Genomic DNA, 57671 nt, shown 5'->3' with positions numbered 1-57671 from the left:
CCGATGGTCAGCTTCTTGTCAGACTCGTCCCACGTGAGCGGAATGACCGAGTATTTGCCGTCCTCGTAGTCATAGGTGTCGCCCTCGTCCTCGTACATGGTGAAGGCCCCGTCTTGACCTGCGTAGATCCGGATCTCCACCGGGTCGACGCTCTGCGTCGCATACTGGATGCTGGGACCCATGGGAACGATCGAGCCCGCCTTGACGAAGAGCGGCATCTCGCTCAGCGGCGCGGGGACCGAGGCCGTACGCCCGCCGTCCGTCGTCGAGCCTGTCCAGAAGTCGTACCAGGTCCCTGCGGGGAGATAAACGGAGCGGCTGTTGGCGCCCGCGGTGGTCACCGGATTGACCAGGAAGGCAGGGCCGAACAGGAACTGATCCTTGATGTTGAACACCTTCTCGTCATTGGGGTAGTCGAAGACCAGGTGCCGCATCATGGTGTAGCCTTCGCTGGTCACCTTCCATGCCAACGAGTAGATGTACGGCATCAGCCGGTAGCGCAGGTTGTCGATCTTGAGGAGATTGGCCTTGGTGGCGGCGCTCCAGCTGTTGCTGTACAGCTCCCTCGAGCCGCCTCCGTGGATCCGGAAGATCGGGGAGAAGGCGCCATACTGAAACCAGCGGGTGAAGAGCTCATTGTTCGCGCTGGTGGTCCAGTCCACGTTGTGGCCCCAGTACCCGCCGATATCAGTGGTCCAGTAGGGCATCCCCGCGAGCGAGAAATTGAGCCCCGCAGGGATCTGCTTGGTATAGGTGGGAAAATCGCTGTTGATGTCCCCCGACCAGCACGTCGTGGCGTATCGCTGCTGGCCGGCAAAGGCGCTGCGGGTGAGGACGTAGACCCGCTTCTCCTTCGGGCCGGTCGTGCGCCAGTGCTCGTACAACGCCTGGGCGTGTCCCAGGGGATAGGCGTTCACGTACAGGGCCCCCTTGCCGAGCGCGGTGTCAGCCGCCCGGACGTTCACGGAGTCCGGATAGCCCTGAGGTTCGGTGTTATCGGCCCAGATGCCGTCCCAGCCATGCGGCCCCAGCAGGCGATCGTGGATCTGCTGGTACACCAGAGCTCTGGCGGCGGGGTTGAGCGTGTCATAGAAATGGTGTGTGCCGCCGCTGGCGAACAGCGCTCCGATCTCGTCGAGCGCCTTGTAGTTGTCCATCTCTCCCGGCTTCCTCTCCGTGTTCACGCGCTGATACACCGGCCAGATGGATATCATCGTATGAACGTTGGCCTTGTGCATCTCGTTGATGAGAGCTGCTGGGTCCGGATAGCGTCCTTGATCCATGAAGTGGGAGCCCCACGCATACGGAGTCCAGTAATCCCAGTCCTGGACGATGCAGTCGACTGGAATGTTGTTGTTGCGGTAGCCGTCCTTGACCCTCAGCAGCTCGGCCTGGCTGCTGTACTTGTCCTTGGACTGGAAGAGCCCGTAGGCCCACTTCGGGAACAGCGGGGCCGCGCCGGTCGCGGTGCGGTACTGGGCCACGACCTCGTCGATGCTCGGGCCATAGAAGAAGTAGTAATCCACCATCTCGCCGGCTTCGGACGCATAGCTGTACTTGGTGTTGTTGGACTTGGCCCCGTCGAAGTTCGACGCGGAATAGTTGTCCCAGAAGATCCCGTAACCCCTGTTGGACACCAGCATCGGGACGTTGATCTCCGTGTTGACGTTGAGGATGCGCCGGGTCGTCCCTTTGCGGTTCATCACGCTGTCCTGGTGCTGGCCGAGACCAAACAAGGCTTCGTTGGCAGGTGAGTTGAAGACCGTCTCGACGCGGTTCGTGCTGACCCCCTCGACGGTCACGGGTGTCAAGGCCTTGCTGTCTTCCGACAGGATGACGTTGTCGTTCAAGTCGGCGTAGGTGACCAGGCCGCTGGTCGTGTCGACATTGGCCTTCAAGCGTGAGGTGGTGATGGTCACCGTCCCCGCGCTCTCCGTGACGCAAAAGCTCGGTGTGCCCCACTTGTTATTGACAGACAGGGAGGTCTTGTCGGGGAGCGAGGGCGCAGTGGCGTACTGGACCCTGATGATGCTCTCGTTGCAAACATCGAGCCTCATCAGGCCGGCTTCCAGGTTGAAGGTGACGCCGGTGGCATCGGCAGCATAGAGCCCGGTCTCTGGAGGCGCGGGCGGGCACTCCAGCTGGTCGCCGCCTCCCTGGCCTCCCGAACCGCCGCCACCGCCGCCGCCGCCGCCACCGCCGCCGCCGACCCCGGCCGCGCCGGCTCCACCGCCTCCCACCCCGGTCGTTCCAACGGCGCTGGTCGCCGTGCTGCTGGCACCCGGACCGGGGTCGGACCCGTCCGAGCATGCGCCGCCAAGCGGCAGGAGGCCGACCAGAGCCGCGTAGATATAACGATTGATCAAGTTTCGCATGACTCCTCGCGAGCAACGGAAATCAAAATAATGTTTGATAAATTCAACTGCTTACGCCAGCTGCAAGCGCGCGGGCTGTCTCCGTGCGGTCGGGTCAGGGCGCTGTTCCAGCCTACGCTTCGCACCGCTGACTCAGCGCAAGAGCACCTGGCAGTGCCCCGCTGATCCCGCTAGCTTGAGAGGCGCCGGAGGGGGCGCGAGCTGCTGCTGTCGGACCAACTCTGGGAGCGCACCGAGACGAAGCCGTGAATCACCCTGCCAGAACGCCGATCACCATCGATCAGCAATCACTTCCGCGGCGGCCGAGCGAACGGAGCCGGCGCCAGGACCGACCAAGATCGATCCGATGACGAAGGCCTCGGTGCGCATGACGACCCGAAGAAGGGCGGGACAGGCGGATACGCGTGACCACATTGTGAGCGTTCACATTATGGACGTCAACACCAATCGACCGGCCGGCACGTATGCTCGATCCCGAGAGGAGACACGGCTGACGGGGCTCTTCCGGAGCGCCGCGTTAACGAGGTCGCGCAGGTACGCCTCGGCAGCGAGCTGGTGGAGACGACACGAGGCTCGAGCGGATCGCTCCGAGAGGTGGAGGCGGTTTTACATGGTCTGGAACAATCTGTTGCCGCGGAAATGTGATGGGGTGGCATGCAGCTGCGCGACTCCTGGCTGATGACCGGCCAGGATCGACGAGCAAGGTCGCGGCGACGTCGGCGAGGACCGGGAGATAGGAATGTTCCGCGAGCTCGCCTCGTGCTCGTGCTCGTGCCGGCCTTCCTCGACCTTGCGCAGACGCGCGGGCTGGCAGACGCGCGGGCCGTTCATGGCCCCCGCGCGTCCCGGCTCGCCGAGAGACAAGGCGCATGTCGAGGATCAGGTCGCGTACGTGCGTGAGAGCTGGTTCGACGGCGAGCCGCTCACGAGCTTTCTGGTGTGTCCTTCAGCTCCCCGAGCGCCTTCAGAATGGGTGCAACTTTGCGATGAATGTCGATGCGCCAGCGGGGGAGGACCACCCGCCCCCAGCGCCGACCGCGTTCGACTCGACGGCGTCACCACGCCGCGCGTCTTCGATGGCCCAGTGACGAACGCCTGCACGGACGAGCTGGGCCCTGGTCGAGTCGTCGGAACGCGTCAGTCGCGAAAAAACGCGTGCAGCCGATCAAGCTTGACATGCATTATGTGAGCGTTCACATTCTCTCGTAGCGGGGGCGCTTCATGCGTCCGTGCGTCGGTGCGTCCGTATGTCCGAGGGATCGCGGGATCGCGGGCCATCGCTCGCTTGCAGGAGCCCGCGACCTCGCCGCTGCGCATGCCCCCATGGCGCGCCGCCGACGCTCTGCCACCCGCGGAGCTCGCCGCGGCCATCGAAGAGCTGAGCAAGTAACGCTGTCGCTTTACGGTTGATGAACTGTGAACGGTCACATAAAAGACGAACCATCGGCTTTTTTGACTGAGGGGGTCGTCATGCGTGCCGGCGCCTTCGCCATCGGGATCGAGCCCGGCACCGACTCCGAAAGGCTCCACCTGAACATGCTCACGAGCATCAAAACGAACTTCGCCACGCTGTGCCTGACGATGGCGCTCTCGCCGCTCGCGGCGTGCGCCTCGTCTTCCTCGACCACCGCGACGCCACCGGAGACGGCGGGCGACACGAGCAAAGCGGCGGCCCCGCTGGCGGTGCCGGCGGCGCAGCGCGGTCCCATCCTCGACACGCACATCCATCTCTACCAGGTCACGCGGCCAGGCGGCGTCGTCTGGCCGGAGGCCAAGCAGAAGCCGATATACCGCGACGTGCTGCCCGCGGAGTACGAGGCCATCGCGAAGCAGAATGGCATCGTCGGCACCGGCGTCGTCGAAGCCAGCCCGGTCGTCGAGGACAACGTCAAGGTCCTCGAGATGACGAAGAACAACGGCTTCTTCAAGTTCCTTGTCGCGCAGCTCGAGCTCGGCTCGCCGAGCTTCAGCGCCGATCTGGCGCGCCTCGCCGCGGACCCGCGCGTGGTCGGCATCCGCGGCTTCCTCTGGAGCCCGAAGCTGACGCTCGACCAGAAGCAGCTCGCCTCGCTGGAGGAGCTCGCGGCCAAGGGCATGACGCTCGACATCATCAGCCGCGGCACCTTGAACCCGAAGGACAAGGTCGAGGCGCTCGCGACGGCGGTGCCCAGGCTCCGCATCATCATCGACCACCTGGCGGGCGCGAAAGGGCCGACGCCGGATCCGGCCTGGGTCGACGCGATGCAGCGGCTGGGCAAGCACCCGAACATCTACATCAAGTTCTCGTCGTTCTTCGACATGTACAACCCGGCCGCCACCGAGGACGATCCCTGGAAGGCGCCGACCGACGTCGCGGCGTACAAGCCGCATTTCGACGTGCTGATGAAGGCCTTCGGCGAAGACCGGCTGATCTGGGGCAGCAACTGGCCCGTGGTCGACATGGGTGGCAGCCTCGCCTCGGAGATCGAGATTGCCGAGCTCTACCTCAAGGAGTTCGGTCAGGAGGCGCGTGACAAGGTGATGTTCAAGAACGCACAGAAGTTCTATGCGCGTCATCCCTGAACAGGGGCGTCCCGAACGCCGCGGCGAGGGCGCCTGCCGCCCCGCCCACGGCTCGTGAAGCAACGCCATGTCGCCTCGGCTTCTGCCGGTCGACGTGGCGCTGTGTTTTCTTTGTCGCAGAACAGAGCGGCCCCGGCTGCGGAGCGCGCCGTGAACGCCGCGAGTGAACGAAGTCGCTCAGCGAGGCAATGACAGCATGAAAGCCCTGACGATCACCGGTCCGTCGGCTGCGCAGGTGACCCAGATCCACGAGCCTGAGCCGGCGCACGACGAGGTGTTGATCCGCGTGCGACGGGTCGGCCTGTGCGGCTCCGACCTGAACACGTTCCTGGGCAAGAACCCGATGGTGACGTACCCTCGGGTGCTGGGTCACGAGGTGGCCGGCACGATCGTGGAGCTCGGCTCCGGCGTCGAGGCGGACTGGCGCGTCGGGACCGACGTCACGTTCACGCCGTACACGGCGTGCGGCGTGTGTCCCTCGTGCCGCGCGGGACGGCGCAACGCCTGCCGCGACAACAAGACGATGGGCGTGCAGCGCGACGGCGCGCTGACCGAGCTCGTGGCCGTGCCGTACCAGAAGCTCTTCACGTCACGGAAGTTGAACCTCACCGAGCTCGCGCTGGTCGAGCCGTTCTCGGTCGGCTTTCACGCGGCGGCGCGGGGGCGCGTCGAGGCCGAGGAGACCGTCCTGGTGATGGGCTGCGGCGGCGTCGGGCTCGGAGCCATCGCCGGGGCGGTGAGCCGCGGCGCGCGCGTGATCGCGCTCGACACGCAGGACGAGAAGCTCGCGCTCGCCAGGGCGCTCGGCGCGCGCGAGGCGGTGCTCGCGGGCGCCGATGCACGCGAGCGCGTGATGGAGTTGACGAACGGCGACGGGCCGGACGTCGTGATCGAGGCCGTGGGCGCGACCGCGACGTACCGCAACGCGGTGGAGTGGGTGAAGTTCTGCGGTCGCGTCGTGTACATCGGGTACGGCAAAGAGCCGGTGAGCTACGAGACCAAGCTGTTCGTGATGAAGGAGCTCGACATCCTCGGCTCGCGCAACTGCCTGGGCGAGTTCTCGGACGTGATCGCCTTCTTCGAGCGGCGCACGTTCGACCCGAACCTCCTGATCTCGAGGTCGATCCCCATCGAAGGCGTGCCCGACGCGCTCGCCGGCTGGGCTGCCGACCCCGGTCGAACATCCAAGATCATGGTCGGCGTGTCGTGAGCGCGCGCCTGTCGAGCCGCCGGAGCACTGACATGGGCAATCCGATTCTCCAGTTCGGCACGAGCCGCTTCCTGCAGGCTCACGCGGACTTCTTCATCGCGGAGGCGCTGCGCCTCGGCGACGCGCTCGGGACGGTCACCGTGGTGCAGACCACGTCGAACCCCGAGAGCCGCGCGCGCATCGAAGCGCTGCGCGCACAGGGGCGTTACTCCGTGCGGATCCGCGGGCTGCGCCGCGAAGCGGTCATCGACACGACGATCGAATGCAGGTCGATCACGGAAGCGCTCGACGCGAAGACCGACTGGCCGCTCGTGCGCGAGCGCTTCGCGCAGGATGCGCGCGTCGTGCTCTCGAACACGAGCGACAGCGGATACCTCTGCTTTCCCGAGGACACGGCGGCATTGCTCGCGCCCGGCGCGGGCGTGCCGCGCGGGTTCATCGCGAAGCTCGTCGTCCTGCTGCGCGCGCGCTTCGAGGCGGGCGCGGCGCCGCTCACGCTGCTGCCTTGCGAGCTCGTGTCGAACAACGGCGACACGCTGCGCGCGCTCGTCGGCGGCGTCGCGCGCCAGTGGGGCGCCGACGCCGCCTTCCTGCGCTACATCGAGCACACGTGCGTCTGGGTGAACTCGCTCGTCGACCGGATCGTCTCCGAGCCGATCCGCCCCGTCGGCGCGATCGCCGAGCCCTATGCGCTCTGGGCGATCGAGCAGCGCGAAGGCATGGTGCTGCCGTGCCGGCATGAAGCGATGATCGTGACGGACGACCTGCCCCACTACGAGCGCTTGAAGCTGCTGCTCTTGAACCTCGGGCACACCTACCTCGCCGAGCGCTGGCAGACGGACGGGCGCCCCGCCGACGAGAACACGCGGCACGCGATGGGCGACCCGGCCTTGCGCGCCGATCTCGAGGCGCTCTGGCGCGACGAGGTGGTGCCCGTCTTCGATGGGCTCGGCAAGGGCGCCGCCGCGCGCGCCTACCTCGACGAGGTGCGCGAGCGCTTCGAGAACCCGTTCCTCGATCACCGGCTCTCCGATATCGCGCGCAACCACGCCGAGAAGAAGCGACGCCGCTTCGGGCCGGTGATCGAGCTCGCGCGCGAGCTCGGCCTGAACCTCGAGCAGCCCCGGCTGCGCGCGTCGCTCCACACGGCCGTGCCCGCATGAGCGGGTGAGGCTGCCACAGCTCGCGCGGCCGGCCGGCCGCGCGGGCCGCCGCGAACACCACACCGATAACCACGACAACCCGATGCAGCTGCCATCGCGTCGCGCGCGCGGCGTACGTCGAGGCAGCGCCGCCCGGCGGGCATCGCGCGAGAGCTGTCGGTCGCACGAACAGATACGCCGTCCAAGGAGACATGCAGATGAGAAAGATGCGTTGGGTCGTGCTTTTCCTGTGCTTTCTCGCCGTCGCCATCAACTACATCGATCGCGCCAATCTGGCGGTCGCGGCGCCCGAGATCGAGAAGGCGCTCGGCATCGGCCCGGCCCAGATGGGCCTCATCATGAGCGGCTTCTTCTGGACCTACGCGCTCATGCAGATGCCGTTCGGCTGGTTCATCGACCGTGTGGGGGGGCGCATCGCGCTGCCGGTCGCCGTCGGCTGGTGGTCGCTCTTCACCGTGGCGACGGCCGGCGCGTCGAGCGTCGCGTCCATGTTCGGCTACCGATTGCTGCTCGGCGCCGGCGAGGCCGGCGCTTACCCGGCCTGCGCCAAGCTCGTGAGCCAGTGGTTCAAGCCGCGCGAGCGCGCGCTCGCGACGGGCATCTTCGATAGCGGTGCGCGCGTCGGTTCGGCGCTGTCGATCCCCCTCGTCGCCCTCATCATCGATACGTTCGGATGGCAGGCGGCCTTCATCATCACGGGCTTGCTCGGCGCGGTGTGGATCCTCGGCTGGGTCGTCATCTACCGCAGCCCTGCCCACGGCGACATGACGGGCGAGGCCGACGTCATCCACGCACCGCCCGCCAAGGACGCGCAGAACGACGTGACGTGGGCGTCGCTCTTCCGCCATCGCACGCTCTGGGGCATGATGCTGGGCTTCTTCTGCCTCAACTTCACCAACTACTTCTTCATCACGTGGTTCCCGAGCTACCTCGTGCAGACGCGCGGCTTCTCGCTCAAGTCGCTCGGCACGCTCGGCATGGTTCCCGCGCTGATGGCGATCCCGGGCGGCTGGATCGGCGGCTTCGTCTCGGACGCGCTCTATCGTCGGGGCTGGAGCCTCACCGCCGCACGCAAGACCTGCATGGTCGGCGGTATGCTGGTGTCGTCGGTGATCACGCTGTCGTCATTGACGTCCAACGTGACCCTGATGCTCATCTTGTTCGGCATCTCGTACTCGAGCCTCGCGTTCGCCGGCGCGAGCGTCTGGTCCCTTCCCGGCGACGTCGCGCCCACGCCGCGCCACGTGGCTTCGATCGGGGGCATCCAGAACTTCGCGTCGAATCTGGCCGGCATCGTCATCACGACGTTCACCGGCGTGATGGTCTCGGTGACCAAGGGCTCGTTCACGATCCCGCTCGTCGTGGCGGGCGGCTTCTGCCTTCTCGGCGCGTTCAGCTACCTCTTCATCGTCGGCAAGATCGAGCCACTCCGGATCGAGACCGGCCGCCGCGAGGCGGCCTAGAGCGGTTTTCAGGCGGAATCGGTACTCCGTCTTCGGTCTTCGGTCTTCGGTCTTCGGTCTTCGGTCTTCGGTCTTCGGTCTTCGGTCTTCGGTCTTCGGTCTTCGGTCTTCGGTCTTCGGTCTTCGGTCTTCGGTCTTCGGTCTTCGGTCTTCGGTCTTCCGTCTTCCGTCTTCCGTGCTCGTCCTTCGTGCGCGTGCGCGTGCGCGTGCGCGCTGACTCCGGGGAATCGCGCACGCGCACGCGCACGCGCACGGGGAAGACAGACGCAAGACGAGAGACGGAAGACGAGAGACGCAAGACGAGAGACGAGAGACGGAAGACGAGAGACGAAGGACGAAGGACGAAGGACGTCTGCATCAAACCCGAGCGAATGCCGCTCTAGAACCCCGGGTCAATCTGCGTTCCCGATGACACCGTCGAGATGCTCGGCGCATTCTACAGCCTGTGGGTCGGGTCGAATGGACATAATCTCCCCTGTGCGATCTCGCTCGCGTGAGGAATCCCTGTGATCGACTATCGCCCCGACGGGACTCCTCCAAGCACCTGGTAGGGTCACGCACGGCGGCGGAGCTGCAGCGCGCCGAGCGCGACGCAGAGCACGGCGGTGCCCCAGTGGACCGCGAGGTAGCCCGGGTGAGCGCCGCGCCACGCGAGCACGATGGCTCCGTCGACGACGGGGATCACGGCGCCGAGGAGCAGCGTGAGCGCCGCGGCGCGCCGCTCGCCAAGGAGCGCGAAGGCGACGAGCAAGCCGCCGAAGGAGAGGTCGCGCACGCCCTTGGCGACAGCGTACGCGGCGAGGCCAGTGAGCGGCACGCCGAAGCCCGCAGCCGCGGCGCCGGGGACGACCAGGAAGCGCGCGCCGATGAAGCACAGCGTGAGGCCAGTGAGCACCGTGGCGATGCCCGCGCCGCCGAGGCGGCGCGACGGAAGGGATGAGGCGGAGGAAGCGATGGTGGCGTCGTTCATGGGCTGGATGTAGCCCTCGGCGGACGCGCCCACCATGGCCGGCGCGCGCAACGAATGGCCCCAAACGCTCACGTTGCGAGCGCTCTGGATCATCGCTAGGCTCGCGCCATGTACCAGGATGACCCGCTCTCGAGCCGATTTTCCATGGCGAAACTCTCGTCCGAGCTCGTCTGCCGTACCGTCCTGCGAGGGGCTTGGGCGCTCGAGATTCCGGCGCGTCCGATCCTGGTGCTCCACCACGTGACCGAGGGGAGCTGCGTGCTGCGCGCCGGGCGAGAGGCTGTCTCGCTCTACCAGGGCGACGTGGCGCTGGTGCGACCGAACGTGGGGCACCGCGTCGACCACGGCGACGCGAGGGCGAAGCCCGCGCTCCTCGACCGGTGGCTCGAGGTCGCGCGAGAGGAGGACGGCGAGCGCGTGCTCGGCCGCGGCGCCACCACGGCGCGCGCGCTGTGCGGCGTGTTCCGGTTCGAGCACGACACGCTCGCCCCCTTGCTGCAGGTCCTGCCGACGGTGATCCACGCCGGCGCGCGGGCCATCGAGGCGCGGCCCTCGTTTGCCGACGCGCTGGCGCGCCTGCGGAGCGAGCTGCACGAGACGCGCCTGGGGGCGGGGCTGGCTCGCCGTCGCTGGCTCGAGCTCATCCTCATCGAGCTCGTACGGCTGCTCGCCGACCGCGAGCCCGCGAAGCTCGCCGCGCTCGGCGCCACGCAAGACCCCGTCGTCGCCCGCGCGATCGCCGAGCTCGTGCACGACCCGGCGCGCGCGTGGGACGTCGACATCCTGGCGCGAACCGTGGGCGTCTCGCGCGCCACGCTCGCCCGGCGGTTCCTCGAGGCCACGGGCGCGCCGCCGATGGCGTACCGGGCGACGCTGCGCACCGAGCACGCGCGCCGCCTGCTCCGCGAGACGACGCTGTCGAACCAGCAGATCGCCCACGCGGTCGGGTTCGCCACGGTGCAGGCGTTTCAGCGCGCGTTTCGGCGCGAGACCGGGGCGACGCCGTCGGCTGTCCGCGCGCAGCTGCGCGCCGCGCACGGCTAGATCACCGCGCAGGAACGTCGATCAGCTCGTGACGTGGATCGAAACAAGCGGACGCCTCGTTCGCCTGGGAACCGCCAAACCCCCGACGAACAGGCGTTTGCGAGAGGCGCTCCAGGCTCAGAGGGTGACGCCGCGCTTCCAGAGCGCGATCTCGCGCTCGTCGTTCTCCTCGGCGCGGGTTGGACGGCCCGAGGCGGTGGCCAGCACCAGGTCCATCAGGGCGTCGGCGGCCGTATCCATGGATTCGCCCGAGGCGACGCGGCCGGCGTCGAAGTCGATCCAGCGCTGCTTGCGCTGGGCGAGGCTGGAGTTGGTGGCGAGCTTGAGGGTCGGCACGGGAAAGCCAAGCGGCGTGCCCCGGCCGGTGGTGAAGAGGATCACCGTCGCGCCGGAGGCGGCGAGCGCCGTGGACGAGACAGCGTCGTTGCCGGGGGCCTCCAGCAGCGCCACGCCCGGCTTGCCGCGGATCTGCCCGCCGTAGCGGACCACCTCGGTCACCGGGGCGCGGCCGGCCTTCTGCACCGCGCCCAGGGACTTCTCCTCCAGCGTGGTGATGCCACCAGCGATGTTGCCGGGCGAGGGGTTCTCCGACACCGGCTCGCCGTGGGCGATGAAGTAGCTCTTGAAGTCGTTCACCACGCCGACGACCTCCGCATGGACCGCCTCGCTCTCGGCGCGGGCCATGAGCAGGCGCTCGGCGCCGAAGATCTCCGGGATCTCGGTCAGGATGGCCGAGCCGCCGGCGGCGCAGACCTTGTCGGCGATGCGGCCCACGAGCGGGTTGGCGGTCAGCCCCGAGAAGCCGTCCGAGCCGCCGCATTTGAGGCCGATCACCAGGTCGGAGGCGGGGCAGGGCTCGCGGCGGTCCTGCTCGGCGACCCTGACCAGCTCTTCGACGGCCTCGACGCCCGCCTCGAGCTCATCCTCGACCGTCTGGGCGGTGAAGGACCGCAGGCGCTCGCGATCGAGGCCCGGGGCGCTCTCGAGGAGCAGGCCGAGCTGGTTGTTCTCGCAGCCGAGGCCGATGATCAGCACGCCGCCCGCGTTCGGGTGGCCGGCCAGGGCCGCGGTCATCCGGCGGGTGGCCTCGAGGTCTCCCCCGAGCTGGGAGCAGCCGAAGGGGTGGGTGAGCGCGTAGACCCCGTCCACCCGGCCCTTGAAGCGTCTGTCCGCCTCGGCGGCCACCTTCTGGGCTGTGCGCGAGACGCAGCCCACCGTCGAGAGGATCCAGATCTCGTTGCGGGTGGCCACCCGACCGTTCTTCCGCCGGTAACCCAGGAAGGTGCGGTCTTCGGTGGAGGAGAGGGGCTCCGGGGTCGCGGGCTCGTAGGCGTAGGTGTCGAGGCCGGAGAGCGCGGTGGCCAGGTTGTGCGTGTGCACGTGGTCGCCCGGCTGGATGTCCACCGTCGCCCGCCCGATCGGCCAACCGTACTTCCGCACCGGCTCGCCGGCGGCCACCGCGCGCAGCGCTACCTTGTGTCCGGCCGGGATCTCGACACGGGCGGTGATCGCCTCGGCCACCGGATCGCCGGTGGCCAGGCCCCGCACGGCGACGGCCACATCGTCTCGGGGATCGATCCGCAACAGGGAGGCTGCCAGGCTCATCTCACCCAGGGTAATCGGTGTGACATTGGCGCGGCAAGCCCGCCCGGTGCCGCAAATACCAGAGGCCATCACGCGGCCACACACACCGAGGTAGCCCTGGCCCTCCTTCAAGGCCCTTCGGCCTCGCGGCGAGCTCTCCATGGATCGGTGCAAAATTCATGTGAGGATGAAACTCGTTGCCCGGCGAGCGCGCGCGTCGGCCACACGTCACAACCGCGAAGGCTCGATCGTCATCCAGGGGAGGGGCCCGCGGGCCCATGACAAGGAGAACGACGATGAGCGAGCGATCCGCCGTGAAGTACGAGCAGGTGATCCCGGACGTGCTGCAGGCGCTGGCCGGCGTGCACCGGGTGATGGAGGGGCACGCCTTCGACCGGAAGATCATCCACCTCGTGCAGCTGCGCGCGTCGCAGATCAACCAGTGCGCCTTCTGCGTGAAGATGCACACCAGGGAGGCGCGGCAGGACGGCGAGACGAACGACCGCCTCGACCGCGTGGTGGTCTGGGAGCACGTCAGCGATTTCAATGAGCGCGAGCGGGCCGCCCTCGCGTGGACCGAGGCGCTGACCGTCCTCGACCGGCGGACCGACTACGCGGCGCTCCGCGCGCGGCTGCGGGAGCACTTCTCCGAGGAGGAGATCGGCGCTTTGACCGCCGCCGTGGCCATGATCAACCTCTGGAACCGCATCCAGGTGTCGAGTCACTGAGATGGCGCAGCGCGACGACGCATCGGCCTTCGAGGCGGCCAGGCCCATGCTGCTCGGCCTGGCCTACCGCATCCTCGGCTCGCGCGCGGAGGCCGAGGACGCGGTGCAGGACACGTACCTGAAGTGGCAGAGCGCCGACAGGAGCGCCATCGAGAACCCGGGCTCGTGGCTCACGACCCTCTGCACCCGCCGGTGCATCGATCTCCTGCGCTCCGCGCGGAGCGCCCGCGTGGACTACGTGGGCGCGTGGCTGCCGGAGCCGATCCACGCGCCGGCCGAGCTCGATCCCGGCGAGCGGCTGTCGCTCTCGTCGTCGCTCCAGACAGCGTTCCTGCTGGTGCTCGAGCGGCTCGCCCCGAAGGAGCGGGCGGCGTACCTGCTCCACGAGGTCTTCGACGTCTCCTACCCGGAGGTCGCCGCGGCGCTCGGCATCCAGGAGAGCGCGTGCCGCAAGCTCGTCTCGCGCGCGCGCGCCAACATCGCGCAAGCGAAGGCGCGGCACGCGACCCCCCTGGACCGGCAGGAGCGGCTGCTCGCCGCCTTCCAGACCGCCATCGCGAGCGGCGGCACGGACCACCTCGCGGCGCTGCTCTCGGACGACGTCGAGCTCTGCGCCGACGGGGGCGGCAAGGTCCCCACCATCCTCCATGTCCTGCGGGGCAAGGCCGAGGTCCTCGGCTTCATCCGCCGCGCGCTCCACGAGTACTGGAGCGATTACGAGTGGGACGAGGAGGACATCAACGGAGGCCGGGGCGTCGTGCTGCGGAAGGACGGCTCGGCCACGGCCTGCGTTTCCTTCGCCTATGACGAGCACGGCGCGGCGACGAACATCTACATCGTGCGCAACCCCGACAAGCTCTCTCGCCTGGCCAGAGACGGCGCGGGCGCGTAGCGGACGCGCTCTCCGCCCGGTCGCAGGCGCCGATCAGCGCGCGGCCGGGCGGCGGGCCAGCGCCGTCGGCGTCACGCCGAGGACGCGGCGCATGCACCGGGCCATGTGGCTCTGGTGCGCGAACCCCGCCTCGATCGCCACCTGGCTGGCAGGCAGTTCGCCGCGCAGGAGCAGCGCCTTCGCGCGCTCCACCCGGCGCTGGACGACGTACTCGTGCACCGGCAGGCCGGTCGACCGCTTGAACAGGGTCTTGAGGTGGGACGCGCTGACCTCGGCGACGCCGGCGAGCCGCTCCAGGGACAGGTTCTGATCGAGGTGCTCCTCGATGTACGACGTCACGCGCCGCAGCTGTAGCTTCGACAGACCGCGCGGCGGCTTGCTCGGCGCCGGGGAGCGGCCGAGCAGGTGCACCGCGAGGGCGAGGCCCAGGCTCTCGGTGTAGAGCAGCCCGCCCGGGTGGCCGGCCATGCGATCGGCGTCGAGGGCCCAGGCGATGTGCTGGATCTGCGGATCCCTGAGCTGGTGGCGCAGATCGAGGCCGGCCGTGTCGGGATCGCGACCCATGTCGATGGCCGCGCGGCGCAGGAGGGAAGGGGACAGCCGCAGGATGAGCGACGTGTTCGCGTCCTCCTCCTCCCAGACGTCCGCGAACCCGGCGGGGAGGATGTCTATATCGCCGCGCGTGTAGAGGAGCCGCTGGACACCGCAGATCCCGCGGACCGGCGGCCCCGCGAGGACCCGCAGCCGGTGGTCGTCCGATGCCTCGAGCGCGATGACGCCGGGCTGAGTCGTGAGGACGTCCACGCGCATCCCGAGGCGCGGGCGGGGCGCGGCCTGCTCCTGTGTGCCGATGGCTTGCATCCCGCCCGAGTATCCACCGGCGGCGCGCCGGGCGCCATGCGCTGCTGCTCCCGCGTCCGGGGGCATCCGGATGTGCCCCGATGCGCTCGATGTCCGATGGCGTCCGAACGTGCTCTCCGCGCGTCCGAACGTGCGCGACGGCGCCCCGCGCGGGCCCCAACCATGGCGAGCAAGCGCGCCCGCCATCACGCGGGTGAGCCAACGGAGGACATCGTATGAGTGAAGTCTCTGTCATCGGCCTGGGTCCCATGGGCTTCGCGCTCGCGCGGGTGCTGCTCGAGCGCGGCGACCGCGTCACCGTCTGGAACCGGACGGCCGCGAAGGCCGAGCCGCTCGTCGCGCAGGGCGCGGCGCTGGCGGCGAGCGTCGCGGAGGCGGTCCAGGCGAGCGCCGTCGTCGTCGTCTGCGTCGCCGACTACAACGCGACGTTCCGCCTGCTGGAGGCGCGCGACGTCGCCGCCGCCCTCGCCGGCAAGGTGCTCGTCCAGCTGAGCACGGGGACGCCCGAGGACGCGCGCCGCGGCGAGGCGTGGGCGAAGGAGCAGCGCGTCGATTACCTCGACGGCGCCATCCTGGCCATCCCGAGCCAGATCGGAAAGCCCGAGAGCACCATCCTCGTCTCGGGCTCGGACCCGGCCTACCGGAAGACCAAGCCGCTCCTCGAGCGCATGGCCGGCGCCGTGCCTTACCTCGGGGAGAAGGTGGGCACGGCGTCGGCCCTGGACCTCGCGTTTCTCTCGTACGTGTTCGTGGGGCTCCTCGGCTTCTACCACGGCGCTCGCATCTGCGAGGCAGAGGGCCTGAGCGTGGCCGACCTGGGTTCGATGCTGGCCGACGTCGCGCCGGCCGTCGGCGCGATGATCAAGCATGACGCCCACGTCATCCAGTCTGGAGCGTTCGGGGATCCGGAGAGCTCGCTGGACGCCTGCTGGCGGGGCGCCGAGATCCTCGTGCGGCAGGCGAAGGAGGCGGGGCTCAACACCGATCTGCCGATGTTCGCCGCGGGGCTCTTCAGGAAGGGAGTGACCGCGGGCCACGGCGCCGAGTCTCCAGGCGCGCTCATCAAGGTGCTGCGCGAGGGCGCGTGACGCGATGAAAGGACATGCGATGAAGCGCTATGCAGGGAAGAAGGCTGTCGTCACCGGCGGGACCCACGGCATGGGGCTCGCCACCGTCAAGGCGCTCCTCGACGGCGGGGCCGAGGTGCTGCTCACCGGCCGGAACGAGCGGAACGTCGAGGCCGCGCGGCGCGAGCTCGGCCCCGGCGCGCACGCCGTGCGCTCCGATACGGGGAGCATGGCCGACATCGACGCGCTCCGGGCGATCGTGGCGGAGCGGCTCGGCCAGATCGATCTCCTGTTCGTCAACGCCGGCGTCGCGAGCCTGGAGCGGCTCGATCAGGTGACCGAGGCCTCGTACGACTGGGCCTTCGGCGTCAACGCGAAGGGCGCTTTCTTCACGGTGCAGCGCCTGGCCCCGCTGATCCGGGACGGCGGCTCCATCGTCTTCACGACCTCGATCGCCAACGAGGGCGGCAATCCCGGCATGAGCGTCTACTCCGGGTCGAAGGCGGCGCTCCGCTCGTTCGCGCAGGTCTTCGCCGCGGAGCTCCTGCCCAGGCAGATCCGCGTGAACGCGGTGAGCCCGGGGTTCATCAAGACGCCGACCATGGGCGTCACGGGCGCCCCCGCGGAGGTCCTCGCGGCTTTCGAGAAGGAGGGCCACGAGATCACCCCCATGAAGCGCATCGGCACGCCCGACGAGGTGGCCCGCGCGGTGCTGTTCCTCGCCTTCGACGCGACCTTCACCACCGGCGTCGAGCTGCCCGTCGACGGCGGCCTCGGTCAGGGCATCGTCGCGCCCCACGCGTAACCAAAGGCGCGAGCTCCGCGCGATCCGTTCCGACGGATCGCCCTGGCGAGCGCCAGGCCGCGGCCAGCCCGCCGGGCCCTGTGCCGAGCCGCGCGCGGCGAGGGCTCAATCGACGCACAAGACCCGGGCGTGGCCGGCGCTGTCCATCTCGCAGGAGGTCTCCGGGCAATCGGAGTCGATGCCCTCGAGGCACGCGCACGTGTCGCTGCCGTTGCACGAGGCGGGGAGCTGACGGCAGACGAACGCCACGAGACCCGGGTGCCAGCTCGGGTAATCGATGCGCTCGCAGTACTCGGTCCCCGTCTCGCAGAACCTGAAGCCGCAGGCGAACGTGCCGTCCGGCGGCGTACAGGCCCCGTTCGCCGAGATGTCGACGCGCCGGAGCTCCGGGCAGTGCTCGATCTCGATCTGGCCATCGCAGGCGCAGACCGGCTCCCCTCCGTGGCCACACTCGAGGGGGAGCTTGGTGCAGGTGCCGGAGGTCTCGCCGAGCCCGCACCCGTAATCGCTGAAGTGGCAGTACTCGCTGGCGTCGCAGTCCTCGCTGCTCTCGCAGGGCACGTCGACATCGCCGGCTGGTTCGCCGCCGCCGCTCCCGCCGCCGCCGCTCGTTTCCGCCATACCGCCGGACGAGCCCGGGGTGGCGACGCCCCCCGAGCAGCCCGCGAGGCCAAAGGCCGCTCCGGCAAAGGCGAGAGCGAGGAGCTCCGATCGAGGAGAGAGAAAGGCCATGGCTCACGTTTGAGCAACTGTTGTGCCACGACCTTGTCCGTGCGGAAGAAGGCAATATCGGGACTGAATCACCGTGTGTGTCACTCCGGAGGGCGCATGATGGCGCATGATGGCGCATGCGGAGACGCCGCGACACGGCGCGACGTGGGGCGAGACCGCGCCGCGTCGATGTGCGGAGAGCCCCGCGATCCCGGCGCGAGCGCGGCGCGCGATGATCGCTGGCCGACGCCGCCCGCCGGCGCGACCCCGTGGGTCTTTCCGCCGGACGTGCCCTACGAGCAGCGCCCCCCCTGGCGCGCAGGCGCGTGCACCGGCTGGTCGCAGGTCCCTCCGGCGTACGATTACCCCGCTCCAGCCATCTCGGAGGAGGGGCTGTGGGTCACCGGCGGCCAGTACTTGAGCTCCTCGCACGTCATGCACCTCACGCGCTGCGGCTGGACGATGACGGGCTTCGGACCGCGTACTACGCTCCACAACGTCGCTGCCGGGACAGACTGGGTTGCGCTCTCCACCGGCGACAGGACCCACATCCCGTACCGGCGCGGCGGGACCTGGTACAACATCGCCGTTCCGGAGGCTCCGGCCGCCGCCAGCCGCGTCTACAACGTCGGCGGGACCCTGGCGCTCACCTCGTTCGACGGGACGATCGGGCTGTACGATCCGTCGACCGGCTGGCGCCGGATCCTCCCTATGGGCACCGGCATCCCGAGCGCGCTCTGGGGCGATCCGACCAACCTCTTCGAGACCTACGATTCCGGCGTCCGGCGGTGGGACGGCTCCCGCTGGCGAGAGCTCACCGGCCCGGCGCCGCAGCGCTACCTCGACGTCGCGGGCAATGGAACAGAGGTGTTCGTCGCCGGCGACAGGAATCTCTACCTGGTGTCGGGCGATTCGCTGGTGCTGCAGCCAGGTTTCGACTGCGGGACTGGCAACATCACTTATTACGGCGACTTTGCGGCCGAGGGCGGGACGCTGGCCATCAGCGTGAGTTGCTACGACCCGAGCGCGGACGAGCATCATTTCCGGGTCTTCCTCCGGAGCGGCGGCGCGTGGGTCGCGACGGCAGCTCTCCCGGAGCCGTCCCCGGTGCAGCCACCCCAGACCCACGGCCCGGACCTCGGGATCGGCCCGGGGGGTGTCGTCCACGCCAGCTCGACGGACGGGCAGATCCTGCGGCTCGACCCGACCGGCTGGACATCGCTCGTGGAGTCCCCCGCGCCGACGTGGAGGTCGTTCGCGGGCCGGACTGGCGACGAGATCTACGCTGTCGGCGACGGCGTCGCCCGCCTGTCGGCGGACGGCCGCACGTGGGCGCCGGTCCCGGGCGCCGAGGCCATCCGCGGCCGCTCGGCGTGGCAGGCGCCGGACGGCACGCTGTTCGTCGTCGGGACCGACGCCGGCGTGAGCTCGGTCTGGCGCCAGGACGGCGCGACATGGACGCGCGACCTGTCGCTGCCTGCCGCCGCAGCCTCGAACCTCGTGGGGCGCTCGTCCTCGGACGCCTACGTCGCGCTGGACAACACGCTCCACCACTGGGACGGCGCCGCGTGGTCGCCGGTGGGCACATCGCCGTGCAGCGGACGGGACGCGATCATGGCGCGCCTCGCGCTCGCGGGCTCGCGGGTCGTGGTCGCGCGGTGCGCCAAGCACGCCCTGGATGATTCCCGGGGACCCTCGTTCGTGGAGTGGGACGGCGCCGCGTGGTCCGAGTCCCCCGCGACGGGGGACGCCCTCGCGCAGATCGGTCCGCCCGACGCGCCGCAGGCCTACGCGTGGGAGAAGGCCCAGGGACAGGGCGTGTACCGCGTGCGCGATGACCTCGGCTGGGGTCTCGGCACCTTGACTCCCGCGGACATCATCGAGGATCTCGCGGGCACGCCGGAGCGGCTCGTCGCGAGCGCCTACCTGCACAACGCACCGCCGTTCGACCAGTTCCTCGGCCGGACGGACGGCACGGCGTGGACCCGCAACCACGACTGGATGCATTTCGCGTCGAACGGCGAGACGGAGCTCCCTTCCCCGATCTGGAGCGACGGCCGCCGGGTGGCCACCACGGTCAACCTGGGCGCGCGGCCGTTCTACGGCGGCCTCGCGAGCTCGGCCGTCCTGTGCGACCTGGGTCCGTAGATTCGATGGACGATCACCACAGGAACACCGCAGCGCGCTGCGCGCGGCGGCGCGCTCGCTGGAGGCCCGGGCCCGCGTGCTGCTGAAGCTCGCGCTGGTGGGCGCGTCGGTGCTCGTTTCCTCGCTCGCGGCGCGCCGCTTCGGCCATGCCGTGGGCGGCACGATCGCCGGGCTGCCGATGATCGCGGGCACGATCACGGGCTTCGTGCTGCTGCAGGAGACGCCGGCCCAGGTGAGCGCGATCTCGCTCGCGACGCTGGCGTGCCTGCCGGCCACGGTCGCCCACGTGATCTGCTTTGCCTGGTGCGCGACGCGCTGGCGCTGGGGCGCCGCGCTGGTCGCCGCAAACGGGGTCTTCCTGTCGCTGGGGGCGGCGCTGCTCGCGCTGCGGCTGCCCCCGGCGTGGGCCGCCGCCCTGGCGCTGCTGTCGACGGCCCTGGGCGCGCTGGCCTTGCCGCGCCTGCCCCTGTCCGCCGCCGAGGTGACCATCCCGCGCGTCGAGCTCGCCTGCCGCGTGGTGGCCGCGATGGCCATGGGCTGGCTCGTCATGCGCACCGCCGGCGTCGCGCCCGCAAGCGTGAGCGGCCTTCTGCTCGCCGTCCCGATCACCGGCAACGTCCTGCCGTCGTTCACGTTGCCCCGGTACGGCGCGGCGGCCACCGCGGCGTTGCTCGCGGGCTTCTTGCGCGGCCTGCTCGGCTTCGCCTCGTTCTTCGTCGCCCTGCGCGCGGGCCTCGGGTGGGTGTCCCCGGCGGCCGCGTACGGCCTCGCGTGGCTGGTCGCGCTGCTCGCGGCGCTGGCGCTGCGCAGGGCCAGCGCCGCCGCGGCGGCCAGCCGTGCGACTCGATGATCATCCAGGCTCACACGGCCATCGCAGGCCGGTCGAGCGAGATATCGAATCGAACGGACATCAGAACTTTACGGACGTGTCACCCCCAGCTTCCGCTCCGGAGCTAATAGTAGTGCGTCCGAGGCACATCGCGCCGGCCTGCGGGCGGCGCGTCGATGCTCGTAAACGAAATTACGACGTGGCTGCAGAGCTGTGGGCGTCGAAGGGAACCACGTCTGCTGACGCGGTCTTCGACGCCGAGAAGTCGTGGCGATCCACATTGGGCGCCCAACGCGGGAGAAGTACGGTGTATCAAGTCCTGTCTTACATCGACGAGCGGCAGCAGGGTTATGAGCGTCATCCGTTCTTCACGGAGCTGCTCGACAATCAGCGGCTCTCCGGGAGAGAGCGCCTTGCGTGGGCTCCCTGTGTCATCCCGTTCATCATGGCGTATTCGGACCTCAACAAATATGTCTTCCGGGACGAGTCGAGGGCGAGGCGCGACGATCCGCTGCAGCGGATGCTGAACATCCACACGTACGAGGAAGACTTCCACTGGCAGTGGATGCTCGATGACCTGGACAGGCTCGGCGCGAACCCGAAGCTCAGCCTGTCCGATGCCGCCCGCGTCTTCTGGAGCCCGGAGATGAAGGTGTCGCGGCAGCTCTGCCTCGAGTTCGCTGCCATCGCGTCGAAGACACAGTCCTTCGGCGTCTACGCGATGGTCGAGGCGATAGAGGCCGTATCCGTCACGATATTCAAGCACTGCCGCGGCATCGCGCTCGAGAACGGCGTCGAGTGTGAGTTCTTCGGCACGAAGCACTACATGGCGGAGGCTGGCCACCTCATCAAGTCTGAAGGAATGCCGAAGGCGACGCTGCCGGAGCTCACCGAGGAGCAGCGGTTCGAGGCGAGGGCCGTGGTCGACCGCGTGTTCGCGCTGTTCAACGCCTGGTCCGACTCGCTCATCCAGTACGCCAGGAAGCACTCGACGGCTCCGCTCGCGGCTTACGAGCAGATGATCGACGTGAGCCAGAAGCTACCGCGAGAGATGGTGTTGCCGGAGTACGCGAGCTAGCGGCCGCGCCGCGGGCGGCGTCGGGCAGGGCGGCCGCCCCGCTGCACGCCGGACGAGGAGGGCCGGACGCACGAGGCCGCCTTGCTGCGGCGCTACTTCTTCTCGCCTTGCTTGTCGCCCTTGGCGTCCCCGCCGCCGCTCTCCTGGATGGATGGCGGCGGGTCCGCCTGGACCGTCTTCGCGTCGCCCGGCTCGAGCGTCACCATCATGGTCCGGTTGCCGCGCTCCGGGTCCACGAAGGTCACCTCGTGCGTCCCGGGCGGGACTTTGCGCCCCGTGATCGGCGTCGTCCCGATGGGCTTGCCGTCCAGCAGGATCTCGGTCGGCTGGGCCGAGGTGACGTCGAGCATCGGCGCGTCGTCCAGGGGCGGCTCGGGCTCCGGCTCGGGCTGGGACGCGATCGGGGCGGGCTGCGGAGGCTCCGGCGGGGGCTTCGGGGCCCCGCCGCAGCCGGCGAGAGCGAGGGTGGCGAGGAGGGCGGCGATGCGAAGCATGGGCGGAGGCTAGTCAGGAAACGCGCGCGAGGGAATGCCCAGGCGACGGATCCGCGGGCGTCGGGGCGGGGCGACCGGAGCCCGCTGGCTACAGATGGGCTCTCACATGGGCCTCGCCGCTCGTGATCCCGCCGTTCATCGCCAGATCGCATTCACGTGATCCGTCGCTCATCGTGCTTTTGCCTCCCGGCGCCTCGAAGACACTCTATCCCGAGCCGCGCGCCGCGCCTGCCGCCGGCGAAACGTTGCGCCTCCCGGAGAGCGCGGGTACTGCTGATCGCCATGTCGACCGTGGCGATCGGCGCAACGGGGAGCCAGCGGCCGCGGACGGCGCCGTCCTCGTCGCGGCTCCGGGTGATGGGCGGCCTCGCGGTCATGGCGTTCGTCATCCACGGCGGCAACCACGTGCGGCGGGGCTCGCCGCAGGACCTGCTCTGGATGTGCAACGTCGCGCCGCTGCTCCTCGCGGCCGGCTGCTTCTTCGCGAAGCCCGACCTCGCCGCGATCGCCTTGCTGTGGCTCGCGTTCGGGACCCCCATATGGATGCTCGACATCGCGACGGGGAGCGGGCTCATCCTGACCACGTTCCTGCCGCACGTGCTCTGCCCGATCGTCGCCGTGCTCGCGGTGCGGGAGATGGGGCTCCCGCGGCGCGCCTGGCTCAAGGCGACCGGGGCGCTGCTCGCCCTCGTGGGGCTGACGCGCGCGCTCACGTCCCCGGCCGCGAACGTGAACCTGTCCCACCGCGTCTGGGCGGGCTGGGAGGCGATGTTCCCGCAGTACTACCGTTTCCTCGCCATTGTCGCGGCCGCGGCGGCGCTCACGTTCTTCGCCCTCGATCGCGCGCTGTCGGCGTGGCTCGGGCCCTCGCGCCGGGGCGCCGCGGAAGGTATCGCGAGCTCCACACCCGCGCGCGAGAGTGCGAGTCCACCTTCATCACCCGGATCCATTTCTCGTCGCCTGAGGTGATGAAGGAAACGGTCTCACGGGCCGATGGTGACCCGGCTGGAGACGTGGCTCCCGGCGTTCGCCGCGCTGAAGAACAAGGTGCCGGTCGAGCGCCGACAACATGGCTGTCGCCGCTCCGGCACCCCACCAGCAAGCGATCTCTGCTGTAGAGCTCCGCTGGACAGCCCGTCGAACGCGCCGGATCGCCGTCCTTCCGCTCTCAGCTCAGGGTGGTTCTCGGCCCTACAGAGGGACACGCCGCTCCTGCTGTATTCAGCCTTGTCAGCTTGATCCGTTGATGCGCGTGAGACTATCATCGCCGCGCGACACGCGGCCAGACACGCCTGTCGCGATTCGGGGGGAGCGCAATGTCACGAGCGGAGATGTTTCGCATCGACCGTTATGTCGTCACGGAGCAGATATACGCGGGTACGGGCGCGGTGCTCTACCGCGGTTACCGGGACGACGACGGAGCGCACGTCACGGTCAAGCTGCCGCCGGGCGAGTACCCGGATCCGAGCGACGTCGCCAGGATCCGGCACGAATACGCCATCCTGAAGGACATCGACGTCCCCGGGGTCGCGAGGGCGCTCGACCTGATGAAGCACAGGAACGCGCTCGCGCTCGTGCTGGCCGACGACGGAGGTCGCCCGCTCGTCGACATCATGAAGGAAGGGCGCCTCGACGTCGGCACGGCGCTGCGGCTCGCTATCTCCCTCGCGGGCACGGTCGACGCGCTGCACCGCCGGCGCATCGTCCACAAGGACATCAAGCCGCACAACCTGCTCGTGGACGGCGCGCGCTCTCGCATCACCCTGTTCGACTTCGGGATCGCGACGCGCCTGTCGCAGGAAGTCCAGCTGGCCCCCGTGCCGCAAGCGCTCGAGGGCACCCTCGCGTACATCTCTCCGGAGCAGACAGGGCGGGTGAACCGCGTCATCGACAGCCGGACGGACCTCTACTCGATCGGCGTCACCCTCTACGAGATGCTCGCCGGCGCGCTCCCTTTCTCGTCGAGCGACGCCCTGGAGCTCGTGCACTGCCACATCGCCCGGACGCCCTCGCCGCTCAGCGAGCGCGCTCCGGAGGTGCCGGAGGCGGTCTCGAACATCGTGATGAAGCTCCTGTCGAAGGCCGCCGAGGACCGGTATCAGGGCGCCGGGGCGCTCCGGAGAGATCTCGAGAGGTGCCTCCGCGGCTGGGACGAGGCCGGGGCGGTCACGCCGTTTCCCCTCGGCGAGGCGGATCTCCGCGACAGGGTCCGGCTCCCCCAGCGGCTCCACGAGCGCGAGGCGGAGCTCGCGGCGCTCGCCGCCGCCTTCGAGCGCTCGAGCGACGGCGCGGCCGAGCTCGTCCTCATCCGGGGCGGCGCGGGCGTGGGCAAGTCGGCCCTCGCGAACGAGATCCGCCGGCTGAGCGCCTCGCGACGAGGCTACTTCATCGCCGGGAAGTTCGACCCTCCGCAGGGCCGCAGCGCTCCCTACGCGGCCGTCGCGCGCGCGTTCGGCGATCTCGCCCGGCAGATCCTCGCGCAGCGCGGCGAGGTGTCGGCGCGCATCGCCAGGGATCTCGGCGCCGCGGTCAGCCCCAACGGGCAGGCGCTCACCGAGATCATCCCCGAGCTCGGGCCGCTCCTCGGCGCGCAGCCGGCCATCCCGCCGCTCGGCCCCGCGGAGTCGCAGAACCGCCTGACGCTCGCCCTCCAGGGCGCGCTCCGGGTCGTCGCCACCGCCGATCACCCGCTGGCGCTCTGCCTCGACGACCTCCAGTGGGCAGACGCCGCGTCGCTCAGGCTGCTGGAGGCCCAGCTCACCGACCCGGAGAGCGGTCACCTGCTCGTCATCGGCGCTTACCGCGACGCCGAGGTCGATGACGCCCACCCGCTCGCGCTCGCGCGGCGCGAGGTGGAGCGCCGCGGCGGCGCGGTGGTGGAGCTGGCGCTCGCCCCGCTGTCGCGGGCCGGCGCCGGCCGGTTCGTCGCCGACGCCCTCGGCTGCCCCGCGGCGGAGGCGGCGCCGCTCGCGGAGCTCATCGACGGCCAGGCGCAGGGCAACCCCTTCTTCCTGGGTCAGCTCCTCGCGGCGCTCGAGGCCGAGGGGCTCATCGCCTTCGATCCGCGCGCCGGCCGGCTCGAGTGGGACCTCGATCAGGTGCGCGAGCGGCTGGACACGGGCGACGTGCTCGTCGTCCTGACCCGCAGGTTGAAGCGGCTCACGCCGGAGACGCAGCGCCTCCTCGCGCTCGCCGCGTGCATCGGCGCCGAGTTCTCGCTCGAGCCGCTCGTCGCGATCGGCGACCGCGATCCCCGCGCGCTCGCCGCCGGCGTGTGGGAGGCGCTCTCGGAGGGCCTGCTCATCGCGCTCGACGGGGGCTACAGCGCCCTCGACTCCCTGACCGGGCAGGCCGGAGACGCGGCGCTCCCCGCGGCGCAGGGCCGCTCGTTCGGCTTCGCGCACGAGAGGGTGCACCAGGCCGCGTACGAGCTCCTCGGCGCGGAGGAGCGGCGCGCGGTCCACCTCCGCATCGGCAGGCACCTCCGCGACAAGGCGCCGCCGGACGGCAGCCTGGGCGACGGCGAGCTCTTCGAGCTCGTGCGCCACCTGAACCAGGGCGCGGCGCACCTCGAGGATCCGGCCGAGCGGCTCGCGCTCGCGCGCCTCGACCTCGCCGCCGGCAAGCGGGCCCGCGGCAGGATGGCGAGCGCCGCCGCCGAGGAGATCCTCGCGGCCGGCGCCTCGCTCCTCCCGCCCGGCGGCGCCGCGGGCGATGAGGATCTCGCCTTTGCCCTGCGCCTCCTGTGGGCCGAGTGCGCGTCGCTGAGCGGCAAGGAGGAGCGGGCCGAGCTCCTCTTCGACGACCTCCTCGCGCGCGCGCGGTCGCTGGCCGAGCGCGCGGACATCCACTCGCTGCGCGCCACGCTCCACGTCGGGGCAGGCAAGCCCGCGGAGGCGCTGCGCGCGGGGCTCGCCGGGCTCGCGCACTTCGGCATCGCCGCGCCCGCGGACGACGCCGGGTGGCAGGCGGCGCTCGCCGAGCAGATGGCCCTCGTGGAGACGAACCTCGCGGGCCGCTCGATCGCGAGCGTCGTGGACGCGCCGGAGCTCGCGTCGGCGGACGACAAGGCGCTCCTCCGCCTCCTCATGCACGTCTATGTGCCCGGCTGGGTGGTGAGCACGACCATCGGCTTCTTCGTCCTCACGAAGCTCGTGAACACCTGCCTGGAGCGAGGCCACTCCGAGGTCGCCCCCTTCGCCTATGGCACCTATTCGTTCCTCCTCGCCGGGGCGTACGGCCGGTACCGGCAGAGCTACGAGTTCGGCGAGCTCGCGCTCGCGCTCGCCGAGCGGTTCCCGAGCACCGAGCTCCTCTGCAAGCTCCACCTGAACACGGGCATCCCGCTCATCTTCTCGCGCCCCCTCCGGGCCGCGCTCGCGCGGCTCGGGCGCGCCGTCGAGGCGGGCTTCACGACGGGCGACCTGACGTACCTCTCGTACGCCGTCAACAACGCCCTCTCCATCCGGCTCGGCATGGGCGACGATCTCGGGGCGGTCTTCAAGCAGGCCGGCGAGGACATCAAGCTCACCCAGCGCACGAGGGACGTCATGTCCGAGCGCATGATCCGGCTCACCCGCCAGATGGCGGCGTGCCTGCTCGGCCTGACGAGGGACGAGGGGTCGCTGAGCGACGGCGCGTTCGATGAAGCGCAGGTCCTCGCCGAGGCGGAGTCGAGCGGCGTCAAGGTGCACGTCTACTATCAGCACGTCCTCTGCGGACAGGCGCTGTTCCTGCGCGGGGACCACCGCGCGGCGCTCGAGCACGTGCTCGCGGCCGAGGAGCTCGCCGCTTACGCGTCGGGCCTCTACATCATGACGGAGCTCCCGCTGCTCGCCTGCTTGACGCTGGCGGCGCTCTGCGACGGCGCGAGCTCCGACGACAGGGCGCGCCACGAGGCGATGATCGCGGCCCAGCGCGACAAGCTCGCGTGCTGGGCGGAGGGCTGCCCGGAGAACTTCCGGCACAAGCTCCTCCTCGTGGACGCGGAGCTCGCCCGCGTCCGGGGCGACGACACGGCGGCGACGGACGGGTACGAGGCGGCGCTCGCGGCGGCCCGCGGGAGCGGCATCGGCCGCGACGAGGCGCTCGCGAACGAGCTCGCGGCGAAGTACCACCTCGCGCGGGGGAGGCCGAAGATCGCGCGCGGCTACATGACGGACGCCTATTACGGCTACTTTCAGTGGGGCGCGACGACCAAGGTGCGGTCGATCGCCGCGGACCACCCCGGGCTGCTCATCCGCCCGGCAGCGCCGGCCAGGGCCGACGCCGACCAGAAGATGACGAGCAGCACCGTCACCATCGCCCTCCGCACCTCCAGCTACAGGTCGACGACAGGCCATCCGGACGTGCTCGACCTGGAGATGGTGATGAACGCCGCGCACGCGATCGCCGGCGAGCTCGTGCTCGACCGGGTGCTCGAGCGGATGATGCGGATCATCGCCGAGAGCGCCGGGGCGCAGCGCGGCGTGCTGCTCCTCGACCGCGAGGGGGAGCTCGCCCCGGAGGCGGCGATCTCGTTCGGTCCGGCGGGCGTCGCCGTCGACCGCGCGGCGCCCGCCGCCGCCGCGGTCGACTACAGCCGGGCCATCGTGGATCGCGTCGCGCACGCCGGCCGCACCCTCGTCCTCGACGACGCGTCGACGAGCGCGGCGTTCTCGGACGATCCTCATGTCGCGCGCCAGCGCGTCCGCTCGGTCCTCTGCCTCGCGCTGAAGCACCAGGGCAGGCGCACGGGGGTGCTCTATCTGGAGAACAACGCGGCGTCGTCGGTGTTCACGCCGGCGCGCGTCGAGCTCTCCTCGCTGCTCGCGTGCCAGGCGGCCATCGCCGTGGAGAACGCGCGGCTCTACGCGCACGTGCAGAGCGTGACGGACGAGCTGCGGCGCTCGAACGAGATCCTGGAGAGCAACGTGCAGCGCCGGACCGAGGAGCTCCGGCAGGCGAACGAGCAGCTGACGGTCGAGCTCGCGGAGCGGGGGCGGGCGGAGCAGGCGCGCGTGATCTTGCAGGAAGAGGTCATCCGCGCGCAGCGGGAGCGGCTCGCGGAGCTGTCCACGCCGCTGCTCCCCATCGCCGAGGGCGTCGTGGTGATGCCGCTCATCGGCACGCTCGACGCAGATCGCGCCGCGCAGATGCAGGAGGCGGCGCTCCGTGGCGCGGCGGACGTGAGCGCGAGGACGGTCATCCTGGACATCACCGGCATCCGGACGATCGACACGGCGGTGGCGGGCACGCTGCTCAGGACCACGGCCGCGCTGCGCCTGCTCGGCGCGCAGGCGGTGATCACGGGGGTCCGCGCCGATGTGGCGCAGACGCTGGTGGCGCTCGGCATCGACCTCAGGACGGTGCTCACCTTCGGGACGCTCCGGAGCGGCATCGCGTATGCGCTCACGCGCGCGGGCGGCGGGGGCAAGGCCGCCGCGGTGCCAGCGAGACAAGCCGGGGGCTGAGGGGCGAGCGGGTGCTCATCCGCTCGGTCGTCGGCGACACCGGGCTCGCGGCCCTGCCCGGGGCGCCGACGTCCGCGTCGAGGGAGGCGATCCGGGCGGTCTTGCTGTCCCGAGCGCGGGCCGAGCTGGAGCGCGGCGCATCGAGCTGATGAGCTCGAAGGCGCGGGATATACAGCCTTGCCGAGCAGGCCCGGCCGCGTCACGACGCTTCCATGCGCCCCGTGCTCGCCGCCGTTCGCGCCGCCCGCGCCGGGGGCACTGTATCTCGATCGCGTGGTGTGGGGATGAGCCCGCGTCACGGCGGCGCGCCGCGGTGAACAACGCACGAGCCGTAACCAACAGGAGCCACGGAATGAAGAAGAGCCTACCTGACGACGACCTCCGCCTGCCGGTGAAGCTCGACGCGACGAGCAACGGTGAGTACTGGCCGCGACCGCCGGACGCCGCGCTGCGCGAGGCGCAGCGGAGCGCGATGGAGAGCGCGGCCGAGAACGCGCGGAAGCTCGGGATGAGCCGGCGCGAGTACCTGGCGAGCACGTGCGGCGCCGCGACCGTCTTCCTCGCGCTGAACCAGCTGGGCTGCGCGGGCGGGCGCTACCAGGTCACGAAGCAGTCCACGCTCGACCGCGGCGCCGCGAACGAGGTGCTGACAGGCAAGGAGTTCATCTTCGACGTGCAGACGCACCAGGTGAGCGCGGAGCGCGTCTGGTGGAAGGAGGGGCAGCCGTCGCTCGCGAACTTCCTCAGGACCACGCCGCAGGCGGACTGCGGCGCGCCGGCCTGGGCGCAGTGCTTCACCGATGACGTGCTGATCCGCGAGGTCTTCATGAACAGCGACACCCAGCTCGCGGTGCTGACCGGTCTCTGGGGGGATCCGCTGCCCATGTTCACCGAGGAGGCGGCGCGCACGCGGGAGAAGGTGGCGCAGCTCGGGCGGGATCGGCTGCGCATCCACGGCGTCGTGCAGCCGACCGCCGCGCCCTGGGAGAAGATCGCCGACGACATGCGCAGGCAGGCCGAGACCTTGAAGCTCAGCGCGTGGAAGCTCTACACGGTGTGGGGGCCGACAGGGGAGGGCTGGTGGCTGAACGATGAGGTGGGCCGGAGGACGATCGAGCACGGCATCGCCGTCGGCGTCCCCATCTTCGCCGTGCACAAGGGGCTCCCGCTCTCGGGAATGAACCCGGAGTACACGCGGCCGAAGGACGTGGGACCGGCGGCGCGCGCGTTTCCGAAGGCGACGTTCCTCATCTACCACTCCGGTTACGAGCCGGACCTCACCGAAGGTCCTTATGACCCGAAGGCGACGCGCGGCGTGGACGCGCTGATACGCTCGCTCCAGGAGAACGGCATCGGGCCGGGCGGGAACGTGTACGCCGAGCTCGGCTCGACCTGGCGCGAGGTGATGAAGAAGCCGGACGAGGCGGCGCACGTCGTGGGCAAGCTGCTCAAGCACGTGGGCGAGGACCGGATCCTGTGGGGAACGGACGCCATCTGGTTCGGCTCGCCGCAGGACCAGATCCAGGCGTTCCGGGCCTTCGAGATCACCCCCGAGTTCCAGGAGCGTCACGGCTATCCCGCGCTGACCCGGGAGCGGAAGGCGAAGATCCTCGGCCTCAACGCCGCGCGCGTTTACGGCGTCGACGTCGCTCAGGTGCAGAGAGCTCAGGCCGTCGACGAGGTGAGCCGCGCTCGCGCGGAGTACGCGAACGCGCCGATGCCGTCGTTCCAGACCTACGGCCCGAGGACCCGCCGGGACATGCTGCGGCTGCTCGATTTCACGTGCGGCATGCCGGACTGAGGGCTGGAAGGGACGACGGCGCTCAGCCGCCGCTGCCGTAAGGACGGGTGATGATCTCGAGGTAGTGCCCGTCGGGGTCGGGGAAATACACGCCGCGCCCGCCGTCATGGTGGTTGATCTCGCCGGGGTGTTGCCCCTGTGGATCGGCCCAGTACGGCAGCTGGCGCTCGCGGATCCGACCGAAGATCTCGTCGAACTCGGCCTCGCTGACGAGGAAGGCGAAGTGCTGGGGGCGGAGCTCCTCGGGGCTCTCCATGAAGTCGAGCGTGACGTCGTTGTCGAGCCGCACCGCCAGGAAATGTCCGAACGGCTCCGGGGCGGGGAGGCCCAGGATCTCGGTCATGAAGGTGGCGGACACCTTCTTGTTCTTCGCCGGAACGATGGTGTGGTTGAGCTTGACGGTCATGAGCGCGCCCCCCTTCCATGGATCCTGCGCAGCCCCTCTGGCCGCCGCGGGGAGGCCACGATCTCGAGCTTTGGCCTGGTGTCGTTCATCTCTGTATCCTCCGTCCGAGCCGAGCCGAGCCCCGCCGAGCGAGCCGCTTCACGAGGTCCGCCGCGCGTGCCCACCCGGGATCAGGGCGAGGGTGCCACGGCGGACTCATGCGAGCAACCGCGCGCCGGCCGCGGCGCCTCGTGGAACTTTCCGCCATCGGATACACCACCATCGCTGTGCTCGCGATCAACCACCCTGACGCGGTCGCGATCCGAGGCATCCCCTCGAATTCTTCGGAAGATTCACAGGGAGGCGGGGAGACGGGGAGAAAATCTTCAAAATACTCCCTGTCTCCCCGCCTCCCTGTTCAATTTCTCTCTGAAAATGGCTGCAAATGAGGCGATTCCTCGGGGGCGCCCTGCGAGCGTTGCTCATCGAAGAAGGGGTGTCCAACGAGGGATCCCTCGCGGCCGCCGTCTCACCTGCGGTCGGGGGTCGGGAGGGCGAGGCGGCTGCAGGGGAGGCCGGGGATGCGGTGGTGGCGCTCGTGGTAGCCGAGGCTGAGCGCGATGGGCGAGCGGGTGAAGGCGAGCCGGCGGGCGGCGGCCAGCATCCAGGCCGGGGCGTTGTGCGGGATGTACGCGGCCCACACGGCCATGGTGAGCTGGAGGGCCGCCGCGGCGCCTGCGACGGCGAGGAGCGCAGGCCGCCGCGACGCGAGCAGGAGCGCGAGCGACGCGAGGTTGAGCGCGGCCTCGGCGAGCTGGCAGCGGCGGCCGGAGGGGCCGGCGGCGCGGAACGCCTCGGCGCGGAGGGCGACGGCGGCGAGGGGGGCGCCGAGGAGCGCCCGCAGGAGCGGCAGGCGCGCGGGGGCACCCTCGATGTCGTCGGGCGCGAGCGGGCGGGCGTGATGGCGCAGGTGCATGATGCGCAGGGCGTGGCCGCTCATGAGCATCAGCGCGGCCGAGAGGGTGAGCGCGATCTCGTTCGCCCGGCGCGGCAGGCGGAGGGCGCCATGGGCGACGTCGTGCATCAGGGCGAAGGCGGCGAAGAAGAGCGCGCCGCCCGCGGCCGCGGCGAGCGCCGCGCTGTCGATGCGCGAAGCGAGGGCGACGCCGGTGGCGCAGAGGCTGATGCGGGCGACGTGCAGGGCGAGATCGCCGACGCGGGGTTTCATGGCGCGCTGTGATTGCGATCGCCGTGCCAGCGAGCGCGGGCCGGCGCGGCGTGACCGGCGCGGGCCGCTCAAGGCGCGCCCGGCGGCACGCCAGAGCGCAGGCACGCCCTCCGCTGTCTGCGCGGACGACGAGCCGGGTGTCCACGGCGTGGACAGCCACGAAAGCGCGTGGACAGCGCGCGGCCGACGCGCGCGCTCAGAGGCAGCGGATCGGGGCGCGAAGCGCGGCTGCTCGGGTTGGTGAGCGGCTTGCAAACGCCGAACGCGGGAACAAGGGCGGGCGACCCCGCTCGGTTCGGGTCCTTCGGGCCCAGGGATGGATGCACCATGGCCACCGCGTCACTTCTCCTCGCCGCAATCAGCCTCCTCGGCGCGTTCGATATCGCCTACTTCCACTGGTACCGGTGCCGCCTCGCGGACCGCGCCGAGTCGCGCGTCGAGGGGTGGCTCCACGTGGCGCGCGGGTTCATCTATGCGCTCCAGCTCGCGCTCGTGCCCAACGTCCAGCTCCACGGCGCCTTCTACGCCGGCTTCGTGGCGCTCTTCGTCGCCGATATCGGCGTCGCGATGGCCGATGTCGCCGTCGAGCCGGCGTCGCGGCGCAGCCAGGGAGGCCTGCCCGGCGGTGAGTACCTGATGCACATCGTGCTGAGCGTACTCGTCGGCGCCTACCTGCACGCGATCGCGGTGGACTCGCTGGCGTGGTGGCACCTGCCCTCCGCGGTCGTGTACGCGCCCGCGGGCGTCCCGGGCTGGCTTCGCGGGCTGCTCGGGCTGATGGGCGCGGGGGCGGCGCTCGTCGCGGCGGTGGAGGGGCTCGCGCTCGTCGAGCGGCGCCTGCCCCGGCCTGCCCCGATCCACGTCCGCGTCCGGCTCCGCACCACCGTCGAGCGGCTCTGGGAGGTCACGCAGGATCACCGGCTCCACCCGAGCTGGGACCATCGGTTCAGCAGGATCTTCATGCTCGGGGAGGTCATCCAGACCGGGACCGCGATGCGCTACGAGAAGGATCTGCTCGGATTGACCATCCGCGGCGGCGGGCGATACAAGCTCCACCGGCCTTGTCAGCAGTCCACGTTCGAGTTCTGGTCGGAGGATCCGCGGTCGCTGATCCGCCGCGGGGTCGGGCTCTGGCTGTACCGGCCTGCGGCGGATGGGTCCGTGGAGTTCTCGACGTCGTACACATACGAGGTGCGCTGGGGGGCGCTCGGGCGGTGGATCGATCGGGCGTTGTTCCGGCCGCTGTTTCAGCGCGAGACAGAGCGGAGCTTCCGGCGGCTCGCGGAGCGGTATTTCCCCGCCGGGGCGTCGGGGGTCGCGGGGGCGCGCGGGCGGAAGCCGGTGCGCTTCATCGACGGAGACTGTCTGGTCAGCTGACGTGCACGCGGGCTGCGGGCGAGCGGTCCACCGCGACAAGGAGCAGCGCGCGCACGCCGCCTCGTGCGGTGGGGGCGCCGCGCCCCGTCCGACGTGGCGTGCGGACATGACGCAGGCCCGTCATCTCATGAGCGATCGCCTCGAAGCCGCGCGCCGGCCCAGGCGCACGGCAGCGCGATCGCGATGTTCGCGAGCGAGTACCAGGCGGGGCCAAACTCCCACATCATGATGGCGCCGAGGGTGGCGAGGGCGACGCCGACGAAGCCGAGCGCGAGCGCGTGGCGCATCGGGCGAGATGGCGCGAGCCGGGCCGCGACGTAGCAACCCGCGGCGTTGAAGGGGATGCGGTAGGCGAGCGCGAGCACGAACAGCGAGTCGGCCATCCGCTCGCCGTGCGGCGGGAAGACCCCGGAGGCGTGGAGCGCGAGGTCGACGGCCGTGGTGATGAGGAAGGTCGAGAGGAGGCCGCCGAGCACGGCGCCGACGCTGCGGAGCGCGCTCCGGGTCGGGGCGGCCTCGGTCGTGGCGATGAGCGTTCCTTGATGGGCTTCGATGGTGTTCATGGTGTCCTCGTCCGCGCGATGTCACGCCGTCCTCGGCGCTACACAGGGACGTCGGAGCCGCCGGCGCTTCCTCGACATCGGCGGCGAAGATTTTCGGAGCGACCCGCACCGGCCGGCGATCCGACCCAGGTCGATGTCGCGCCGGCTCGGCGGCCGGACGGACCCGGTGCCGGACGACATCCGGGGGGCGCCAGGCGATCGCCACGCGGATGCCGCGGTGTGCTACCATCTCCCCATGGACTCACCGCGATCGGCCGCAGGACAGGAGAGCGCCATCCTCGGCCGCCTCATCCGCCCCGAGCGGGACGACCTCTCCCCGGAAGCTGCCCGGTCGATCCTGCAGCTGGCCTTCGACGAGCAGGATCGCGCGCGGATGCACGAGCTCGCTTTGAAGGCGCAGCTCGGCGAGCTCACTGCCGAGGAGCAGGCCGAGATCGAGAGTTATCGCCGCATTGGACGGCTCGTCGATCTCATGCACTCGAAGGCGCGGCGATCGCTGAAGCGGGCCGGCGTCGCTGCTTAGACTGGATGGACACCTCGCTGGTGGCGCTGGTCATCCAGCGCGCAAAAGCCGTCTGCGAGTACTGTCAGCTCCCACAGCCCCTCTCGTCGATCCCTTTCGAGATCGATCACATCATAGCGCAGAAGCACGGCGGCGTGACTGTTCCGGAGAACCTCGGGTTTGCGTGCTTCTACTGTAACAGCTACAAGGGCCCGAACATCGCCGGGATCGATCCAGCGTCTGGGCGGATCGTGCGCCTCTATCACCCGCGCAAAGACCGGTGGAGCAAGCATTCCCGCTGGGATGGACCGCTCCTCGTGGGCAGTTCCGCCATCGGACGAGCCACCATTGCTGTGCTTGCGATCAACCACCCCGACGCGGTCGCGCTACGAGCGTCACTCATCGAGGAAGGGGTGTTCCCGCGGACGGCGTGAGCGCTTCGGCAATCAAGAGCAAGAGGAGAAAGGACCACCCGACCCAGCCACGGATGAAGAACCCCGCCGTGATCATTCCCGAGGCCATGCCGGCCATCCTCGAGGTGCTCAAGGCCACGAAGAAGGGCGGCGTACCGCAGGCCACGCTCGAGCTTGTGCACCTGCGCGTGAGCCAGATCAACGGCTGCAGCTACTGCGTCGACGGGGGCGTGCCGCGCCGGAGAACACCTGTCCTCCGTGATGCTGCCCAGGCTCCGTGTCGTCTGTTTCCGGCGCGCGCACGGAGATCGCGAAATGGACGGGGATCTTCGCGCGGTGACGCGGACTCGGACGCGCGCGAGCCCCGCCTCGCCGCCATGAGGGTTGCTCGAGCCGGCGAGCGGCCTTAGACGCCGATCAGGATCGCGGCGCCGAGGCGCACCCCACGATGTATCGATATCGGGGTGGAAGGACGGCTCCACGCCGGAGATGGCCGCGACCGAGGAGCAGCTGGAAATGATGCGCATGGTTCCGGTGTTCGCCATCGCCTTGCCTTGCGGCGCGCTCGCGCTCACGGCGGCCTGCTCCGATCCCGCTCCTCCGGTGTCGCCCGGGACGCCGCGGCCCGATTCGCCGCCGACGCCGACGGCAGACGAGGCGGCGCGGTTCGTCGACGCAGCGGAGTCGGAGCTCCACCGGCTCAGCACCGACAACAACCGTGCGGCGTGGGTCGCGTCGACGTACATCACGGAAGACACCCAGAGCCTCGCGGCCGCGGCGAGCGCGAAGCTGCTCGGGGCGCAGGCCGACCTCGCCAAGCGGGCGGACCGGTACCGCGGCCTCGATCTGCCCCGTGACGTCCGCCGGCGGCTCGATCTCCTGCGCACCTCCCTCACGCTCTACGCCCCCGCCGACCCGGCGAGGACCCAGGAGCTCACGACCATCGCGTCGAGGCTGGAGGCGATGTACGGGGCGGGCAAGTACTGCCCCGCGGGCGGCCAGTGCCTCGATCTCGAGCAGCTCGGCAGGATCATGGCCACGAGCCGCGATCCCGAGGAGCTGAAGCGGGCGTGGGTCGGCTGGCGCACGGTGTCCGCGCCCATGCGCGGCGACTTCGCGCGGCTCGTGGAGCTGGCGAACGAGGGCGCCCGCGAGCTCGGGTTCAAGGACACCGGCGACGCCTGGCGCTCCAAGTACGACATGCCGCCGGGCGCGCTGCCGCGCGAGGTCGATCGCCTCTGGGGGCAGGCCAGGCCGCTCTACGACGCGCTCCATTGCTACGTGCGCGGCCGGCTCGCCGCGACCTACGGCGAGGACGTCGTGCCCGGCGCGCGCCCGATCCGGGCCGACCTGCTCGGCGATATGTGGGCGCAGGACTGGAGCAACATCCGCGATGTCGTCGCGCCCCAGGGGGCGGCGCCGATTTACGATCTCGACGCGGCGCTCCGCGCAAAGGGGCTCACGCCGATCGAGATGGTGAGGACGGGCGAGCGCTTCTTCGTCTCGCTCGGGTTCGACCCGCTCCCGGCCACCTTCTGGGAGCGGTCGCTCTTCGTCAAGCCGGCGGATCGCGACGTCGTGTGTCACGCGAGCGCATGGAACATCGATGACGAGGAGGATCTGCGCATCAAGATGTGCATCGACATCACGGCTGACGATTTCTATACGATCCACCACGAGCTCGGACACAGCTTCTACCAGCGGGAGTACAACGCCCTGCCGTGGCTGTACCGCGACAGCCCCAATCCCGCGTTTCACGAGGCCCTCGGCGACACGATCGGGCTGTCGGTCACGCCGGAGTATCTCCAGCGGATCGGGCTCGTGGCCGAGCCGCCCCCTGCGTCGAGCGACATCTCGCTCCTCCTCAACGAGGCGCTCGGCAAGGTGGCCTTCCTGCCGTTCGCGGTCCTTGTCGACCGGTGGCGCTGGGGGGTCTTCTCGGGGGAGATCTCGCCGCCGGACTACAACCGGGCGTGGTGGGAGCTCCGGACGAGGTACCAGGGAGTCACGCCGCCGGTGCCCCGCTCCGAGGCGGACTTCGACCCGGGCGCGAAGTACCATATCGCGGCGAGCGTGCCCTATATCCGGTACTTCTTCGCTCACATCCTCCAGTTCCAGCTCCACCGCGCGCTCTGCGACGCGGCGGGGTACAAGGGGCCTCTCCACCGCTGCACGATCTACGGCAGCGGGGCGGCCGGCGAGCGGCTCCGGCAGATGATGGCGATGGGGCGGAGCCGCCCGTGGCCGGAGGTGCTCGAGGCGGTGACCGGATCACGGCAGATGGACGCGGCGGCGATGCTCGACTACTTCGCGCCGCTCAAGGACTGGCTCGACCGGCAGAACCGCGGCAGGACGTGCGGCTGGTAGAGGGAAGGGCGCTGACGCGGGCGCCGCCGCCCGCGCCGTGCTTTCCGGCGGGAGCGCCTCGCATCCCCGGCGCTGGGCGGCGGCTCCGGGGCGGGCGGTGACCGAGGCGTGCCCGCCCGCCTACGGCGTTGGGGTCGTCGCGATCTCGCGCTGCAGCGAGCGATCGAAGACAAACGTCCCGAAGGGGACGACCGACGACACGAAGGCGAGCGACGCGCGGCCGAGGGACCACCGGCGCGCGACGGCGGCGCGAAGGAGCGCGGCGAGGAACAGCACGAAGAGGAGGCCGTGGGCGCTGCCGACCACGCGGACGGCGAGCGGCAGGCCGGCGAGGTACTTGAGCGGCATCGCGATGAAGAGCAGGAGGAGGTAGGACAGGCCCTCGAGGATCGCGACGAGGCGGAGCTGGCGAAGCGCGGTCATGAGGGGAAGGTAGGCCAGGCGGCGAGAAAACTCATGTGCGCCGTCTCACCCCCTCGCGCGGGCGGCGCCGGGGGACCGAGCACGCCGGCGGCGCCGGGGGGCCGATCACGCGGGCGACGCCGGGGGGCCGATCACGCGGCCGGCGCCGGCCGCGGGGGCGGGGAGCGGCGCGGACAGCAGCGCCTGCGCGCACGGCGCGATCACCTCGCGCACTGCCTCCAGGTGGCAGCGCGCCCGCTCCGCCTCGGTGAGCCGGCCGTGGTCGCGCCACGCGGCGGCGTCGATCCCGGCGCGCTCCGGGCCGCGCGCGGCGAGCACGTCCGCGAGCGCCTCGTCGAAGGCGCGCGCCACGGCCGCGCGCACCGGCTCGCCGCCGCGCGCGACGGCCCATCGTACGAAGGCCCATGCGAGCTCGGCGTGGGCGGCCTCGTCGGCGGCGATCCTGTCCAGGGCGCGGCGCGCCCCCGGATCGCGCGCGCGGTCCCGCTGCGCGCTCGCCAGCAGCGCGGCCAGCGTCTCGCCCACGCAGCCCTCGCGCACCGCGCTGACCGCGGCGCTGGCGAGCGTCGGCGCGTCGAGCGCGCCGTCCATGGCGAGCGGCCCCGGGCCGAGCGACCGGCCGGCGTAGCGGCTCGCCAGCGTGAAGCAGGCCCGGGCGTGCTGCAGCTCGTCCGAGAGGGCGCGGTGCGCGGCGTCGATCAGGGCCGGCGGCGCGCCGAGGGCGAGCAGGTCGAGGGCGAAGCGCGCGAAGGAAGCGATCGACGCGTGCTCGAGGCGCGCGTCGGCGAGCCACGCCTCGGCGAGGGCGGCGCGCGTCGCGGGGTCGAGCCCGAGCGCCTCGTCCGCCGCGGCGTCGAGCACCCAGTCGGCCCGCGCCTCGACGCCGGCGAGTCGCGGCTCACCGCCCACGAGGAACGGCCGGCCGCACGCGCCGATGCCCGGGTCGTTCGTGTCGTAGCAGCACTGGCCGTCCTCCAGCCTGCCGTTCTCGTAAACCACGCAGGACACGGGGTTCGGGTGGTACTGGCTCGGGCAGGTCTCGGCGCTTCCCCCCGCGCCGCCGGCCCCGCCAGCGCCCCCGCCGCCGGCGCTGCTGGCGCTCGCCCGGACCTCTTCCGGCGAGAAGCACCTCGTCTCCGAGGAGGTGCCTTGGCCGCCGGCGCCGCCCTGACCGCCAGCGCCGCCTTCACCGGCGGAGCCGCCCTCGCCGCCGGTGCCTCCCGTGCCGCCGGCCCCGCCCGGGCGTTCATACACCACGGTAGAGGTGTAGTCCGGGCAGCCGAGCGCCAGCGACAGGCTCGTGAACATGCCGGTTCCGACGATCTGCATGATGCGCGCGCGCAGCTCTCTGCTCATGTGATCTGCCTCCCTGCGATGTGCCGTCTCCGGCCCCTCAGCGTCCGTCGAGCGTCACGGGCATGGCCGCGGGCTTGCGGAAGAACATGCTCGGCGCGTAGCTCGGGCGCCCCTCGCCAGCCAGCCGCAGGCCAGGGAACGCCGCGCGCAGCGCCTGCACGGCGCACCTCACCTCGATGCGCGCGAGGGGCGCGCCGATGCAGGTGTGCACCCCCCAGCCGAAGCCGAGGTGCCGCACGCGCGGGTTGACCGGGCGATCCACGTCGAACCGCTGTGGGTCCGGGAAGACCGTGGGGTCGTGGTTGGCGGCGCCGAAGAACGCGAACGCCGTGGCGCCGGCGGGGATCTCGACGCCGCCCACCACGGCGGGCGCCTTCGCGCGTCGCGGCTCCATCTGCACCGGCGCGTCGATCCGGAGCGTCTCCTCGATGGCCGCCTGGAGCAGCGCCGCGTCGCTGCCGATGGCGTCCCAGAGCGCGGGCGCCTCGAGCAGGCGGAGCACGAGCGAGCCGATGAGGCTCGCCACGGTCTCGTAGCCAGCGAAGAACATGACGATGAGATGAGAGATCATCTCTTCAACCGACAGCGGCGCCTCGCCGTCGACGCGGGCGCGGATCAGGGCGGTGATCAGGTCGTCGGCTGGCTCCGCGCGGCGCCGCTCGATGAGGTCGGCCAGGTAGCGCTCGTAGGAGACGAACCTCCGCGCCGCCTCGACCTTTCGCGCCGTGTCGACCCCCGGCTCGTACAGCTTGAACCGCTCGTCCTGGCAGGCCCTGAGCAGGGGCGCGTCCTCGATCGGTATCCCGACCAGGGCGGCGATGATCTGCAACGGGAGCGGGAAGGCGAGCGCTTGCATCAGATCCACCGGGCCGCCGCCCGGGGCCATCGCGCGCACGAGCGCGTCCGCCGTGGCGGCGATCGTGGGCTCGAGGGAGGCGACCCGCGCGGGCGTGAACGCCCTGGAGAACAGCGCCCGCGCGCGCGTGTGTCCGGGAGGGTCGTTGTTGAAGAGCGCAGGCGGCATCTCGTAGACCCCGCGCCGGAGCTCGGCGGCCACCTCCTCCGGGAGATCCGGCGGCAGATCGAGGATGTGCGCCGAGGAGAACACGACCGGATCGCGGAGCACCTGGGACACCTCGGCGTGGCCGGTGACCAGGTAGGCGGAGAACGCCTCGCTGTAGGCGACCGGCGCCTCCCGGTGGGCCGTCTGATAGAGCGCGCGGGCGGGGCTGTCCGCGTAGGCCGGCGAGAATGGCTCGAACAGCGCGCCGACCCGGCGCAAGCTGTCGGCGACCGGCGCCCCACGACCCGTTTGCTCTTCAAGCATGGATCCCGAGCGTACCTGGTCCGGTGATCGAGGGAAAGGCGGGAGGACTGGGCGCCAGAGCGACCGGGGCTATCTCGTCAGCTGCCGGACCGCGGCGGCCAGCGACTGGAAGATCGATATCCCGCGCAGCTCGATCCCGAGCTCGACCATGCTCTGCGCCATCGCGGGTCCCACGCCGACGAGGCTCACGCGCGCCCCGAGCAGCCGGGTCGCCTGCGCCGTCTGCACCAGCGCCGACGCGGTCTCCGCGTCGACCAGCGGCACGCCGGTCACGTCGAGCAGCACCCACCGGGCGCCCTCCCGCGCGACGCCCGAGAGCACGGCCTCCAGGATCTGCTGCGCTCGCGCCGCGTCGATGGCGCCGATGAGCGAGATGAGCAGCACGCCGGGCAAGAGCGGGATGACGGGACACCCGAGCTCCCGCACCGTGCTCGACAGCGCCCGCTCGCGCTCGTAGGCGGCGGCCAGCATGTCGCGCTCCGTGTGCAGCGCGGCCTCGAGCTCGTAGCGCTCGAACGCCGCCGCGAGCAGCGCCGTCCACATGCCCAGCGGCTGCAGGTTGTCCGCGAAGCTCTCGGTGTGCAGCCCGCCGACGGCCAGCGTCCCCCAGTCGCGCCGCGCGTTCACGATCGGGAGCAGCACGAGGTAACCGCTCGGCTCGTCCGGCGCCGCGGCGTCGATCAGCTCGGGCGGCGGAAACACGTCGGCCGGCGCTCGCCGCCGCACGAGCGCCTCCAGCCCCGGCTCGCGGGCGCGCAGGCTGTCGATGATGAGCTCGGGCCCGCCCGGGCCCGGATCGTCCGCCCACAGCGCCACGCACGCCACGCGCATGGTCGTATGGCGCAGCCACCCCAGGCGATCGTCGCGCCACGTCTGCTTCGACGCGAGCAGCATGCTCGTCTCCATGCTGGTGCGGACCAGCCGCTCGAGGCTCTCCACGCTGCGGCGCTCCCACGCCGCGAGCGCCCGCTGCTGCGCGAGGTGCATCCGGTCGAGGAAGATCTCCACCCGGCGCGCCGCGTCCGGCTCCTTCGCGCCGGCGAGCTGCCGCGCGGCGGTCCGCTCGACCTGCTTCACCACCGCGCGGAGGACCTCGATCCGGTCGTTGTACGCGACCGCGGCGCCGAAGGCGCGCTCGAGCTCCTGCGCGTCCGGCAGCGCCGCCCCGGTCAGCGCCGCGTCGAGGCCCCGCACGACCACCTCGACCTCGGGCCAGACCCGGGGCGCCTGGTCGAGGGGCGAAGGCGTCCCCCCGGCGAGCAGGACGTTCAGCTGCCGGGACACGTCTCCGTGCCAGTCGACCGCCGGCCCGGCCGGCTCCGGCGCGTTCAGCGCGGCCTCCCACGCGGCGCCGACGCCGCACGAGCGCCGCAGCACCAGCTCTGCGGGGACGCGGGTCACCATCTGCTCCGGGGAGCGGCCCTCGATCATCTCGACGAGCCGCTGCACGGACGTGCTCCCGAGGAGCTCGGGGTTCTGCCGCATCGTGGTCAGCGGCGGGTCGAAGTGCTGGGCCGCGGTGATGTCGTCGAACCCCACGACGGCGATGTCCTCGGGCACGCGGTAGCCGCGCGCCCGGATCGCGTTGATGGCGCCCATCGCCATCTCGTCGTTGCCCGCCACGATCGCGTCGCAGAACCTGCCGTCGCGATCGAGGAGCGCCCCGAGCCGCTGCTCCGTGTACGTGATCGAGCACTGGTCGAAGCTCGAGAGCAGGTTGAGATCCGTCGCGAGCCCGCGCGCGCTCAGCGCCTCCTCGAACGACCTGGCCCGCTCGATGAAGTCATCCGAGCTCGACAGGCCGATGTAGGCGAGCCGACGGCGCCCGAGGCCGACGAGGTGCTCGACGAGCCGGTGGATCGAGTCGCGGTTCTCGGCCCGGACCACCGGATAGCGCGCGCCGAGCGAAGGCGTGCAGAAGAGCACGGCCGGCGTCGCGTCGGAGAGGAGCTCCTCCAGGCCGTCGCACGTGTACATCGCGACCCACCCGGCCACGCGGCGGATCCCCAGCCCGCGTCGCGCGACGCTCCGGGGCGACCCCTGGAGGATGACGATCCGGTAACCGCGCTCCCGCGCCGCGCGGTGCATGCCGGCGAGCGCCGCGGAGTTGAAGGAATTGTCAATGTAGACCGCCGCGACCCCGATGACGTCCGATGTGTTTCGCATTACGTGCTCGACCCTCGCGCTGGCCGTGTCCCGACTCTATCGGACGCGCCCGACCTCGTCTCCGCTGGCGTGCCCGGTGGACCCCCGCGCGATCGGCGGTGCCACTGCGAGCGCCGGAGGCTGAGCGCGACCGTCGCGACCGTCCAGCCGTCGAGGAGGGTGAGCCCGCTTGCGAGCTGGCGGGGATCGGCGGCGCAGCGCGGTCGGCTCGTCGAGCAAGAGCAGCCCGTGCTCGTGCACCGCCGGCCGTCAGCGGCGATCGCCGGAGCCGGTCGTCGGCCGAGCCGCGTCCGGGGCGGCGAACGCGCGGATCTCCTGGATCATCTGCTCCGCGGCGTCCTCGAAGAAGAAGTGATCCGCGTCGGGGAGCTCGATCGTCCTGTGGTCCGGGAACGCCGCCTCGAACCTCTCGAGGTCGCCGCGGGGGAACCCCACGTCCTTGAGCGCCCAGAAGATGAGCGCCTCCTTGTCAGCGAGCCGCGACAGGCCAGCCTCGACCTCCGCGAAGTAGTCGTTCGCGGCCGTGATTTGCCCCGGATAGAAGGCCGCGATGCCGCGGCGGTCGAGCGGGCGGAATGGCCGGACGTAGACGTCGGCCACCTCGGCGGGCAGCTCCCGGACGATGCCGTTCTCGATCCCCAGCGCGGCGAACGCGTTGAAGTTCACCTGCGCGAACTCGCCGAGCGGGCCGCCGACGATCATCGAGAATTTGCCGCGGGGCGTGTCCGTGCTCGTCGGCCACGCCCACGTGCTCCCGAGGACGACGCGCCGCACGAGCTCGGGCCGGCGCCCGGCCAGCCCGAGGCCGATGGGGCCGCCCCAGTCCTGCATGACCAGCGTCACGTCGCGGAGGCCGAGCCGGTCGACGAGCTCCTCGACGACGAGGCTCTCCTCGCGCGGCGTGTAGCCGAACCCGGCCGGCGCCTCGGACAGGCCGAAGCCCGGGTAATCGAGCGCGACGCACCGGTGCGACCCTCGGAGCCCGCGGAGGAGATCGCGCCACTGGAACGACCACGCCGGGTTGCCGTGCAGGAAGAGGAGCGTCTCGCCCGCGCCCTCGTCGACGTAATGGACGCGCGCCCCGCTCGGGAGCTCGATGAACCGGTGATCCGCGTCGAACATGGCGCGCGGGATCTCGAAGGCGAGCCCCTGGGGACCGCGCGGCACGGCGCGCTCGCTCGAGAGCGCGCCGGCGAGGCCGAGGAGCTCGAGCGCGCCGAGCGCCGCGACGGCGGCCGCGCCGGCGCGCGAGGGGCGCCGCCGATCGACGAGGCGCACGAGGCGCGGGACGAGCAGCGCCAGCGCGACGGCGACGCAGGCCACGGCGGGGAGCGCCGCGGCGGCGAGGCCGCGCGGGCCGGCCGCGGCCATCGCCAGGAGGGCGCCCGCGGCGAGCCCGGCGAGGACGGCCGCCAGCGTCGCGCGCGGCCGCGCGGAGCGCTCGGCGAGGGCGCGGTAGAGGAACGCCGCCGCGACCGCCACGACGACGCAAGCGGGGGTGACGACCGCGTACCTGAGCGCGGGGAAGAAGGCGATGCCGCGCGCGTGCGGCACCGCCAGGACGGCCATCGTGGCCAGCAGGACGACGGAGACGGACGCGGCCAGCCCGGCGCGAAGGACGCGCAGCGCCTCCGCGCCTGTCCATCTCATCGCCATCGTGTCGATCGGGGTCGCTCTGGCTTCGGTGATCAAGGGTGCCTCCGGCGGGTCGAGATCGTCGTGTTCGCTGTCGCAGTCGCGGCGCGCGCGAGGCCGGAGCGGGGGGCCGTTCAGCGGACCGGGCGCGCTGCGCTGACGAGCCCATCCTGGCGCCCGGTGCCTTCATGTTTCCAATACATGGTATTCATCTGAGTCATGCAGGATGAGCATGACGCGCGCGAGCTGGCCGCCCTGGACCTCAACCTGCTGGTGGTGCTCGACGCGCTGCTCGCCGAGCGCCACGTCACCCGCGCCGCCGCGCGCCTCGGCATGACCCAGCCGGCGTGCAGCCACGCGCTTGGCCGGCTCCGCCGCGCGCTCGGCGATCCGCTGCTGGTGCGCGGCGCGCGCGGCGCGATGCTGCCCACGCCGCGCGCCGAGGGCCTGGCGCCGGCCCTGCGCGCCGCGCTGCGCGGGCTGGCCAGCGCGATCCGCGGCGAGCCGCGCTTCGACCCCGCCGCCGCGCGGCGCACCTTCCGGATCGCCACCGGCGACTACGCGGAGCTCGTGCTCCTGCCGCCGCTCCTGTCGCTCCTGGCCAGCGCGGCGCCCTCCGTGGACGTCTGGATGATGCCGCTGGCGCTGACCCGGGACGGGGTGGTCGCGCAGCTGACGTCGGGCGCGGTCGATGTGGTGATCGGCCCGCCGCGCCGCGGCTGGCCTGACGGCCTCTACGTCCGCCCGCTCTTCGAGGAGCGCTTCCGCTGCGTGGTGCGCCGCGATCACCCGGCGGCGCGCGGCCGCCTCACCCTGGACCGCTACTGCGCGCTCTCGCACCTGCTCGTCGCGCCGCGCGGCACGCCGGGCAGCCTCGTCGACGACGCGCTGGCGGCGCTCGGGCGCGTCCGGCGGATCGCGGCGACGGTCCCGCACTTCCTCGTGGCGCCGCACGTCGTCGCGGCCACCGACCTGATGGCCACCCTCGGCGGCCGCATCGTCGACGCCACCGCGGCGCCGCTCGGGCTCGCGGTGCTGCCGCCGCCGCTCGAGCTGGCGAGCTTCTCGTTCGCCATGATCTGGCACGAGCGCACGCACCACGATCCGGCGCACCGCTGGCTGCGCGACCATGTCGCGAGGGCGGCCTCCTGAGGGGCGCGAGGCGCCTTCGCCCGGCGATCATCTCCCGAGCGGGGATATCGACCCACCTCGCCTCGTAACCGCCGCTCCTCGAGAACGTCGCGGCGACTTCATGCCTTCTTTCCCGCCTTTGATCTAGTCGTCGATCGAAAGGCGGTGTTCACATGTTGTCTTTGAATCGCCATGGCGCGGTCGTCATGGCAGCTTCGTGCGTCTTGCTCTCCGCTTGCTCGTCCGAGGTCCTGGAGGAGGACGTCGCCGAGGCCGGCGAGGCGATCACCGCGGCCACGGCCGACGGGCGCGCCGCGCTCGCGCTGCGCTGGGCGCCGATCCATTACCAGGACGTGGACGTGACCGGCTCGCACTCGCTCGGCGGGCGCGCCGACTACCTCGCCCGGGTCGACTTCGACGGGGACTGGTCGTCCACCAACAACTGGGAGAGCGCCGGCAGCCGAGCCCTCCCTGCGCACGCTTACCACGCGGTGGTCGAGACCGGCACGCACTGGTTCATCGTGTACACCTTCTTCCACCCGCGCGACTGGATGGACTCGCCCTTTGACACCGAGCACGAGAACGACTCCGAAGGGGTTCTCGTCATCGTCGCCCGCGACGGCACCGAGCACGGCCGGCTCCTCGGCGCCGTGACCGTCGCCCACACCGATTTCTACTCGTTCGTGCCCGACGGGAGCCCCCTGGCCGCGGGCGGCGAGTCCATCGATGGCCGGCTGTCGCTCGCGTCGTTCGAGGGGCAGCTCCACCCGATCACGGCGCAGGAGGCGAAGGGGCATGGGCTCAAGGCCTGGCCGAGCTACGATATCGAGGGCGGCGATGGGGTGAAGTACTATCCGTCGCTCACCGCGGCCGAGGAGCCCTCGTCGGCCTCGGACCCGGACGTGCGCTACAGGCTGCTCGACACGTACGGGCCCGACGGCCTGTGGCCCCGCCGCGGCCTCGCCACGCTCTTCACGTCGAGCGGCGCCTTCCTCGGCGACCGCGGCGGCGACTGCGGCTCAGGCTGGTCCTTCTACTGCCCGACGAACGCCGCCAACGCGCCCTGGGGCTGGGACGACGGCGACGACGGCCCCATCGCCCGCGGGGAGATCGCGACCGATCCGGCCAGGCTCGTCGCGCACTACTTCAGCGTGCCCGCGGGGTTCTCCACGAGCTATTCGTTCAACCCGTTCCTCGGCGTCGGCTCGCCCTGAGCGACGGCGCGGGCGAGCGCGGTCCGGGCGCACGCCGGACGAGGCCGCGCGCCATCGCGCGGCTCGCCCTTCACACCACGTACGTGAGCGGCGAGGTCGTCCCGGTCAACGGCGGCATCTGAGCGGCGCGCGCCAGCGCCTCGTCGCTCGCGGCGTCGCCGCTGCGGAGGTCGCCGAGCCGGCGCGGCGTGAAGCGGATGTCGTCGAAGACCGCGGTGCACCCGTCGCCCGCCGGCGACTGCGCCGAGAAGCCGACGCCGAGCTCCGTCGCGATGCCGAGCGAGAAGCTGCGGATGACGCGCCACGTCGTCCCGTCGGTGGACGCGTGGAACGCGCACGTACGCCCGAGGCGCGAGGCGCGCAGCCACACGTGGTCCGCGTCGACGGCGAAGGATGTGCGCTCGTCCGACCGGCCGCGGGTCACCACCGACACGACCGTCGGCGCGCGCTCCGCGGAGAGCTCGAAGGCGAGCTTCGCCCATGCGCGCTCGTGCGCCCAGAGGAGCAGCACGCCGGCGTCGCCCACGTACGAGAAGCCGACGGTCACCCGCGCGCTCGCGAGGAAGTCCCCCTGCGGCGTCCCGAGCAGCCGCGGCGCGTTGAGGACGCCGGTCGTGCGCTCCGGATCGAGGAACAGGTCGGTCTTGCTGCCTGCCGTGACGATCAGGCTCGATGCCCTCCCGACGCTCCAGCTCCTGGGCGGCACGTCCCAGCGGAGCGGCGTCGGTAGCGGCGCCAGGTACACAGATTCACCCACGTCGTCCCCCTCCCCCTGCATGACGCGATGCTACCAGGAATTTGCTCCCTCCTTGTCGAGGAATCGTTCCCGTGTGTATGCAGGATCTCAGGGCCATGCGAATTACCGTCCTTCTGGCATCCTGCTGTCTGGCTGGAAGCCTCGTCGGCTGCTTGAAGCCGAGGCGTGGTCCGCCGGAGTTCCTGTTCGGGCCGGGGGCGGTGCGGGGCAGCGGCAACGTCTATGTGGACGCGGCGGCGACCCTCGCCGCCGGGGCCGGAGCGACGGTGGCGAACCGCGAGGCGTACGACATCTGCTACGCGTCCTGCCAGCGCGGGACGGCGTGCGACCCCGCGACGGGGCTGTGCGTGCGCCTGCCGTGCGGAGGCGAGTGCCCGGCCGACCGCCGCTGCAAGCTCGTCGAGGGGAGGGAGACCTGCGTCCTCGAGCCGCCCGATCGCGGCGTGGTGCCGCCTGTCGCGGAGCCCGGGGCAGGGGAGCTCGGGCCGCGGGGCGTGGCCGGCGAGGTCGATGGCGGGGCGGAGCTCGGAAGAGGGGGAGATGAGCCGGCGAGCGGAGGTCAGGAGAGAAGGTGATGAATCGCCATGACGCCAAGAACGCCAAGAGAGAAGAGATAAAATGACTCTCCCGGCGTAGCGGGCGCCCCGCGATCACCCCCTGCTCGCGTCATCGCGCCTCGATCCGCTTCATCACCTCTGCATAGACCTCTCGCCGGTCCGGCCGCGCGCGGCCCAGCGCCTCCTTGAGGGCGGGCATCGCCGGCGCGCCCGCGTGGGCGAGCCCGTCGGCGGCCGCGCGGCGGACGCTCGGGTGCGGGTGCAGGAGCAGGCCCACGATCGCGGGGATCGCCGGCGGCCACGGCGCGAAGCAGAGGATGCGGATCGCCGAGCGCACCACGTCGGGCAGCGGATCCGAGAGGAGCGCGCACGTCGCGCGCAGGTAGGCGGCGCGGTCCACCGCGTCGCGGAGCAGCCGGTGCGCGTGGAGCCGCACCCGGGGGCGCCGGTCGCCGAGCAGCTCCACGAGCAGCGCCGCGAGCTCCTCGTCGGGCGCCTCGGCGAGCGCGGTCAGCGCCCGGCGGGACTGCTCCGGATCCCCCGCGCGCGCGAGCCGCACGAGCTCCTGCCGCGCCGGGCCGCGGTCCCTCGCCGCGACCTCCCGCGGCTCCGGGCGCGCGCGCAGCGCCTCCAGCGCCCGCGCGTCGCCCTCGGCGCCCCCCGGCGGCCGGAGCGGACCGTCGTCGAGGACGATCCGCTCGGCGAGGTCGGCGCGCCCCTCGGCGCGCAGGCGCTGCACCAGGGCGTCGAGCTCCGGCGTGCGCAGCAGCCCCTCGCCCGCGATCAGGTCGAGGTAGCCCCACGCGCCCCGCTGGAGGCGATCGAGGAGCCGCTCCGCCCGCGCGTCGGGCGCCACGCGTCGGATCGCCTGCGCCGCCGCCGCCCGCGTCGCCGGCGCGCCGGCCTCCCACCACGCCAGCAGCGGTGAGAAGAGGCGCTCCACGTCCGGCGGATCGAGCAGGGCCGCGAGGCGCGCCGCGCGCTCCCGCCGCGCCTCGTCGCCGTCCGCCCCCTGGAGCTCCTCCTCGGCGAGATCGAGCAGCGAGCGCCCGAGGCACGGCGACGCCACGCCGTCGATGCCGCCGCGCAGGTACGCGCGCAGCACGGCGGCGCGGACGTCCTCGTCCGGCCACGAGAGCAGCGCGGCGGCCGCCGCCCGCCGCTGCTCCGGCGCGGGCGCGTCGAGCATCGCCAGGAGGCGCGCGCGGAGCGCGGCGGACCGCGGCTGGTCGAGATCGGAGGGCCGCGGCACCCGCGCGCCGCCGGCCGCGCCCGCCGGCGTCGCTGCGCGCTCGGCGAGGGTCCACGGCGGCGCGCCGATCGGCTGCAGCGACTCCATCCAGTCGAGCAGGGGCGCCCGCGCCGCCTCGGCCGCGGCCGGGAACACCTCGATCAGCGCGGCGAGCTGCGCGCGCGAGCCGCCGCCTTCCCCCGGCCCCGCCGCCCGGAGCGCCGCGAGCGCCGCGGGCTCCCGCGCCGCGGCCCGGAGCGCCGCCCTCCACGTGGAGGCGGCCTCGGGATCCGCTGCCGCGCCCGCCTCCGCCGTCGCGCCGAACGCGTCCCGCAGGATCGCCGCCTCGGCCGTCCACGGATCGGCGGCGACGCGCGCCATCGCGAGCGCCTGGTCGACGTCGGCGCGCCCGAGGATCACCCCGCACCGCCGCAGCACCTCGAGCGGCGACCGGCGCGCCCCGGGCACGGGAGCCAGCCCGCGCACGCGCGCCGCGACGCCCAGCGCCTCCGCGGCCTGCAGCTCGGGCGCCGCCGCCTCGAGCAGCGCCAGCAGCCCGTCGCGCAGCTCGGGCGCCGCCGTCGCGAGACCATCGACAATCGTCGCGGCCTGCCGGGCGAACGCGCGCGCCTCGCCGGGCGACCACGGGGCAGGGGAGGCGCGCACGACCAGCCGGAGCGCCGCGTCGCGCAGCGACGGCTCGGCCGCCGCGAGGCGGAGCCACTCCGGCGCGAGCGGCCGCAGGTCGTCGAGCGCGTCCTGCCGCAGCGCCGCCTGTCGCTCGAGCAGCCGCCGCGCCGCCGCGTCGTCCCAGCCGTCGCGGGCGAGCGCGAGCGCCTCCGCGGCGGCGACCTCCGCCGCGCCCGTCGGCGCGCCCGCGGGCCCCCGCTCGCGGGCGAGCAGGCCGTGCGCCTCGAGCTCCACCGCGAGATCGGCGGCGGTCCCCGCGGCGAGGGCGATCTCGCCGGCGAACACCCGCTCGAGCAGCCGCGCCGCGGCGGCCGAGCCCTGGCGGAGCCCGCTCCGGATCGCCGCCGCCGTCAGCCTGCGGCTCAGGGCGTCGAGCAGCCGATCGCGCGTCCGCTCGTCGTCCGCCGCCTCCGCGGCGGCGAGGATCGTCGCCTCGCACGCCGGCCCGACGAGCGCCCGCAGCGCGGCCTCGAGCGCCGCGCGGAACCCCGGGTTGTCGTGGCGGCCGAGCCAGAAGACGAGCCTCGGCACGGCCTCCGGCCCGCCTGCGCGCGCCAGCGCCTCGGCGGCCGTCTTCTTGATGCTCATGCTCGGGTGATCGAGGCACGCCGCGATGGCGGGGCAGGCCCAGCGCGCCTCCATGCCGCCGAGCGCGCGCAGCGCCTGCCGCGCCGTCTGCACGTCGCCCGCGCCCGTGAGGATCGTCAGGCGCGCCGAGAGCGCCTCGGCGCCGCCCTGCGCGAGCAGCGCGATCACGCGCTTGCGCACATGGGGATCGCGGTGGCGGAGGAGGCGCGGGAGGCGCGGGAGCGCCCGCCGCCAGGGCGCCGCGCGCAGCAGGTCGACGAGCAGGGCGCGCTCGCCCGGCGAGAGATCGGGCCGGTCCAGGAGGTCGAGCGCGAGGCTCGCGAGCAGGGCGTCGCCTGCCTCGCGCTCGCTCGCGGCGTCGAGCAGGCACGCGGGCCTGATCTTCCGGCGCCGGTGGAGCTGCCGTCCCAGGCCGCGGATCGCGTCCGCGACCTCGGCGGGGACGGCCGGCTCCGCGGGCCGCTCGCGGCGCCGATCGAGCTCGGGCTCGAGCAGCTCGGCCGGTCCGCCCGGAGCCCAGGCCGCGGCGAGATCCGCCGTGATCCGCAGCAGGAGGTCGGCGATCGCCGGGAGCGCGCCCGCGTCGCCGGCGCGCGTGAGCGCCTGCAGGGCGTCCGCGGGCGTGTGCCGCTTCACCGCGCGCTGGAGCACCGCGAGCTCCGCCGGGTCGGCCCCGCCGAGGTCGGCGGCGATCTCGGCCGGCAGCTCGCGGGGGTTCAGGCGGGCGAGGAGCGCGCGCCGCTCCCCGGGGTCTTCCGTCAGGTGCCAGAGCAACCCCACGGCACGTTTCCGCTCGGAACGGAGATGCGGGACGACTGTTGCCCCCGGTCGGTCGAGGCCGAGCGCGGTTCGCAGCGTGTCTGCCGTGCGCCGCCCGCCGATGGCGGCGAGCGCCTCGAGGGCCGCGGCGGGCGCGCGCGGGAGCGCGGCGAGCGCGTCGTCCTCGGCGGCCGCGTGGCGGAGGGTGCCGAGCGCGCGCAGGAAGGGCGCGGGGGAGGGCGCCTCGCGGAGCTTCGCGGCGAGCACGTCGCCGAGGGGGAGATCTGCCGCGCCTTGCTCCGCCAGGGCGACGACGATCGCGGCCCGCCGCGGCCAGCTCGCGTCGCCGGCCGGCGCCGCGGCGAGCGCCTCGAGGAGCGCGCGCCGGCTGGTGAAGGCGATCGCCGCGACGTCGACGGCGGAGATCGCGGGATCGGCCAGGGCGAGGTCGACGAGCGCCGCCGCGTGCTCGGGGGCGGGGAAGTGCCCGCGCCGGTGCAGGGCGCGCAGACAGGCGATCGCGGGCTGCCCGAGCAGCAGCGGATCGCCCGCGGCGAGCTCGAGGATCTCGCCGACGTCGTCGCGGGTGGCGAGGCTGCCCAGGAGCTCCAGCGCCTGCTGCCGGAGCCGCGGCGGCGCGCCGTCGTGCGCGAGGGCCTCGCGGAGCAGCGCGCCGTTGCCGTGGCGCGCCGTGGCTTCCAGGGCGGCCGCGGCCACCTCGGGATCGCCGCGCAGCAGCTGCCGCAGGCGCGCGGCGGGGAGCGGCTTGCCGGCGAGCGCGGCCCAGGGCGCGGCGAGCTCGCGCAGGGCGGCGGCGACGGTCGCGGGCGCCGTCGCGTCGAGGAGCGCGGCGAGGACGGCGCGCGCCTGCTCGGGCGCGAGCAGCGCCGCGTGCAGGCAGCGCCGGGTCAGGTCGAGCGCCGCGGCCTGCAGGGCTGGATCGCGGCGCGCCGCGAGCTCGGGGAGGAGCGCCTCCGGCGCGGGGATCTCGGCTGGATCGAGCGCGTGGAGCGCCTGGTAGAGGAGCTCTCCGGCCGGCTCGCTGCGGAGGACCTCCGGCTGCGTGACGACCTCGGTCCGCAGCCAGGCGACGCGAACGGGGGCGGGGAGGGCGGCCTCGCGCCACGCCGGCAGCCGCTGGTGGGGTAGGAAGGGCCAGAGCTCGCGGTGGAGCCGCGCGAGGAGCAGCGTTGCCTCCGGCGCGCCGTCGAGCGCGTGCGGCAGCAGCGCCGCGAGCTGTCGCCGCGCGGCCCCGCCGGGGCGCGCCGCGGCGGCCTGCCCGAGCCGCGCGAGCCCGAGGTACCGCACGCGGGCGTCGTCGTGCCGCACGAGCTGGCGCAGCACCTCCTCCGTGCAGCTCGCCTCGTCGAGGTGTTCGGCGAGCCACCGCACGTCGGCGCGGCGGAGCGACGCCGCGAAAGCATCGTCCAGGTGCATCATGGCGCGGTCATCGTAGACCACCGGCGGCAGCGCAGCGACGAGGCACCGATCCATCACGCGTCCTCCGTCTGCCGCCTCCCGTCTGCCGCCTCCCGTCTGCCGCCTCCCGTCTGCCGTCTGCCGTCTGCCGTCTGCCGTCTGCCGTCTGCCGTCTGCCGTCTGCCGTCTGCGTGCGCGTGCGCGTGCGCGTGCTCGCTCCATAGTTCGAGCACGCGCACCCGCACGGAGGACGGAGAGGAGTGAGACGAGTGACGAGTGACGAGTGACGAGAGCCGGAGAGCCGGAGAGCCGGAGAGCCGGAGACAGGCGAGAAGGGAGACGCGAGAGAGCAGAAGCGACGACCGCTCTCTATCTCCGCGAGAGATCGAGCAGCGCCCTCACCCGCGAGTAAGCGATGTACGGGTTGTCCCCGGACCCGCCCAGATCGTCTCCGTCCTCCCCCGCGCCCTGCGGCCTCACCGGGATCCAGAAATAATCCGGATGCATCTGCTTGCCGTTCACGCCGTTGGCGAACGCGGGGTTCTTGATCCACTCGCCGCCGAGCACCGTCAGCCGGTCGTCGAGCTCCAGCACATAATGGAGCTCCGACGACACGAGCGGCACGTTGCGCAGCGCCGCGGGCAGGAGGAGCGACGCGGTGCTCACCTCGTCCGAGATCATCCCGTAGCGCGCCGCGACGCGGACGAAGCGCCGCGCGCTCGGGTTGAACCGGTAATTGTAGCAATCGGCCCCCTGGTACCCGCCGTTGCAGACGAGCCGCGCCGCCTCCTGCGCGCTCACCTCCGCCATCGTGTCGATGGTGAACGACGTCACCGGGTAGCTCCACACCTCGCGGTGCCACGTGTAGTCGACGACGAACGAGCGCTGCCCCCGCCCGCTCGACGCGGAGCTGATCGAGCTCGCGCCGAGGCCGAGGAGGCCGGTCATCGCCACGTGCATCGTCCCGGGGTTCAGGTCGCGGCACGCCGGATCGACAGGGCGGCCGTAGACGTCGCGCAGGACGCGGTCCTCCCGCGTCTCGCAGCGCCGCCCCGAGAAGGTGGCCGAGTCGTGGTGGTACAGCTCGGTCATGAGCGCCTCGATGTCCGCCATGTGGAACAGGACACACCCGGTCTCGACCGACGCGCACTCGACCAGCGTGCTGCCGGAGCGCTTCACGCGGACGTCGCGCCGCGGCGGGCCGCCGCCCTCGGCAACGACGTACGCCGCCCAGCCGTTGCAATGGCCCCACCAGTACTCCGGGGTGACGCCCTGGTACAGGCCGTGATGCCGCAGCTCCCAGTACGTCGTCGGCCCCGCCACCTGCGTCGCGCGGGGAGCGCGCGACGCCGCGCTCGGCCCCTCCGGCCGGCTCCTCTCGCCGGTGACCGCGCCCCCGGCCGGCTCGATCGACCTCGCCTGTCCCGAGTAGAACAGCAGATCGTACTTCTCCGCGGGCGAGAGGTTGTCCGGATCGGACGCCAGATCGCCGTAGTCCTTGACCGCGGAGTTCCACCGGTCCGCGATGCCGTTTCTGCTGTGAGGCCACCACTGCGAGGCGAAGGGCCCCGTGGCCTGGCCTTGCAGCAGGCTCGAGTTCAGCGCGACGTAGGAGCCCCTGAGCTCCGGGTGCAGGCTCGTGGGGAGATTCGCGCCGTCCATCGCCTCACGCGTCCCGGTCAAGGGGATGAGGAGCGTGTGCGCGCCGCCGAAGCGCTGACCCGTCTCCGGTGAGAGCCCGAGCACGTACTGTATCGTCCCTCCCTCGATGAAGCGCGCGTCTCCCGACCTCGCGCTGCCATCGAGAGCGGCCGCGCTGTCGCGCAGCTGCTCGTGCTCATCCACGTCCATACAGCCCAGCGCGAGAACCGCTGAGCTCACCGCCATCACCCCGATGCGCATTGTCATGACCGCTCCCCTCGACGCACGCCTACCTTGTGCCACCCGCGTCGCCGATGTCTGCAGAGGTCGGGCCATCAGAGAGGCCGATGCGTCGCGCAATCGATGCACGCGGGCGCAGCCGCGCAGCAGGGATGGTCTCGTTACTCCTTTGCGTTCTCCTTTGGGCCTGCGCGTGTGCGCTCCAGACGGCCGCGCGCGCTCGCGCCCCTCTGGCCGCTTCGGTCGCGCGGCGGCCGCCTTCCGCCTGAGGTGGTCTCTCTCCGTGGTTCACGTCCTCACCGCCCGAGGTGGTCTCTCTCCGCGGGTCACGTCCTCATCGCCCGAGGTGGTCTCTTGCGGGGTCACGTCCTCATGCGAGCTCGGCCGTGGCGCGCCGCGCGAGGGTCTCGACGTCCTCGCGCCCTGGGCGTATGCGTCGCCTTCATGCAGGTGGCGGCCGGCCTCTCGGACATCTCGGCGAAGCTCGTGGACAAGGTGTCGCTGTGGATCGACACGCTCGTTGTCATGTTCCCGAACCTCGTCGTCGCCGTCGTGGTGGTGACGGTGGGCTGGGGGCTCGGGCGCCTCGCCCGGCGGCTCGTCTACGGAGCGCTGGAGCGGCTGCACACGCCGCACAGCGTGAACGGCCTCGTCTCGTGGCTCGCCAGCATCGCGGTGCTCTCGGGCGGCCTGATGATCGCCCTCAGCATCCTCAACCTCGAGAAGGCCGCCACGTCGCTCCTCGCCGGCGCCGGCATCGTCGGCCTCGCCCTCGGGTTCGCGTTCCAGGACCTCGCCGCGAACTTCATCGCCGGCGTCTACCTCGCCGTGCGCTTCCCCTTCCGCGAGGGGGACCTCATCGAGACGAACGACACCCTCGGCATTGCCGAGCGGATCCGCATCCGCTCCACGACCATCCGCACGCTGGAGGGCCAGGCGGTGATGATCCCCAACAAGGAGATCTTCACGACCAAGCTCATCAACTACAGCGAGACCGGCGCGCGCCGCGTCGACCTTTCGGTCGGGGTCTCTTACGGCGACGATCTCGAGAAGGTGCGGCGCGTTGCCCTGGACGCCGCGCGGCAGGTCCGGGGACGGGACACGACGAGGGAGGTCGAGCTCTTCTATGACGGGTTCGGCGACAGCGCGATCAACCTCACGGTCCGCATCTGGATCCCCTTCCGCCACCAGGACGACTATCTCGGCGCGCGGAGCGAGCTCCTCATGCACATCAAGAAGGCGTTCGAGGAGAACGACATCGCGATCCCGTTCCCGGTCCGCACCCTCGATTTCGGCATCAAGGGCGGTGTACCCCTGACGGAGATGGCGCCGCGCGTGAGGATTGTAGAGGACGCGAACGCCAGCGCGCCGCCTGGCCCGGCCGCTTGATCGGACAGCTCGGCGGCGCGCCGGTCGGCCGTGCGTGCCGGCGCAGGTGCCACGGCCGGTGAGCGCGGAGCCGCGCCCGCCGCCGCGCCCCCTCGGGCGCTGCTCACGGGCGGCTCCTCACCGGGAGGCCGCGCTGCCCGGGTCGGCCACGCGGGTCCAGCGGTCGAGCCAGGAGATGAGCGGATTGCCCGAGCGGCCCGGGGGCGCCGAGCGCACGGCGGCGCCCACGCGCTTCATCCACGCGAGCTCCTCGGTGTCCATCGGACCGCGCGCGAGCGCCTCCAGCGCCTCGCGCACCTCGTCGGCGGTCTTCGCGCCGCACAGCGCGACGTCCACGTCCGGGTGCGTGAGCGCGAACCGGTAGCAGTCGGAGCCTCGAGGGCGCGGCTCGTCGGGCGGGATCAGCCGCGGATCGAGCAGCGCTCCCCAGCGCGTCGCTGTGTACGCGACCACGCCGGGTCGCGTCAGCGCGTCGCCGCCAGGCGTCGCCGGGCCTGGCGCGTCGCCGCCGGGCGTCGCCGGGCCTGGACCGAGGTGCGGGAAGACCTCGGTCTCCGCGCCCGGGTGCGCCGCGTTGTACCGCACCATGATGGCGCCGTAGGTCGGATCCGCGATGTAGCGCGAGAACGTCGCCCGCCGGTGGCAGGAGATCATGATGTGCCGCGCCTTGCCCGCCTCGCACACGCGGCGGGCCGCTTCGACGATCCGCGCGTCCGGCGGCTCGTTCCACCACCCGAGCAGCAGCACGTCGGCGTGGTCGAGGCCGAGGCGGCGCAGCGCGAGCTCGACCGAGGGGCGCACGAGCGCCGCCACGCGGGCGTACGTCTGGACGACCACCACGAGCTCCGCCCGCCTGGACCGCGCGAGGTGGCGGACGGCCGCTCCGAAGTCGGGCCGGCGCAGCGAGCCCCAGTAGAGGTAGTTGATGCCCTGGTCGACCGCCCACTCGACGTCCCGGCGGCACGCGCCGTTCGACGCGAGCCCGAGGCGGCTGACGCGGAGCCCCGTCCTTCCGAGCGTCGTCATCTGAAATCCGGAGCGGTTCGTCATCGAGCTCGTCCTCGCGCGTCGTGGCAACGGTGTGGACCGGCCGAGCCCGACGAGCTCGCCTGTCGAGCAGATCCGCAGTTGCGCTTCGGAGCATAGGCGCCTCGGAGGTTCAGCGGCAGAGCAGGCGAGCTCGACCTCGACGGCAGCGCTTGCCGCGCGGGACCTTGCCGGGGTCGGTGACGTGGGCCGACGCACGACCGCGCAGCTGCTCGGAGAGGAGAGCGACCAGGGGCGTTGACACTGCGGAGGTGGGTCTTACCGAGGGGGAGCCGCCGCAACGGGCGGCGTCCGGGAGCGCTGGGGCGGAACACGCCTCGCCTCTTCGGGTCGCTCGGTCGACCTCCCTGGCGAGCCCACTCGCTGTGGTTGACACTTTCGCGAAACATCAGTAAGTTACGCCTTGCGAATCGGCGGAACCGGAGAGCGAGCAGCGAAAACGCTGCAACTCTGGACCGTTCGGTCGACCGTCCTCGAGAGAGGTGGTTGACAGCATCGCGTCAAACCGTTAGACGGCTTGCCGCGAATCGGCGAAACCGGGGAGCCTGGCAGCGAAAGCGCTGCAAGTCTGGCAACCCTGGACCGCCTGGTCGACCCGCTCGAAAGAAAGGGTTGACGGCTTCGAGACGGGCCGTTAGAAAGCCCGCCCCGAATCGGTGGGCCGGAGAGCCTGGCAGCGAAGGCGCTGCAACTCCGGCCCGCCTGGTAGGTGGTCGACCTTCTCGAAAGAAAAGGTTGACAGATTCGAGACGGGCCGTTAAAAAGCCCGCCCCGAATCGGTGGGCCGGAGAGCTTGGCAGCGAAGGCGCTGCAACTCCGGGCCGCCTGGTAGGTGGTCGACCTTCTCGAAAGAAAAGGTTGACAGATTCGAGACGGGCCGTTAAAAAGCCCGCCCCGAACCGACGGAACCGGAGAGTCGGCAAGCAAGAGCTTGTGCCTCCCTGGGCCGGTCGAAACGGTCCGTCCGAGATGAACGACGCGATGGACGCGACCCGAGAGGGTAGCGGCTGGCCGCGGAGGCACCTCCGA

The 57671-nt window shown here is 71.7% G+C and carries 43 protein-coding genes (1 of these 43 running past the window's edge); 25 read left to right on the top strand and 18 right to left on the bottom strand.

The window, feature by feature from the left end:
• Positions 1 to 2375, bottom strand: partial view of a glycoside hydrolase family 31 protein gene (locus WME89_RS24930; RefSeq protein WP_438011576.1) — the 5' portion only. Its footprint begins 154 nt before the window's first position; only the first 2375 of its 2529 coding nucleotides appear in the window; it begins with the start codon at positions 2373 to 2375; its stop codon lies beyond the left edge, outside the window.
• Between the two features lie 1470 nt (positions 2376 to 3845).
• Between WME89_RS24930 and WME89_RS24925 the strand changes: the two genes are divergently transcribed.
• The 4 genes from WME89_RS24925 to WME89_RS24910 all read left to right on the top strand — a co-directional run bounded on the left by WME89_RS24925 (position 3846) and on the right by WME89_RS24910 (position 8773).
• Positions 3846 to 4937: an amidohydrolase family protein gene (locus tag WME89_RS24925; protein ID WP_438011575.1), complete on the top strand. Its 1092-nt coding sequence runs from the start codon at positions 3846 to 3848 to the stop codon at positions 4935 to 4937.
• A gap of 196 nt (positions 4938 to 5133) precedes the next feature.
• Positions 5134 to 6147 carry a zinc-binding alcohol dehydrogenase family protein gene (locus WME89_RS24920; RefSeq protein ID WP_438011574.1) on the top strand — a complete coding sequence of 338 codons (1014 nt, stop codon included), beginning with the start codon at positions 5134 to 5136 and terminating at the stop codon, positions 6145 to 6147.
• Positions 6148 to 6179: 32 nt separating this feature from the next.
• Positions 6180 to 7310: a mannitol dehydrogenase family protein gene (locus tag WME89_RS24915; protein WP_438011573.1), complete on the top strand. Its 1131-nt coding sequence runs from the start codon at positions 6180 to 6182 to the stop codon at positions 7308 to 7310.
• Positions 7311 to 7507: 197 nt separating this feature from the next.
• Entirely contained in the window at positions 7508 to 8773 is a 1266-nt protein-coding gene (locus WME89_RS24910) for an MFS transporter (RefSeq protein WP_438011572.1), read from the top strand.
• A gap of 553 nt (positions 8774 to 9326) precedes the next feature.
• Here the strand turns inward: WME89_RS24910 and WME89_RS24905 are convergent.
• Positions 9327 to 9836: a DUF4267 domain-containing protein gene (locus tag WME89_RS24905; RefSeq protein WP_438011571.1), complete on the bottom strand. Its 510-nt coding sequence runs from the start codon at positions 9834 to 9836 to the stop codon at positions 9327 to 9329.
• Positions 9837 to 9851: 15 nt separating this feature from the next.
• Between WME89_RS24905 and WME89_RS24900 the strand changes: the two genes are divergently transcribed.
• Positions 9852 to 10787: a cupin domain-containing protein gene (locus WME89_RS24900; RefSeq protein WP_438011570.1), complete on the top strand. Its 936-nt coding sequence runs from the start codon at positions 9852 to 9854 to the stop codon at positions 10785 to 10787.
• A 117-nt stretch (positions 10788 to 10904) separates the two neighbouring features.
• Here WME89_RS24900 and WME89_RS24895 read toward each other — a convergent pair whose 3' ends face one another.
• A complete protein-coding gene (locus WME89_RS24895) occupies positions 10905 to 12392 on the bottom strand; it encodes a UxaA family hydrolase (RefSeq protein WP_438011960.1) in 1488 nt (495 codons plus the stop codon).
• A 275-nt stretch (positions 12393 to 12667) separates the two neighbouring features.
• Between WME89_RS24895 and WME89_RS24890 the strand changes: the two genes are divergently transcribed.
• Both WME89_RS24890 and sigJ read left to right on the top strand, forming a co-directional pair.
• Positions 12668 to 13099 (top strand): carboxymuconolactone decarboxylase family protein, encoded by a 432-nt coding sequence (locus tag WME89_RS24890; protein ID WP_438011569.1) that lies wholly within the window; start codon positions 12668 to 12670, stop codon positions 13097 to 13099.
• A gap of 1 nt (position 13100) precedes the next feature.
• The gene (sigJ, locus tag WME89_RS24885) at positions 13101 to 13991 is read left to right on the top strand and encodes an RNA polymerase sigma factor SigJ (protein WP_438011568.1); all 891 of its coding nucleotides are present in this window, start codon (positions 13101 to 13103) and stop codon (positions 13989 to 13991) included.
• Between the two features lie 33 nt (positions 13992 to 14024).
• On the opposite strand, the gene WME89_RS24880 is transcribed toward sigJ, so the two are convergent.
• Positions 14025 to 14852 carry a helix-turn-helix domain-containing protein gene (locus WME89_RS24880; RefSeq protein WP_438011567.1) on the bottom strand — a complete coding sequence of 276 codons (828 nt, stop codon included), beginning with the start codon at positions 14850 to 14852 and terminating at the stop codon, positions 14025 to 14027.
• 215 nt (positions 14853 to 15067) lie between these two features.
• Here WME89_RS24880 and WME89_RS24875 point away from each other — a divergent pair, with 215 nt between their 5' ends.
• Both WME89_RS24875 and WME89_RS24870 read left to right on the top strand, forming a co-directional pair.
• Positions 15068 to 15940: an NAD(P)-dependent oxidoreductase gene (locus WME89_RS24875; RefSeq protein WP_438011566.1), complete on the top strand. Its 873-nt coding sequence runs from the start codon at positions 15068 to 15070 to the stop codon at positions 15938 to 15940.
• Positions 15941 to 15959: 19 nt separating this feature from the next.
• A complete protein-coding gene (locus WME89_RS24870; protein WP_437627720.1) occupies positions 15960 to 16724 on the top strand; it encodes an SDR family oxidoreductase in 765 nt (254 codons plus the stop codon).
• A 105-nt stretch (positions 16725 to 16829) separates the two neighbouring features.
• Here WME89_RS24870 and WME89_RS24865 read toward each other — a convergent pair whose 3' ends face one another.
• Positions 16830 to 17456: a hypothetical protein gene (locus WME89_RS24865; RefSeq protein ID WP_438011565.1), complete on the bottom strand. Its 627-nt coding sequence runs from the start codon at positions 17454 to 17456 to the stop codon at positions 16830 to 16832.
• A 96-nt stretch (positions 17457 to 17552) separates the two neighbouring features.
• Between WME89_RS24865 and WME89_RS24860 the strand changes: the two genes are divergently transcribed.
• The 3 genes from WME89_RS24860 to WME89_RS24850 all read left to right on the top strand — a co-directional run bounded on the left by WME89_RS24860 (position 17553) and on the right by WME89_RS24850 (position 21490).
• Positions 17553 to 19583 (top strand): hypothetical protein, encoded by a 2031-nt coding sequence (locus WME89_RS24860; protein WP_438011564.1) that lies wholly within the window; start codon positions 17553 to 17555, stop codon positions 19581 to 19583.
• A gap of 76 nt (positions 19584 to 19659) precedes the next feature.
• A complete protein-coding gene (locus WME89_RS24855; RefSeq protein WP_438011563.1) occupies positions 19660 to 20433 on the top strand; it encodes a hypothetical protein in 774 nt (257 codons plus the stop codon).
• 286 nt (positions 20434 to 20719) lie between these two features.
• Positions 20720 to 21490 (top strand): hypothetical protein, encoded by a 771-nt coding sequence (locus tag WME89_RS24850; protein WP_438011562.1) that lies wholly within the window; start codon positions 20720 to 20722, stop codon positions 21488 to 21490.
• 92 nt (positions 21491 to 21582) lie between these two features.
• On the opposite strand, the gene WME89_RS24845 is transcribed toward WME89_RS24850, so the two are convergent.
• Positions 21583 to 21984, bottom strand: a complete 402-nt coding sequence (locus WME89_RS24845) for a PEGA domain-containing protein (protein WP_438011561.1) — start codon at positions 21982 to 21984, stop codon at positions 21583 to 21585.
• 282 nt (positions 21985 to 22266) lie between these two features.
• Here WME89_RS24845 and WME89_RS24840 point away from each other — a divergent pair, with 282 nt between their 5' ends.
• The 4 genes from WME89_RS24840 to WME89_RS24825 all read left to right on the top strand — a co-directional run bounded on the left by WME89_RS24840 (position 22267) and on the right by WME89_RS24825 (position 30237).
• Positions 22267 to 22953 (top strand): hypothetical protein, encoded by a 687-nt coding sequence (locus tag WME89_RS24840; RefSeq protein WP_438011560.1) that lies wholly within the window; start codon positions 22267 to 22269, stop codon positions 22951 to 22953.
• 362 nt (positions 22954 to 23315) lie between these two features.
• Positions 23316 to 28436: a protein kinase domain-containing protein gene (locus WME89_RS24835; protein WP_438011559.1), complete on the top strand. Its 5121-nt coding sequence runs from the start codon at positions 23316 to 23318 to the stop codon at positions 28434 to 28436.
• Between the two features lie 11 nt (positions 28437 to 28447).
• Positions 28448 to 28585 carry a hypothetical protein gene (locus tag WME89_RS24830; RefSeq protein WP_438011558.1) on the top strand — a complete coding sequence of 46 codons (138 nt, stop codon included), beginning with the start codon at positions 28448 to 28450 and terminating at the stop codon, positions 28583 to 28585.
• Positions 28586 to 28788: 203 nt separating this feature from the next.
• Positions 28789 to 30237, top strand: a complete 1449-nt coding sequence (locus tag WME89_RS24825) for an amidohydrolase family protein (RefSeq protein WP_437663675.1) — start codon at positions 28789 to 28791, stop codon at positions 30235 to 30237.
• Positions 30238 to 30259: 22 nt separating this feature from the next.
• Here WME89_RS24825 and WME89_RS24820 read toward each other — a convergent pair whose 3' ends face one another.
• Entirely contained in the window at positions 30260 to 30643 is a 384-nt protein-coding gene (locus WME89_RS24820) for a VOC family protein (protein ID WP_438011557.1), read from the bottom strand.
• A 508-nt stretch (positions 30644 to 31151) separates the two neighbouring features.
• The gene (locus tag WME89_RS24815; protein ID WP_438011556.1) at positions 31152 to 31850 is read right to left on the bottom strand and encodes a fatty acid desaturase; all 699 of its coding nucleotides are present in this window, start codon (positions 31848 to 31850) and stop codon (positions 31152 to 31154) included.
• 327 nt (positions 31851 to 32177) lie between these two features.
• Here WME89_RS24815 and WME89_RS24810 point away from each other — a divergent pair, with 327 nt between their 5' ends.
• On the top strand, positions 32178 to 33227 hold the full coding sequence (locus WME89_RS24810; protein WP_438011555.1) for an SRPBCC family protein: 1050 nt from the start codon (positions 32178 to 32180) through the stop codon (positions 33225 to 33227).
• A 125-nt stretch (positions 33228 to 33352) separates the two neighbouring features.
• Here the strand turns inward: WME89_RS24810 and WME89_RS24805 are convergent, their stop codons facing one another.
• Positions 33353 to 33790, bottom strand: a complete 438-nt coding sequence (locus WME89_RS24805; RefSeq protein ID WP_438011554.1) for a hypothetical protein — start codon at positions 33788 to 33790, stop codon at positions 33353 to 33355.
• Positions 33791 to 34025: 235 nt separating this feature from the next.
• On the opposite strand from WME89_RS24805, the gene WME89_RS24800 reads away from it, so the two are divergent.
• The 4 genes from WME89_RS24800 to WME89_RS24785 all read left to right on the top strand — a co-directional run bounded on the left by WME89_RS24800 (position 34026) and on the right by WME89_RS24785 (position 37072).
• On the top strand, positions 34026 to 34313 hold the full coding sequence (locus tag WME89_RS24800; RefSeq protein WP_438011553.1) for a hypothetical protein: 288 nt from the start codon (positions 34026 to 34028) through the stop codon (positions 34311 to 34313).
• A 5-nt stretch (positions 34314 to 34318) separates the two neighbouring features.
• Positions 34319 to 34726 (top strand): HNH endonuclease, encoded by a 408-nt coding sequence (locus WME89_RS24795; protein ID WP_438011552.1) that lies wholly within the window; start codon positions 34319 to 34321, stop codon positions 34724 to 34726.
• A gap of 53 nt (positions 34727 to 34779) precedes the next feature.
• Positions 34780 to 35115, top strand: coding sequence for a carboxymuconolactone decarboxylase family protein (locus WME89_RS24790; RefSeq protein WP_438011551.1), 336 nt, complete (start codon positions 34780 to 34782; stop codon positions 35113 to 35115).
• A gap of 106 nt (positions 35116 to 35221) precedes the next feature.
• Positions 35222 to 37072, top strand: a complete 1851-nt coding sequence (locus WME89_RS24785; protein WP_438011550.1) for a M2 family metallopeptidase — start codon at positions 35222 to 35224, stop codon at positions 37070 to 37072.
• Between the two features lie 120 nt (positions 37073 to 37192).
• Here WME89_RS24785 and WME89_RS24780 read toward each other — a convergent pair whose 3' ends face one another.
• The 5 genes from WME89_RS24780 to WME89_RS24760 all read right to left on the bottom strand — a co-directional run bounded on the left by WME89_RS24780 (position 37193) and on the right by WME89_RS24760 (position 44036).
• Entirely contained in the window at positions 37193 to 37495 is a 303-nt protein-coding gene (locus WME89_RS24780) for a DUF3817 domain-containing protein (protein ID WP_437841349.1), read from the bottom strand.
• Positions 37496 to 37600: 105 nt separating this feature from the next.
• Complete coding sequence (locus WME89_RS24775) at positions 37601 to 38851, bottom strand: ferritin-like domain-containing protein (RefSeq protein ID WP_438011549.1); 1251 nt, start codon at positions 38849 to 38851, stop codon at positions 37601 to 37603.
• 37 nt (positions 38852 to 38888) lie between these two features.
• A complete protein-coding gene (locus tag WME89_RS24770) occupies positions 38889 to 40178 on the bottom strand; it encodes a cytochrome P450 (protein WP_438011548.1) in 1290 nt (429 codons plus the stop codon).
• 69 nt (positions 40179 to 40247) lie between these two features.
• Positions 40248 to 42344 (bottom strand): substrate-binding domain-containing protein, encoded by a 2097-nt coding sequence (locus WME89_RS24765; protein WP_438011547.1) that lies wholly within the window; start codon positions 42342 to 42344, stop codon positions 40248 to 40250.
• A 249-nt stretch (positions 42345 to 42593) separates the two neighbouring features.
• Positions 42594 to 44036 carry an alpha/beta fold hydrolase gene (locus WME89_RS24760; RefSeq protein ID WP_438011546.1) on the bottom strand — a complete coding sequence of 481 codons (1443 nt, stop codon included), beginning with the start codon at positions 44034 to 44036 and terminating at the stop codon, positions 42594 to 42596.
• Between the two features lie 162 nt (positions 44037 to 44198).
• Here WME89_RS24760 and WME89_RS24755 point away from each other — a divergent pair, with 162 nt between their 5' ends.
• Entirely contained in the window at positions 44199 to 45131 is a 933-nt protein-coding gene (locus tag WME89_RS24755; RefSeq protein WP_438011545.1) for a LysR family transcriptional regulator, read from the top strand.
• Between the two features lie 185 nt (positions 45132 to 45316).
• Positions 45317 to 46324, top strand: coding sequence for a hypothetical protein (locus WME89_RS24750; protein WP_438011544.1), 1008 nt, complete (start codon positions 45317 to 45319; stop codon positions 46322 to 46324).
• A 70-nt stretch (positions 46325 to 46394) separates the two neighbouring features.
• Here WME89_RS24750 and WME89_RS24745 read toward each other — a convergent pair whose 3' ends face one another.
• Positions 46395 to 47102, bottom strand: coding sequence for a DUF1349 domain-containing protein (locus WME89_RS24745; RefSeq protein WP_438011543.1), 708 nt, complete (start codon positions 47100 to 47102; stop codon positions 46395 to 46397).
• A gap of 131 nt (positions 47103 to 47233) precedes the next feature.
• Here WME89_RS24745 and WME89_RS24740 point away from each other — a divergent pair, with 131 nt between their 5' ends.
• On the top strand, positions 47234 to 47656 hold the full coding sequence (locus tag WME89_RS24740) for a hypothetical protein (RefSeq protein WP_438011542.1): 423 nt from the start codon (positions 47234 to 47236) through the stop codon (positions 47654 to 47656).
• A 91-nt stretch (positions 47657 to 47747) separates the two neighbouring features.
• Here the strand turns inward: WME89_RS24740 and WME89_RS24735 are convergent, their stop codons facing one another.
• Positions 47748 to 52400: a HEAT repeat domain-containing protein gene (locus tag WME89_RS24735; RefSeq protein ID WP_438011541.1), complete on the bottom strand. Its 4653-nt coding sequence runs from the start codon at positions 52398 to 52400 to the stop codon at positions 47748 to 47750.
• 294 nt (positions 52401 to 52694) lie between these two features.
• Positions 52695 to 54233, bottom strand: a complete 1539-nt coding sequence (locus WME89_RS24730) for a hypothetical protein (RefSeq protein ID WP_438011540.1) — start codon at positions 54231 to 54233, stop codon at positions 52695 to 52697.
• Between the two features lie 417 nt (positions 54234 to 54650).
• Between WME89_RS24730 and WME89_RS24725 the strand changes: the two genes are divergently transcribed.
• Positions 54651 to 55595 carry a mechanosensitive ion channel family protein gene (locus tag WME89_RS24725; protein ID WP_438011539.1) on the top strand — a complete coding sequence of 315 codons (945 nt, stop codon included), beginning with the start codon at positions 54651 to 54653 and terminating at the stop codon, positions 55593 to 55595.
• A 117-nt stretch (positions 55596 to 55712) separates the two neighbouring features.
• On the opposite strand, the gene WME89_RS24720 is transcribed toward WME89_RS24725, so the two are convergent.
• Positions 55713 to 56645, bottom strand: a complete 933-nt coding sequence (locus tag WME89_RS24720) for a hypothetical protein (protein WP_438011538.1) — start codon at positions 56643 to 56645, stop codon at positions 55713 to 55715.
• Between the last annotated feature and the right edge of the window lie 1026 nt (positions 56646 to 57671).

This window comes from Sorangium sp. So ce321 (genome assembly GCF_051530195.1).
In the GTDB taxonomy this organism is placed as follows: Bacteria; Myxococcota_A; Polyangia; order Polyangiales; family Polyangiaceae; genus Sorangium.
The sequence above is the reverse complement of the archived record's forward strand: the minus strand, read 5'-3'. Positions and strand labels throughout refer to the sequence as shown.

Excerpts from the sequence above, each read along its gene's own strand:
- WME89_RS24915 (WP_438011573.1), top strand. The coding sequence starts at position 6,180 with ATGGGCAATCCGATTCTCCAGTTCGGCACGAGCCGCTTCCTGCAGGCT.
- WME89_RS24730 (WP_438011540.1), bottom strand. The coding sequence starts at position 54,233 with ATGACAATGCGCATCGGGGTGATGGCGGTGAGCTCAGCGGTTCTCGCG.
- WME89_RS24825 (WP_437663675.1), top strand. The coding sequence starts at position 28,789 with ATGAAGAAGAGCCTACCTGACGACGACCTCCGCCTGCCGGTGAAGCTC.
- WME89_RS24745 (WP_438011543.1), bottom strand. The coding sequence starts at position 47,102 with ATGCAGGGGGAGGGGGACGACGTGGGTGAATCTGTGTACCTGGCGCCG.
- WME89_RS24875 (WP_438011566.1), top strand. The coding sequence starts at position 15,068 with ATGAGTGAAGTCTCTGTCATCGGCCTGGGTCCCATGGGCTTCGCGCTC.
- WME89_RS24800 (WP_438011553.1), top strand. The coding sequence starts at position 34,026 with ATGGACTCACCGCGATCGGCCGCAGGACAGGAGAGCGCCATCCTCGGC.
- WME89_RS24785 (WP_438011550.1), top strand. The coding sequence starts at position 35,222 with ATGATGCGCATGGTTCCGGTGTTCGCCATCGCCTTGCCTTGCGGCGCG.
- WME89_RS24735 (WP_438011541.1), bottom strand. The coding sequence starts at position 52,400 with ATGGATCGGTGCCTCGTCGCTGCGCTGCCGCCGGTGGTCTACGATGAC.
- WME89_RS24810 (WP_438011555.1), top strand. The coding sequence starts at position 32,178 with ATGGCCACCGCGTCACTTCTCCTCGCCGCAATCAGCCTCCTCGGCGCG.
- WME89_RS24770 (WP_438011548.1), bottom strand. The coding sequence starts at position 40,178 with ATGCTTGAAGAGCAAACGGGTCGTGGGGCGCCGGTCGCCGACAGCTTG.
- WME89_RS24880 (WP_438011567.1), bottom strand. The coding sequence starts at position 14,852 with ATGCAAGCCATCGGCACACAGGAGCAGGCCGCGCCCCGCCCGCGCCTC.
- WME89_RS24750 (WP_438011544.1), top strand. The coding sequence starts at position 45,317 with ATGGCAGCTTCGTGCGTCTTGCTCTCCGCTTGCTCGTCCGAGGTCCTG.
- WME89_RS24780 (WP_437841349.1), bottom strand. The coding sequence starts at position 37,495 with ATGACCGCGCTTCGCCAGCTCCGCCTCGTCGCGATCCTCGAGGGCCTG.
- WME89_RS24900 (WP_438011570.1), top strand. The coding sequence starts at position 9,852 with ATGTACCAGGATGACCCGCTCTCGAGCCGATTTTCCATGGCGAAACTC.
- WME89_RS24820 (WP_438011557.1), bottom strand. The coding sequence starts at position 30,643 with ATGACCGTCAAGCTCAACCACACCATCGTTCCGGCGAAGAACAAGAAG.
- WME89_RS24790 (WP_438011551.1), top strand. The coding sequence starts at position 34,780 with ATGAAGAACCCCGCCGTGATCATTCCCGAGGCCATGCCGGCCATCCTC.
- WME89_RS24870 (WP_437627720.1), top strand. The coding sequence starts at position 15,960 with ATGAAGCGCTATGCAGGGAAGAAGGCTGTCGTCACCGGCGGGACCCAC.
- WME89_RS24865 (WP_438011565.1), bottom strand. The coding sequence starts at position 17,456 with ATGGCCTTTCTCTCTCCTCGATCGGAGCTCCTCGCTCTCGCCTTTGCC.
- WME89_RS24755 (WP_438011545.1), top strand. The coding sequence starts at position 44,199 with ATGCAGGATGAGCATGACGCGCGCGAGCTGGCCGCCCTGGACCTCAAC.
- WME89_RS24795 (WP_438011552.1), top strand. The coding sequence starts at position 34,319 with ATGGACACCTCGCTGGTGGCGCTGGTCATCCAGCGCGCAAAAGCCGTC.
- WME89_RS24720 (WP_438011538.1), bottom strand. The coding sequence starts at position 56,645 with ATGACGAACCGCTCCGGATTTCAGATGACGACGCTCGGAAGGACGGGG.
- WME89_RS24905 (WP_438011571.1), bottom strand. The coding sequence starts at position 9,836 with ATGATCCAGAGCGCTCGCAACGTGAGCGTTTGGGGCCATTCGTTGCGC.
- WME89_RS24920 (WP_438011574.1), top strand. The coding sequence starts at position 5,134 with ATGAAAGCCCTGACGATCACCGGTCCGTCGGCTGCGCAGGTGACCCAG.
- sigJ (WP_438011568.1), top strand. The coding sequence starts at position 13,101 with ATGGCGCAGCGCGACGACGCATCGGCCTTCGAGGCGGCCAGGCCCATG.
- WME89_RS24775 (WP_438011549.1), bottom strand. The coding sequence starts at position 38,851 with ATGAGCAGAGAGCTGCGCGCGCGCATCATGCAGATCGTCGGAACCGGC.
- WME89_RS24910 (WP_438011572.1), top strand. The coding sequence starts at position 7,508 with ATGAGAAAGATGCGTTGGGTCGTGCTTTTCCTGTGCTTTCTCGCCGTC.
- WME89_RS24925 (WP_438011575.1), top strand. The coding sequence starts at position 3,846 with ATGCGTGCCGGCGCCTTCGCCATCGGGATCGAGCCCGGCACCGACTCC.
- WME89_RS24840 (WP_438011560.1), top strand. The coding sequence starts at position 22,267 with ATGTCGACCGTGGCGATCGGCGCAACGGGGAGCCAGCGGCCGCGGACG.
- WME89_RS24895 (WP_438011960.1), bottom strand. The coding sequence starts at position 12,392 with ATGAGCCTGGCAGCCTCCCTGTTGCGGATCGATCCCCGAGACGATGTG.
- WME89_RS24815 (WP_438011556.1), bottom strand. The coding sequence starts at position 31,850 with ATGAAACCCCGCGTCGGCGATCTCGCCCTGCACGTCGCCCGCATCAGC.
- WME89_RS24805 (WP_438011554.1), bottom strand. The coding sequence starts at position 33,790 with ATGAACACCATCGAAGCCCATCAAGGAACGCTCATCGCCACGACCGAG.
- WME89_RS24845 (WP_438011561.1), bottom strand. The coding sequence starts at position 21,984 with ATGCTTCGCATCGCCGCCCTCCTCGCCACCCTCGCTCTCGCCGGCTGC.
- WME89_RS24835 (WP_438011559.1), top strand. The coding sequence starts at position 23,316 with ATGTTTCGCATCGACCGTTATGTCGTCACGGAGCAGATATACGCGGGT.
- WME89_RS24890 (WP_438011569.1), top strand. The coding sequence starts at position 12,668 with ATGAGCGAGCGATCCGCCGTGAAGTACGAGCAGGTGATCCCGGACGTG.
- WME89_RS24765 (WP_438011547.1), bottom strand. The coding sequence starts at position 42,344 with ATGCGAAACACATCGGACGTCATCGGGGTCGCGGCGGTCTACATTGAC.
- WME89_RS24860 (WP_438011564.1), top strand. The coding sequence starts at position 17,553 with ATGATGGCGCATGATGGCGCATGCGGAGACGCCGCGACACGGCGCGAC.
- WME89_RS24725 (WP_438011539.1), top strand. The coding sequence starts at position 54,651 with ATGCAGGTGGCGGCCGGCCTCTCGGACATCTCGGCGAAGCTCGTGGAC.